Source organism: Sphingomonas flavalba (assembly GCF_047553045.1).
Lineage (GTDB): Bacteria > Pseudomonadota > Alphaproteobacteria > Sphingomonadales > Sphingomonadaceae > Sphingomonas_L > Sphingomonas_L flavalba_A.
On the sequence record NZ_CP180208.1, the window covers coordinates 2,732,257 to 2,787,294 of the forward strand.

Annotated in this window: 56 protein-coding genes, 2 tRNA genes and 2 pseudogenes (2 of these 60 cut by a window edge); 28 read left to right on the forward strand and 32 right to left on the reverse strand. The window is 66.7% G+C overall.

Annotated elements, in window-relative coordinates; translation table 11 throughout:
* Positions 1–31, reverse strand: a pseudogene (locus tag ACMT1E_RS13065) (IS3-like element ISSpma1 family transposase); its annotated part reaches 442 nt to the left of the window's first position; the annotation flags it as partial.
* 86 nt (positions 32–117) lie between these two features.
* Between ACMT1E_RS13065 and ACMT1E_RS13070 the strand changes: the two are divergent.
* The gene (locus ACMT1E_RS13070; RefSeq protein ID WP_414900771.1) at positions 118–726 is read left to right on the forward strand and encodes a hypothetical protein; all 609 of its coding nucleotides are present in this window, start codon (positions 118–120) and stop codon (positions 724–726) included.
* 304 nt (positions 727–1,030) lie between these two features.
* Here ACMT1E_RS13070 and ACMT1E_RS13075 read toward each other — a convergent pair whose 3' ends face one another.
* A complete protein-coding gene (locus ACMT1E_RS13075; protein WP_414900772.1) occupies positions 1,031–1,333 on the reverse strand; it encodes a hypothetical protein in 303 nt (100 codons plus the stop codon).
* A 48-nt stretch (positions 1,334–1,381) separates the two neighbouring features.
* Positions 1,382–2,098, reverse strand: a complete 717-nt coding sequence (locus tag ACMT1E_RS13080) for an IS6 family transposase (protein ID WP_414900773.1) — start codon at positions 2,096–2,098, stop codon at positions 1,382–1,384.
* 141 nt (positions 2,099–2,239) lie between these two features.
* Between ACMT1E_RS13080 and ACMT1E_RS13085 the strand changes: the two genes are divergently transcribed.
* Positions 2,240–2,710: a helix-turn-helix domain-containing protein gene (locus ACMT1E_RS13085; protein ID WP_414900774.1), complete on the forward strand. Its 471-nt coding sequence runs from the start codon at positions 2,240–2,242 to the stop codon at positions 2,708–2,710.
* Between the two features lie 48 nt (positions 2,711–2,758).
* The gene (locus tag ACMT1E_RS13090) at positions 2,759–3,154 is read left to right on the forward strand and encodes a helix-turn-helix domain-containing protein (RefSeq protein ID WP_414900776.1); all 396 of its coding nucleotides are present in this window, start codon (positions 2,759–2,761) and stop codon (positions 3,152–3,154) included.
* A 33-nt stretch (positions 3,155–3,187) separates the two neighbouring features.
* On the opposite strand, the gene ACMT1E_RS13095 is transcribed toward ACMT1E_RS13090, so the two are convergent.
* The gene (locus ACMT1E_RS13095) at positions 3,188–4,771 is read right to left on the reverse strand and encodes an ABC-F family ATP-binding cassette domain-containing protein (protein WP_414900778.1); all 1,584 of its coding nucleotides are present in this window, start codon (positions 4,769–4,771) and stop codon (positions 3,188–3,190) included.
* A 179-nt stretch (positions 4,772–4,950) separates the two neighbouring features.
* Between ACMT1E_RS13095 and ACMT1E_RS13100 the strand changes: the two genes are divergently transcribed.
* On the forward strand, positions 4,951–5,199 hold the full coding sequence (locus ACMT1E_RS13100) for a DUF4160 domain-containing protein (RefSeq protein ID WP_414900780.1): 249 nt from the start codon (positions 4,951–4,953) through the stop codon (positions 5,197–5,199).
* Positions 5,183–5,596: a DUF2442 domain-containing protein gene (locus tag ACMT1E_RS13105; RefSeq protein WP_414900782.1), complete on the forward strand. Its 414-nt coding sequence runs from the start codon at positions 5,183–5,185 to the stop codon at positions 5,594–5,596. Before ACMT1E_RS13100 ends, ACMT1E_RS13105 begins: the two co-directional genes overlap by 17 nt.
* Before the next feature lie 488 nt (positions 5,597–6,084).
* Here the strand turns inward: ACMT1E_RS13105 and ACMT1E_RS13110 are convergent, their stop codons facing one another.
* The 4 genes from ACMT1E_RS13110 to ACMT1E_RS13125 form a co-directional block, all read right to left on the reverse strand.
* Complete coding sequence (locus ACMT1E_RS13110) at positions 6,085–7,044, reverse strand: IS481 family transposase (RefSeq protein WP_414900783.1); 960 nt, start codon at positions 7,042–7,044, stop codon at positions 6,085–6,087.
* Positions 7,045–7,271: 227 nt separating this feature from the next.
* Positions 7,272–7,961 carry a pentapeptide repeat-containing protein gene (locus tag ACMT1E_RS13115; protein WP_414900784.1) on the reverse strand — a complete coding sequence of 230 codons (690 nt, stop codon included), beginning with the start codon at positions 7,959–7,961 and terminating at the stop codon, positions 7,272–7,274.
* A gap of 1,119 nt (positions 7,962–9,080) precedes the next feature.
* Positions 9,081–10,340, reverse strand: coding sequence for a NupC/NupG family nucleoside CNT transporter (locus ACMT1E_RS13120; RefSeq protein ID WP_414900786.1), 1,260 nt, complete (start codon positions 10,338–10,340; stop codon positions 9,081–9,083).
* Positions 10,341–10,355: 15 nt separating this feature from the next.
* Positions 10,356–11,657: a thymidine phosphorylase gene (locus ACMT1E_RS13125; RefSeq protein ID WP_414900788.1), complete on the reverse strand. Its 1,302-nt coding sequence runs from the start codon at positions 11,655–11,657 to the stop codon at positions 10,356–10,358.
* Positions 11,658–11,759: 102 nt separating this feature from the next.
* Here ACMT1E_RS13125 and ACMT1E_RS13130 point away from each other — a divergent pair, with 102 nt between their 5' ends.
* The 9 genes from ACMT1E_RS13130 to ACMT1E_RS13170 all read left to right on the forward strand — a co-directional run bounded on the left by ACMT1E_RS13130 (position 11,760) and on the right by ACMT1E_RS13170 (position 21,503).
* The gene (locus tag ACMT1E_RS13130) at positions 11,760–12,608 is read left to right on the forward strand and encodes a peptidylprolyl isomerase (RefSeq protein WP_414900790.1); all 849 of its coding nucleotides are present in this window, start codon (positions 11,760–11,762) and stop codon (positions 12,606–12,608) included.
* A gap of 52 nt (positions 12,609–12,660) precedes the next feature.
* A complete protein-coding gene (locus tag ACMT1E_RS13135; protein ID WP_414900792.1) occupies positions 12,661–14,601 on the forward strand; it encodes a S9 family peptidase in 1,941 nt (646 codons plus the stop codon).
* Between the two features lie 117 nt (positions 14,602–14,718).
* A complete protein-coding gene (locus ACMT1E_RS13140) occupies positions 14,719–16,059 on the forward strand; it encodes a UDP-glucose dehydrogenase family protein (protein WP_414900793.1) in 1,341 nt (446 codons plus the stop codon).
* 3 nt (positions 16,060–16,062) lie between these two features.
* Positions 16,063–16,629 carry a dTDP-4-dehydrorhamnose 3,5-epimerase gene (rfbC, locus tag ACMT1E_RS13145; RefSeq protein ID WP_414900794.1) on the forward strand — a complete coding sequence of 189 codons (567 nt, stop codon included), beginning with the start codon at positions 16,063–16,065 and terminating at the stop codon, positions 16,627–16,629.
* Between the two features lie 5 nt (positions 16,630–16,634).
* A complete protein-coding gene (rfbB, locus tag ACMT1E_RS13150) occupies positions 16,635–17,693 on the forward strand; it encodes a dTDP-glucose 4,6-dehydratase (RefSeq protein ID WP_414903430.1) in 1,059 nt (352 codons plus the stop codon).
* A 3-nt stretch (positions 17,694–17,696) separates the two neighbouring features.
* Entirely contained in the window at positions 17,697–18,566 is an 870-nt protein-coding gene (gene rfbD, locus ACMT1E_RS13155) for a dTDP-4-dehydrorhamnose reductase (protein WP_414900795.1), read from the forward strand.
* Positions 18,563–19,438: a glucose-1-phosphate thymidylyltransferase RfbA gene (gene rfbA, locus ACMT1E_RS13160; protein WP_414900796.1), complete on the forward strand. Its 876-nt coding sequence runs from the start codon at positions 18,563–18,565 to the stop codon at positions 19,436–19,438. The genes rfbD and rfbA overlap by 4 nt, the downstream gene beginning before the upstream one ends.
* Complete coding sequence (locus ACMT1E_RS13165; RefSeq protein WP_414900798.1) at positions 19,435–20,892, forward strand: flippase; 1,458 nt, start codon at positions 19,435–19,437, stop codon at positions 20,890–20,892. Before rfbA ends, ACMT1E_RS13165 begins: the two co-directional genes overlap by 4 nt.
* Complete coding sequence (locus tag ACMT1E_RS13170; protein WP_414900800.1) at positions 20,889–21,503, forward strand: CatB-related O-acetyltransferase; 615 nt, start codon at positions 20,889–20,891, stop codon at positions 21,501–21,503. The genes ACMT1E_RS13165 and ACMT1E_RS13170 overlap by 4 nt, the downstream gene beginning before the upstream one ends.
* 18 nt (positions 21,504–21,521) lie before the next feature.
* Here the strand turns inward: ACMT1E_RS13170 and rnk are convergent, their stop codons facing one another.
* The 4 genes from rnk to ACMT1E_RS13190 all read right to left on the reverse strand — a co-directional run bounded on the left by rnk (position 21,522) and on the right by ACMT1E_RS13190 (position 25,415).
* Positions 21,522–21,935, reverse strand: a complete 414-nt coding sequence (gene rnk / locus ACMT1E_RS13175; RefSeq protein WP_414900802.1) for a nucleoside diphosphate kinase regulator — start codon at positions 21,933–21,935, stop codon at positions 21,522–21,524.
* A gap of 248 nt (positions 21,936–22,183) precedes the next feature.
* Positions 22,184–24,064, reverse strand: a complete 1,881-nt coding sequence (locus ACMT1E_RS13180; RefSeq protein WP_414900803.1) for an ABC-F family ATP-binding cassette domain-containing protein — start codon at positions 24,062–24,064, stop codon at positions 22,184–22,186.
* Between the two features lie 9 nt (positions 24,065–24,073).
* On the reverse strand, positions 24,074–24,841 hold the full coding sequence (locus ACMT1E_RS13185; protein ID WP_414900805.1) for a TlyA family RNA methyltransferase: 768 nt from the start codon (positions 24,839–24,841) through the stop codon (positions 24,074–24,076).
* Between the two features lie 43 nt (positions 24,842–24,884).
* Positions 24,885–25,415 carry a PEPxxWA-CTERM sorting domain-containing protein gene (locus ACMT1E_RS13190; RefSeq protein ID WP_414900806.1) on the reverse strand — a complete coding sequence of 177 codons (531 nt, stop codon included), beginning with the start codon at positions 25,413–25,415 and terminating at the stop codon, positions 24,885–24,887.
* Positions 25,416–25,710: 295 nt separating this feature from the next.
* Here ACMT1E_RS13190 and purC point away from each other — a divergent pair, with 295 nt between their 5' ends.
* The 5 genes from purC to purQ all read left to right on the forward strand — a co-directional run bounded on the left by purC (position 25,711) and on the right by purQ (position 30,289).
* Positions 25,711–26,490, forward strand: a complete 780-nt coding sequence (purC, locus tag ACMT1E_RS13195) for a phosphoribosylaminoimidazolesuccinocarboxamide synthase (RefSeq protein WP_414900807.1) — start codon at positions 25,711–25,713, stop codon at positions 26,488–26,490.
* Positions 26,491–26,736: 246 nt separating this feature from the next.
* Entirely contained in the window at positions 26,737–27,960 is a 1,224-nt protein-coding gene (locus ACMT1E_RS13200) for a transferrin-binding protein-like solute binding protein (RefSeq protein ID WP_414900808.1), read from the forward strand.
* A 2-nt stretch (positions 27,961–27,962) separates the two neighbouring features.
* On the forward strand, positions 27,963–29,318 hold the full coding sequence (locus ACMT1E_RS13205; protein ID WP_414900809.1) for a surface lipoprotein assembly modifier: 1,356 nt from the start codon (positions 27,963–27,965) through the stop codon (positions 29,316–29,318).
* Between the two features lie 72 nt (positions 29,319–29,390).
* Positions 29,391–29,621, forward strand: coding sequence for a phosphoribosylformylglycinamidine synthase subunit PurS (gene purS, locus ACMT1E_RS13210; protein ID WP_414900810.1), 231 nt, complete (start codon positions 29,391–29,393; stop codon positions 29,619–29,621).
* Positions 29,621–30,289 (forward strand): phosphoribosylformylglycinamidine synthase subunit PurQ, encoded by a 669-nt coding sequence (purQ, locus tag ACMT1E_RS13215; RefSeq protein WP_414900811.1) that lies wholly within the window; start codon positions 29,621–29,623, stop codon positions 30,287–30,289. The genes purS and purQ overlap by 1 nt, the downstream gene beginning before the upstream one ends.
* 9 nt (positions 30,290–30,298) lie before the next feature.
* Here purQ and ACMT1E_RS13220 read toward each other — a convergent pair whose 3' ends face one another.
* Positions 30,299–31,021 (reverse strand): queuosine precursor transporter, encoded by a 723-nt coding sequence (locus tag ACMT1E_RS13220; protein ID WP_414900812.1) that lies wholly within the window; start codon positions 31,019–31,021, stop codon positions 30,299–30,301.
* Between the two features lie 66 nt (positions 31,022–31,087).
* Between ACMT1E_RS13220 and ACMT1E_RS13225 the strand changes: the two genes are divergently transcribed.
* Positions 31,088–31,164, forward strand: a tRNA-Arg gene (locus tag ACMT1E_RS13225).
* 13 nt (positions 31,165–31,177) lie between these two features.
* On the opposite strand, the pseudogene ACMT1E_RS13230 reads toward ACMT1E_RS13225, so the two are convergent.
* The 15 genes and pseudogenes from ACMT1E_RS13230 to ACMT1E_RS13300 all read right to left on the reverse strand — a co-directional run.
* Positions 31,178–31,291 (reverse strand): annotated as a pseudogene (locus ACMT1E_RS13230) (PEPxxWA-CTERM sorting domain-containing protein); the annotation flags it as partial.
* Between the two features lie 1,170 nt (positions 31,292–32,461).
* Positions 32,462–34,786, reverse strand: coding sequence for a polyribonucleotide nucleotidyltransferase (pnp, locus tag ACMT1E_RS13235; protein WP_414900813.1), 2,325 nt, complete (start codon positions 34,784–34,786; stop codon positions 32,462–32,464).
* Positions 34,787–35,012: 226 nt separating this feature from the next.
* Entirely contained in the window at positions 35,013–35,282 is a 270-nt protein-coding gene (rpsO, locus tag ACMT1E_RS13240; RefSeq protein ID WP_414900814.1) for a 30S ribosomal protein S15, read from the reverse strand.
* Between the two features lie 14 nt (positions 35,283–35,296).
* On the reverse strand, positions 35,297–36,175 hold the full coding sequence (gene truB / locus ACMT1E_RS13245; protein ID WP_414900815.1) for a tRNA pseudouridine(55) synthase TruB: 879 nt from the start codon (positions 36,173–36,175) through the stop codon (positions 35,297–35,299).
* A gap of 31 nt (positions 36,176–36,206) precedes the next feature.
* The gene (locus ACMT1E_RS13250) at positions 36,207–36,590 is read right to left on the reverse strand and encodes a DUF6491 family protein (RefSeq protein WP_414900816.1); all 384 of its coding nucleotides are present in this window, start codon (positions 36,588–36,590) and stop codon (positions 36,207–36,209) included.
* A gap of 80 nt (positions 36,591–36,670) precedes the next feature.
* Positions 36,671–37,210 (reverse strand): GNAT family N-acetyltransferase, encoded by a 540-nt coding sequence (locus ACMT1E_RS13255; protein WP_414900818.1) that lies wholly within the window; start codon positions 37,208–37,210, stop codon positions 36,671–36,673.
* Positions 37,207–37,785, reverse strand: a complete 579-nt coding sequence (locus ACMT1E_RS13260) for a thymidine kinase (protein ID WP_414900819.1) — start codon at positions 37,783–37,785, stop codon at positions 37,207–37,209. The genes ACMT1E_RS13255 and ACMT1E_RS13260 overlap by 4 nt, the downstream gene beginning before the upstream one ends.
* 2 nt (positions 37,786–37,787) lie before the next feature.
* Positions 37,788–38,186, reverse strand: coding sequence for a 30S ribosome-binding factor RbfA (gene rbfA, locus ACMT1E_RS13265; protein WP_414900820.1), 399 nt, complete (start codon positions 38,184–38,186; stop codon positions 37,788–37,790).
* A gap of 51 nt (positions 38,187–38,237) precedes the next feature.
* Positions 38,238–40,811, reverse strand: coding sequence for a translation initiation factor IF-2 (gene infB, locus ACMT1E_RS13270; protein WP_414900822.1), 2,574 nt, complete (start codon positions 40,809–40,811; stop codon positions 38,238–38,240).
* A complete protein-coding gene (locus ACMT1E_RS13275) occupies positions 40,808–41,575 on the reverse strand; it encodes a DUF448 domain-containing protein (protein WP_414900823.1) in 768 nt (255 codons plus the stop codon). Before ACMT1E_RS13275 ends, infB begins: the two co-directional genes overlap by 4 nt.
* A complete protein-coding gene (gene nusA, locus ACMT1E_RS13280; protein ID WP_414900824.1) occupies positions 41,541–43,172 on the reverse strand; it encodes a transcription termination factor NusA in 1,632 nt (543 codons plus the stop codon). The genes ACMT1E_RS13275 and nusA overlap by 35 nt, the downstream gene beginning before the upstream one ends.
* 6 nt (positions 43,173–43,178) lie before the next feature.
* Positions 43,179–43,703: a ribosome maturation protein RimP gene (gene rimP / locus ACMT1E_RS13285; RefSeq protein WP_414900825.1), complete on the reverse strand. Its 525-nt coding sequence runs from the start codon at positions 43,701–43,703 to the stop codon at positions 43,179–43,181.
* Between the two features lie 138 nt (positions 43,704–43,841).
* The gene (locus tag ACMT1E_RS13290; RefSeq protein ID WP_414903432.1) at positions 43,842–44,978 is read right to left on the reverse strand and encodes an aminotransferase class I/II-fold pyridoxal phosphate-dependent enzyme; all 1,137 of its coding nucleotides are present in this window, start codon (positions 44,976–44,978) and stop codon (positions 43,842–43,844) included.
* Positions 44,979–45,043: 65 nt separating this feature from the next.
* A complete protein-coding gene (locus ACMT1E_RS13295; protein WP_414900826.1) occupies positions 45,044–46,417 on the reverse strand; it encodes a glutamate--cysteine ligase in 1,374 nt (457 codons plus the stop codon).
* 35 nt (positions 46,418–46,452) lie between these two features.
* Entirely contained in the window at positions 46,453–47,196 is a 744-nt protein-coding gene (locus ACMT1E_RS13300) for a 16S rRNA (uracil(1498)-N(3))-methyltransferase (RefSeq protein WP_414900827.1), read from the reverse strand.
* 225 nt (positions 47,197–47,421) lie between these two features.
* On the opposite strand from ACMT1E_RS13300, the gene ACMT1E_RS13305 reads away from it, so the two are divergent.
* From ACMT1E_RS13305 to ACMT1E_RS13335, 7 genes are all read left to right on the forward strand, one after another.
* On the forward strand, positions 47,422–47,991 hold the full coding sequence (locus tag ACMT1E_RS13305; RefSeq protein WP_414900828.1) for an outer membrane protein: 570 nt from the start codon (positions 47,422–47,424) through the stop codon (positions 47,989–47,991).
* A gap of 80 nt (positions 47,992–48,071) precedes the next feature.
* Positions 48,072–48,968 (forward strand): 4-hydroxybenzoate octaprenyltransferase, encoded by an 897-nt coding sequence (ubiA, locus tag ACMT1E_RS13310; RefSeq protein ID WP_414900829.1) that lies wholly within the window; start codon positions 48,072–48,074, stop codon positions 48,966–48,968.
* Between the two features lie 40 nt (positions 48,969–49,008).
* Positions 49,009–50,355, forward strand: a complete 1,347-nt coding sequence (locus ACMT1E_RS13315; RefSeq protein WP_414900830.1) for a TldD/PmbA family protein — start codon at positions 49,009–49,011, stop codon at positions 50,353–50,355.
* Between the two features lie 46 nt (positions 50,356–50,401).
* A complete protein-coding gene (locus ACMT1E_RS13320) occupies positions 50,402–51,127 on the forward strand; it encodes an inositol monophosphatase family protein (RefSeq protein ID WP_414903434.1) in 726 nt (241 codons plus the stop codon).
* 69 nt (positions 51,128–51,196) lie between these two features.
* A complete protein-coding gene (locus ACMT1E_RS13325; protein ID WP_414900831.1) occupies positions 51,197–51,604 on the forward strand; it encodes a hypothetical protein in 408 nt (135 codons plus the stop codon).
* A gap of 73 nt (positions 51,605–51,677) precedes the next feature.
* Positions 51,678–52,151: a copper chaperone PCu(A)C gene (locus ACMT1E_RS13330; protein ID WP_414900833.1), complete on the forward strand. Its 474-nt coding sequence runs from the start codon at positions 51,678–51,680 to the stop codon at positions 52,149–52,151.
* Positions 52,138–52,794 carry an SCO family protein gene (locus ACMT1E_RS13335; RefSeq protein WP_414900835.1) on the forward strand — a complete coding sequence of 219 codons (657 nt, stop codon included), beginning with the start codon at positions 52,138–52,140 and terminating at the stop codon, positions 52,792–52,794. Before ACMT1E_RS13330 ends, ACMT1E_RS13335 begins: the two co-directional genes overlap by 14 nt.
* A gap of 32 nt (positions 52,795–52,826) precedes the next feature.
* On the opposite strand, the gene ACMT1E_RS13340 is transcribed toward ACMT1E_RS13335, so the two are convergent.
* Positions 52,827–52,903 (reverse strand) — tRNA-Arg (locus tag ACMT1E_RS13340).
* 82 nt (positions 52,904–52,985) lie between these two features.
* Between ACMT1E_RS13340 and ACMT1E_RS13345 the strand changes: the two genes are divergently transcribed.
* Positions 52,986–53,501, forward strand: coding sequence for a hypothetical protein (locus ACMT1E_RS13345; protein WP_414900837.1), 516 nt, complete (start codon positions 52,986–52,988; stop codon positions 53,499–53,501).
* Positions 53,502–53,559: 58 nt separating this feature from the next.
* Here the strand turns inward: ACMT1E_RS13345 and ACMT1E_RS13350 are convergent, their stop codons facing one another.
* From ACMT1E_RS13350 to ACMT1E_RS13360, 3 genes are all read right to left on the reverse strand, one after another.
* Positions 53,560–54,105: a phosphatase PAP2 family protein gene (locus ACMT1E_RS13350; protein ID WP_414900839.1), complete on the reverse strand. Its 546-nt coding sequence runs from the start codon at positions 54,103–54,105 to the stop codon at positions 53,560–53,562.
* Positions 54,106–54,108: 3 nt separating this feature from the next.
* Positions 54,109–54,921 carry a class I SAM-dependent methyltransferase gene (locus ACMT1E_RS13355; RefSeq protein WP_414900841.1) on the reverse strand — a complete coding sequence of 271 codons (813 nt, stop codon included), beginning with the start codon at positions 54,919–54,921 and terminating at the stop codon, positions 54,109–54,111.
* A gap of 65 nt (positions 54,922–54,986) precedes the next feature.
* Positions 54,987–55,038: the 3' end of an outer membrane protein assembly factor BamE gene (locus ACMT1E_RS13360; RefSeq protein ID WP_414900843.1), read on the reverse strand. Its footprint extends 437 nt past the window's final position; 52 of the gene's 489 nt are visible here — the last part of the coding sequence; the start codon falls outside the window, past its right edge — the gene reads right to left on this strand; its stop codon occupies positions 54,987–54,989.

Here is a 55,038-nt window from a genome sequence, read left to right on the forward strand (position 1 = left end):
TCTCTTCCGGCTTGTGCTTCTTGCTCGGCATTCAATGTCCCTTTCATGGTCCAGACTATCATAGTCTCTGGGCCACTCAGCGGGGGGCAGATCACGGGATCGATCAAGGTCGAAAACATGTCCGGCCTCTGGATTACCTGCATCGCCCTCGGCGCGTCAGCATTTCTGAGCGCCAAAGTGTCGAGCGTATCGGACAATCTGACCCCGCCTTCGCGGCTGCGAAGAGCGTTGGGCATCGTCGCTATCATCTGCATCATCGCGGTGCCTATAGTTCGGGGCCACAGCAGCGCGTCCGCAAACCCGGGCGTCTCGCAGTCCTCCGATCCCTCGGCGACCGAGAATGTCCAAACTGCCGCGTCTGAGCGATACCAATGGGGAGTAGTCAAGCCAGCGGGTTTGGTGGTGGAAGAGCTACAGGAAGCCGACACCGAAAGCATGGCTGGAGCCACTTGCTGGGCAACCGATAGCAAAAATAAGACCGTGTTTGCCTCGGATGGGACGGCGGTCGTTCGTATCGGCGGGGTCAGGGTTCAACTTTTCGAAATGAGTGGGCGCACTGGCGGCAATGCGCTTTATTCGCTGGATCATACGATTTCGGTGATTTTCGAGGATCGGCCCGGCCAAACCATTTATTTTGAAGAAGGCGTGAGCAAGCCCATGGCGATGACCGTTCTGAATGGCGACGACAAACGCTCGATCCCGGTTATGCGATCCTGTGGCGCATAGAGCAGACAACCTCGCGCTGATCACCCGAGGCTGAACGAGAATCGCTAGACTCGGCCTCCCCACATGCGGCTGCCGCCCACTTGCCGGTCATTAATCCGACCCTGCTCAATGCTTGAAAGCGTTCACTAACCGGAAATACCTGTTTGTCGCGCATTGGCCGATTGCAGAGTGCCCACACGTCGGATAGTAGAGGCAGATAGCTACCCATCAGCTATCATGCGCAACGTCGAACGGCAGGCACGATAGCAGCGGGTCGGTTTCGACCATTTCAGGCAGCTCTCTTCTGCCATCGTCCCTACCTTTGTCAGTCCGACTTGCGTGTTGTCCCCGCCCAGAACGCCACCGCCGCGAGCGCGATCCACATAAAAGCCATAACGTAGTCTGGTCCCATGACCGTCACGATATCGCCCACGCATTCATATCCCCCCTGACCGTCTCTTACTGCCTGGGTACACTCGCCGTGATACTTGGCTGTAGCTGCTTGATAAGCCACGACCGTGAGCATTCCTGCGATTGCCGCCGTTATGCCGCGATTAAGGCGTTCATTGTCGTCTGAGCTTAAATCTAGCTTCTCGCCCCCATAGCGCAGGGCCAGCCACAGCGGCACTGTTGCAAACTTTGGAATGTAGAGCAGGGCTAGCCGTACTGCCCGGTTTCAGGAGGAGTAGATACCAAATTGCCTTTCGATCAGGCGCACTTCTCCCATGATCCCGCCATCATATTGCCAGAGCTGGGCTTGACCTTTCTTCAGAGCCCGCATGACTTCGAAACCTTTGATGGTGGCATAGGCCGTTTTCAACGATTTGAACCCACGGACGGGTCTGATCAATTGCTTGAGCTTGCCATGATCGGCTTCGATCACATTGTTAAGGTATTTCACTTGCCGATGCAGCGTTTCGTCTGGCAGCTTACCTTCTTTCTTCAGCGCCGAAATGGCGATGCTGTAAGTCGGCGCCTTGTCCGTATTGATCGTCAAGGGCTTCTGCCAATTCTTAAGCCCGTTCAGAGCTTTGCCTAGGAAACGCTTTGCTGCCTTGGCATTGCGCGTGGAAGAAAGGTAGAAATCGATCGTGTCGCCGTCCTTGTCGACGGCGCGGTACAAATAGGCCCAGCACCCTTTGACCTTGATATAGGTTTCATCAACCCGCCAACTGCGCCAGATCGTTGGCCGCTTCCAATACCAGCGCAGCCGCTTCTCCATCTCAGGTGCATAGCGCTGGACCCAGCGATAAATCGTCGAATGATCAACATCAACGCCGCGTTCTGCGAGCATCGTTTCAAGGTCTCGATAGCTGATCCCATAACGACAGTACCACCGTACTGCCCATAAAATCACTGCGCCGCTAAAGTGCCGACCTTTGAAATCGTTCATCACAACCGCGCTCCAGCCAATCAAAACCCGCAGTCTTGGACACACCGCTCTAGTTTGCAACAGAGCCATTTGCCGGACAAGAAACGCCCAGGGACTTGGGTTCAGACCGAACGAGCGGCGCATGAAGCTTGGGCTGCTCTCATGCGCGACAGCCCGAACGCGGCGATGCTGATGCACTTGCTGGTCGCGCGGGTGGGCGAACACAATGCCGTCGTTGTTTCCCAGAAAACGATGGCGAAAATCATGGGCCGCCACGTCAACACGGTGAAAACCGCCTTCAAGACGCTTCGGGATCGAAACTGGATCGAGATACGGCAGGTCGGCGAGCGTGGAACCGTGAATGCCTACATCATCAATGATCGGGTGGCTTGGACCGGAAAGCGTGATGGTATCCGCTACAGCCTGTTCAGCGCAGCGGTCGTTCTGTCGGACGCGGAACAGCCGGATCGCGATCAGCTCGGCCACCAGGAGCCGCTGCGCCGTGTCCCCAGCCTGCTGCAAGACGAACAACAGCTTCCGTCAGGGGATGGCCTGCCACCACCTTCCGAACCGACCTTTCCCGGCATGGAACCTGACTTGCCCGCCACAAAGATTGGCAAGGACGATGCGTAACACATCGGAACATTCCTTATCGTCCCACATGGAACGTGGCGGAACGCTATGAGCTACACTCTCAATGAAGCCGCAAAGGCTACAGGAAAGAGCAAAACAACCATTCACCGTGCGCTGAAATCTGGAAAGATTTCAGCAGTTAAACGAGATAATGGAGCCTATTCCATTGAACCGGCAGAACTGCACCGAGTGTTCCCGGCTGTTCCAGCGGAACGGAACGAGGAACGTTCCAACCATAACGATGTGGAACACCTGCGTAACGATCAAGGAACGCTCCGCATACAACTGGAAACCATTGAAAAGGAACGTGAGCGCGAACGCCAGCAGTTGCAGGAAACCATAACTGACCTTCGCGAAGATCGGGACCGGTGGCGGCAGCAGGCTACAGCGCTCCTAGAAGACAAGCGCCCACGTAGATTCTGGAAAAATCTGTTCGGCAACTAGTGCCGAAGGGCAGCTAGGCGGACGAAGCGGACGTCATTTCTTTAGCTGAATAACCCTGTCCGGTCTGAGCGATTTAAGGAATGCTTGATCGTGACTCACTACTAGGACCGCTCCATCATAAGCCGTTAGCGCCGCTTCCAAGGCTTCAATGCCATCAAGATCAAGGTGATTGGTCGGCTCGTCCAGGATCAGCAGCGCGGGCGGCGGAGTGCCGCCAAGGGCGCAGGCCAAGCCACCCCGCAGCCGCTCGCCTCCGCTCAGATCACCTGCGCGGCGCAGGGCGTCATCCGCGCGGAACCCGAACCGCGCCAAAGCCGCATGGGCCGTATGCGTCGTCGTAGCAGGGTTCACCCTCAGGAAATTCTCGCGCAAGGTCAGTTCGATATCGAGCAAGCCAACATGCTGATCCAACATTGCGAATGCGACGGAGAGGTCCACCTGCCCGCACTGCGGGGTGAGCTGGCCGGTGATCAGCTTGAGAAGCGTGGTCTTTCCACTGCCGTTCGGCCCGGCGATGACGATCCGCTCGGGGCCGGTGACGGCCAGCGACAGATCGCGGATCACCGGGCGGTTTGAATCGTGCCCGCCAGTCACATGATCCAACCGCAGCACGGTCTTGCCAGAAGGTAGACCAGTCGGTGCGATCTCCATGCGAAAAGGTTCCAACACCTCGATTTTTTCGCGAGCGGCGGCAAGTGTCTCTTCGGCCGAATTGCGCCGGGCTTCGCGCAGTTGGGCACCCGCACCGCCCGAAGCTTCGGCCCGATCCTTGGCAGCATCCATGAGAATTTTCGGTTGATCGCCCTTCGCCCGTGCCTTGCGTCCGGCACTGTCCTTACGGGCCTTGCGCTCGGCCGCTTGTTGCGCACGACGCGCGGCCTCGGTGCGGGTCTTTTCGGCATGGGCCAGGGCGCGTGTCGCTGCCTCCAACTCGGTATCCTTTTGCTGCCGAAAAACGGCGTAGTTGCCGCCATATCTGGTCGCGCCGAACGACGTGAGTTCAATGATGGCATCCATTTCTTCCAGAAGCTCTCGATCATGACTCGCGATGATCGCGCCACCTTTCCAGGTACGGATAAGATCAATCACGGCCTTGCGTCCGTCCCGGTCGAGGTTGTTCGTCGGCTCATCCAGCAACAGGAAATCAGGCTCTGCCAAGATCAGCGAAGCGAGCGCCGCCCTGCTGCGCTGCCCGCCGGAAAGCGTGGCAAGCGGGGTCTGCGGCTCCGCCGACAAATCGCAACTGGCAAGCGCGGCGTCGATCCGGGCAGGCAGCGTCCAGTCGGCTTCGGCCAAGTCATCGGCTGTGGCCTCGCCTGCCTCGGCACGGTCGAGCAGGTCGAGCGCCGCCCGCACACCAAAAAGATCGGCGATGGTCTCGTCAGGATACTCCATGGCCTCCTGACGCATCATGGCAAGGGACCCGGTCACTCTGACTTGCCCTGATGCCGGGTTAAGATGGCCCGCTATCAGACGCAGAAGTGTGCTTTTGCCGGTGCCGTTGCGTCCCACGACGCCGGTGCGCTCGGAGCCGAAGGTCAGGTTAAGGTCGGAGAAAAGCGGTGTGCCGTCAGGCGTGGACCAAGACAGCTCGGAAAGGGAAACAGTTACAGGCATGGGACAAAACTTCTCGCAGCGAAACCAGAGGGGTGAAGGCGGCGATAGTCATGTCCATGTCGATTTTATCTCCTATTCTGTAATGGCTTTTACCTAGGTGCATTCCCGCGCTTTCGCAAGAATGGGCATTCACTGAACTGCCCACTTGAAAAACCCAACAGTTAGGTTATATTTGCGGTATGGTTGTCATTCACCGCGCCCACGGCTTCCGGTTCGTTATCTACACGGCAGATCATGAACCGGCGCATATTCACATCACCGGGGCGGGGCAGGCGAAGGTCAACCTGTCTGGTCCCGATGGCAAACCCGAAGCGGTCTATTTCATCGGCATCAAACGGTCGGACCAACGGCGACTGATGGCAGACGTGATCGAGCGCCGTGACGAGTTCTTGCAGGAATGGGAGCGTATTCATGGACAACCTGACTGATGCACAATTTGAAGCGGCGGAAGCCCGTGGACGGGTCGCGATGGAAACCGAACCCCGCGCCACCGCCGCCCGCTACAACCGCAAGACAGGGCGCGTCACCGTCGATCTGGTGAACGGCTGCACCTACGTGTTCCCGTCATATCTCGTGCAGGAATTGAGCGATGCCAGCCCTGACGATCTGGCGGACGTCGAGGTCGATGGCGTGGGCTTCAATCTGCACTGGCCGAAGCTAGACGCTGACGTTTACGTGCCAGCACTGGTGGCCGGTGTGTTCGGAACCAAGGACTGGATGAGCAAGGCGCTGGCACGGCAGGCAGGGCGGTCAAAATCACCTGCCAAAACCGCCGCGTCCCGCGCGAACGGCGCGAAGGGCGGGCGTCCGAAGAAGCAGGCGTGAGACGATAGCGCCCGACCGCCCCCATAAGGGGGCATCGCAGAATCTAGTCGTAAACGTACGCTAAGCCCAAAAGGATAAGCGAACGGCAATTTGCGACGCGTCATCCGTTCCCTTTGAACGGTGGATTCTGGTGGAAGCTGCCGTTCCCATTCTGGTCCAAGGCGCGGCTATAGCTTGTAGCGCGGCAAATTACGGTGGCCTGGCCATCGTAAATGTCGCCGCGCAATAGCTGCGGTCCGTGGAGCACGCCGCCGAGGCAGCAACGCGCCCATTCAAGTCGCTCAACCGAGATCATGGCAAACCAATGAGCAGACATTCTGCTTATGACCTGAGGTGGGACAAACCCGCCGTTCAAGAGGACGATTTCGAATGGCCGGTTTCGGATGAGGTGGCCGCCGGAATTGGCGCCCGGCCTTTGTGGAAGCGGGCGATGGGCAGAGGGCGGGATACCCGTGATCCACGGCAATACGGGCAAATAGCGGTTCGCTTTAGGTGTTTGGTCCCATCATTTGATGGATGGGATTTACGATGAACCTGTCAGGGTCTGAAGTCCAGATTTTGACGATATATTCATAGGGGGTGAGGCCGCTGAGGGTCTTCAACCTGCGAGCGAAGTTATAGGCGTCAATGAAGTCCGCCAGATGCGTCCTGAGTTGCTGATGGCTCTCGTAGTGGAAGCGCTTAACTGTAGCTTCTTTGATGGTACGGTTCATGCGCTCCACCTGACCATTGGTCCACGGATGGTTCGGCTTTGTAAGGCGATGCTCGATATCGTTCGCCTCACAGATCATATCGAACCGCATCTGACGGGAGTATGCGGTGTTTCGGTTACGCGACTGCTCGGCGAATTGGATGCCATTGTCCGTCAGAATCGTGTGGATCCGGTAAGGCACTGTCTTCAGTAGATGCTCGAGAAACTCCCAAGCCGTCTTTCGGTCGGCTTTGTCTACCAACTGGGTGACCGCAAACTTGCTTGTGCGGTCGATGCCGACGAACAGGTAAAGCTTGCCTTCAGCCGTCTGAACCTCAGCAATATCCATGTGGAAGAAGCCGATAGGATATCGCTTGAAGCGTTGTCGTTTAGGCTTGTCTCCCGCAATGTCGGGCAAGCGAGAAATGCCGTGACGTTGCAGGCAGCGATGCAAAGCAGACCGCGTGAGATGCGGAATGGATGGCTGTAACGCATATAGACAGTCATCCAAGGGTAGCAGTGTGTGCCGCCTGAATGCCACGATCATCGCCTCCTCAGCCTCGGTCATCACCGTGGAGTGAGGGGCTTTCGGCCCAGTCTTTAGATCCTCGACCGTTGCACGCTGCCGCCATTTCGCAACCGTTTTGGGATTGATGCGGAACTCCCGGCTCAACGCCGCGAGCGAAGCTTGCGATCGCTGTATCGCTGCTCGGACAGCGTGCGTGGTCGTGGCGCTCCCATGACGAACTTGTCCCATATGGCTTCCTTCCATTCCTTCATGGATAATAAGCCATCAAATGATGGGACCAAACACCTAGCGTACGTTTACGACCAGATTCTGCGATGCCCCCGAACCGCCTCGTCCCGCTCGACCGATGTACAATCCAAACCAGTGTTTTCGGACGGACTGACCTGTTTTTCGATCAGGCTGCAGCACTGTCTCGATTGGGATCGAAGATAGGTAGGCCCGTGTACAGCGACAGTTCAAACGACATTGAGTCCCAGCTCTCCGAGAAGCTGTCCGGCCTGCCCGCGAGAGATAGTGGCGCCCCGGAACCGATTGGCATCTTGAAGGCGAAGGCCACCCAAATCCGCTCCGCGCAGATCTGCCCCGTCGAAGCGTGATCCGTCCAGCGCCGCTTCGCGCAGGCTGCACTCCTCGAATACGGACTGCCGAAAGTCGCACTTGCGCAGGTCTGCCTGTGAGAAATCCAGACGGCGCAACGTCCGCTTGCGGAACGAGATGCCCGGCAGCTTGGCATTGATCAACAGCGTCTCTTCGAAATGGACACTGAGCGCCTTTATCTCCGAGAGATCGGCACCGGTGAGCTTGCAGCGCTCGAACCTTGCGCCTTCAAGCGCACATCGCCTCAGCGAGGCATTGTTCAGATCGCTTGCAACGAACACTGCCTCATTCAGCTTGGCACCGGTGAAGTTGGCGAAAGCGGCCCTGCAATTCAGCCAGCGTGTGCTTTCAAGCACCGCTGTACTCAAATTGGTGCGGCGCAAATTACAACGCTCGAACGTCCAGCCCGACATGTCGAAACCAGACAGATCGGATTCCTCAATATCGCAGTCGGCAAGATGCCGGGAAGAGCCCTGCAGGCTACCAACGCTGTCCCGCGTGATGGTCTGATGCCGGATCATAGTATCAGCAAAAAGGTCGTCCGTCATGACGGGGCACATATCCTAGCCGCTATCTCGCCACTACCCATTTCTCGAAAGGGAAAGCGTAGAGGGCAAGCGCCCTTCGCAATCCGGGCTGACGGGCGCAGGTAGGCACGGGGCGGCACATTCATGTAAATGTTGAAGCGGTCACGCCGGGCCTGTCGACAATCACATGATTGTCGCACATGTTTTCAAGGCCGAATTGCCGGCCCGTTTTATCCCGATTTCGATGCCCGAAAAACGCTGTCGGGTTGGACGAATAAGCGACAACCCCAAATGCAGGGTTTTCCGTCGCTTTGTTACGACCGCTATTAACCCGCCGTTCCTTCGAAATCGCTGGGCGGCTTCCCACCAATTTTTTTGCCCCCTTCGCCGCCGCCGTGTGGTCACAAATACAATTTCCATCCGCTATCACTATACCCCCCGGCGTGCGCTGGGGTGATATCGGCTAGAAATTGCATTTCTGACCACACCGGCACGGTGGCGAAGATAGATGTCCGTGAATGGTGGATTGCAGACATACGCGATCTCGGCTCTAAGCCGATGTATTGAACGACATGGCGCTTAGGGATCGGCTGTGATCAACGCTGAAATCTTGGAACGAGCAAGACTGCTGAACGACGCCACCGTAACGCTATATGATTGGATGGCGGATGATGTTCGAGATGGTCGTAATCTAGTTGCCACAGATCGAAATGGCGTAGAACTCTGGCGAGCTAAGCCGGTCTTTCACGGTGATGCCACCCGACAAGATTGCTTCACGGCAATACGCTGGGACGGAATCAACCTCACGGCCCATACATGGTCCTGCTACAAAGTGGCCGTTGACGCTGACAGCGGCGAGATCTCAGTTCTAGAGTTTACGAAATAGCGCGCCGACTGGCCACGTCCGTTATGGGGGCGAATACCGCCATATGCTTTGGCGCGGCGGGACAAGCCTCGCTCTCCCCGTGTCGGGCCGAGCGACTGGCGAGCGAACCCGAGCGGGATCGCCAACTGTGGTCAACGATACAATGTCCGCCGGCTATCGCTGCGTCGCCCAGCGTATGCTGAGATCTCCCTTCCCAGTCTCCCTTCGCAAGACGGGCGGATTCCGGCTTTCGCCGGAATGACGGATTGGTTCCGCTACGGCGCCAGCAACAGCCCGGCGAAGGCCGCGCTCATCAGGTTGGCGAGCGACCCCGCCGCCAGCGCCTTCAGCCCCAGCCGGGCGATCACCGGGCGCTGGTTGGGCGCCAGGCTGCCGGTCACCGCCATCTGGATCGCGATCGAGCTGAAATTGGCGAAGCCGCATAGTGCGAAGGTGACGACCGCCACCGTGTGCGGCGCGAGGCCGGACTGGATCGCGCCCAGGTCGATATAGGCGACGAATTCGTTGAGCACGATCTTCTCGCCGAACAGGCCGCCGGCCTTCAGCGCCTCGTCCCACGGCACGTTGAGCAGGTACATGACCGGCGCGAACACATAGCCGAGCAGGCCCTGGAAGGTGATGTCGTGCGGCGTGAACCAGTGGCCGACGCCGGTCAGTATGCCGTTGGCCAGCGCGACGAGGGCGACGAAGGCGAGGACCATCGCGCCGACCGCCACCGCCAGCCGGACGCCGGTCTGCGCGCCCTGCGCCGCTGCCATGATGATGTTGGCCGGCTTCTCTTCCTCATAATGCGCCTCGGACATGACCAGCGCTTCCGCCTCGGCATCCGCCTTGGGGTCGCTCAGCGGTGACGGCGGCACGTCAGGCATGATGATCTTCGCCATCAATATCCCGCCCGGCGCCGACATGAACGACGCGGCGAGCAGATAGTCGATGCGGATGCCCATCGACGCATAGGCGGCAAGAATGGTGCCGGCGACCCCGGCCATGCCCGACGTCATCACCGTGAACAGCTGCGCCTGGGTCAGCCCGGCCAGATAGGGACGGATGACCAGCGGCGATTCGCTCTGGCCGACGAAGATGTTGGCGGCCGCGCACAGCGATTCGACCTTGGACACGCCGATCACCTTCTCGATCGCCCCGCCCAGCCAGCGGATGACGAACTGCATCACCCCCAAATGGTAGAGGATGGCGACCAGCGAGGCGAAGAAGACGATGACCGGCAGCGCCGCGATGGCGAAGCTGGCGCCACCGACTCCGGGCGCCGCCAGCGGCCCGAAGATGAAATCGGTCCCCGCCTTGGCATAGCCGAGCAGGTTGGCGACGCCGCCCGACAGGAATTCCAGCACCGCCCGTCCCCACGGCACATACAGCACGAGGACGGCGACACCGGCCTGCAGCGCGAAGGCGGCGCAGACGACACGCGGGCGGATCGCCCGGCGGTTGGACGACAACAGGCAGGCGATGCCGAGGATCACCAGGATGCCGGCAATGCCGATCAGCCATTTGGTCATGCGCGCCGGCTTCCCCTATCGGCTGCGGATCAGCGCCGCCGGACGGGGCGCTTCGCCACCGACGATAACGGCGTTTTGGAATTCGGCAATCGCGCGCTCGGCCGCAGCTGTGTCGGCGGCATGAACCAGCGCCAGCGGTCGCCCGGCGCCCACGGCTGCGCCCACCGGCGCGACCGCGCTGAACCCGACCGACAGGTCGATCGCATCGGCGATCCGCCGCCGGCCACCGCCAAGGCCGATGATCGCCTCGCCGATCGCCCGCGCATCGACACGCTGGACGACACCGTCAGGCGCCGGCACCGGGCGGACCACCGGCGCCTGCGCCAGGTGCCGCCGCGGCCGCTCGACCAGGTCGGCCGGCCCGCCGTGCAACGCCACCATGCGCTGGAACGCCTCTGCCGCCCGTCCGCTCGCCAGCGCCGCTTCGCAGCGCGCCGCGGCATCGGCCGGGTCGGCAGCGAGGCCGCCCATCACCAGAAGTTCAGAACACAGCGCGATCGTCACCGCATGCAGCCGCGGATCACGCGCGGCGCCGGTCAGATGAGCGATCGCCTCCGCCACCTCCAGCGCATTGCCGGCGCTCGCTCCCAGCACCGATCCCATGTCGGTGACCAGCGCGACTGCCGGCATGCCCATCGCCGCCGCCGCCGCGACGATCGCGTCGCCCAGCGCCCAGGCCTCCGCCCCGTCGCGCATGAACGCGCCCGACCCGGTCTTGATGTCCATGACCAGATGCTGGACCCCCGCCGTTGCCTTCTTCGACAGGATCGAGGCGACGATCAGCGGCGTCGACTCGATCGTCGCGGTCGCGTCGCGGACGGCGTAGAGCAGCCCGTCGGCCGGCGCGATGTCCGGCGTCTGACCGACAATCGCACAGCCCGCCCCGCACACCACCGCGCGAAAACGGTCCGGCCCGCAGAAGGCGTCATAGCCGGGGATCGCCGCCAGCTTGTCGATCGTCCCGCCGGTGTGGCCAAGCCCGCGCCCGGCGACCATCGGCACATAGCCGCCGCACGCGGCGACGATCGGCGCAAGCAGGAAGCTGACCTTGTCGCCGACGCCGCCGGTCGAATGCTTGTCGAGCGCCGGGCCGGGCAGCCCTTCCGCCCGCCAGTCGATGACGGTGCCGGATCGCGCCATCGCACCGGTCAGCGCCGCCGTCTCCCCGGCATCCATGCCGTTCAGGTAGATCGCCATCGCCAGCGCCGCGGCATGCTCGAGCGCGATCGACCGGTCGGCGAGAGCGGCGACAACCGCGTCGATCTGCGGGCGTTCCAGCGCCCGCCCGTCACGCTTAGCGCGAATAATGTCCTGCATGCCCACCGCGTTGCCCTAAACCATTTTTGTTACAGGCGGAATCGCCTGATCGACGCCGTGAGACCCCTTTTCGGGAACCGCTGCCCGTGCCATCCTCCGCCGATGCTGCTCTCCCTCCTCGCCGCCACGGCTGCTGCCGGACTGTCCCCCACAGACATCGTCGCTCAGGCGCCGGCGGAGGCGTGGCGGGACATCGCGCCCGCCGACCTGCTGGTCATGACCCTGGCCGACGGCGGCACGGTGACGATCCAGCTCGCCCCCGGCTGGGCGCCGGTGCACGTCGCCAACATCGCTACCTTCGCCACCGCGCGCTTCTGGGACGGCGCCGGCATCAACCGGGTGCAGGACAATTATGTCGTCCAGTGGGGGGACGCGACGCGAGCCGCGCCCGCCGCCGTCCAGCCGACACCGCCCGCCGAATATCAGCGGCCACTGGCCGGCACCGGTTTCCGTCCCCTCGGCTTTCCCGACGCCTATGCCCGCCAGACCGGCCATGCCGGCGGCTGGCCGGTCGCGACCGATGGCAAGGGCAATGGCTGGCTGGTCCATTGCTACGGCATGGTCGGCGTCGGGCGGGACATGAGCCCGGATACCGGCACCGGGGCGGAGTTGTATGCGGTAATCGGCCACGCGCCGCGCCACCTCGACCGCAACATCGCGCTGGTCGGCCGTGTCATCGATGGCATCGAGCGGCTGAGCGCGCTGCCGCGCGGCACCGACGCGCTCGGCATCTATGCCGATGCCGCACAGCATGTACCGATCGCCAGCATCCGGCGCGGCGATTCGGGCACGACCGCCCCGGCCTGGCAATATCTTGCGACCGACAGCCCTACCTTCGCCGCCTATGCGACCGCCCGCGCCAACCGCCAAGATGCCTTCTTCAACCTGCCCGCCGGCGGCGCCGACATCTGCAACGTCCCGGTGCCGCTGCGCCGCAAGCCGGGCGGCTGATTCGGCACAGCCGGGGTTGCCCGCGCCCGCGATGCCATTATCTGCTCTGGCTATGAGCAGCCCCACCACGCCCCCCACCCCCGCCGCCCCGTTGATCGCCCGCGCCAAGCTGTTCGGCAATCCGAGCCGGGCAATGGGCAGGATCAGCCCGGACGGCGCCTGGCTGAGTTGGTTGGCGCCGCGCGACGGGGTGATGAACGTGTGGATCGCGCCCGTCGGCGACAGCACCGCCGCCCGGCCGATGACCGCCGAGACGGAACGGCCGATCGGCGAATATTTCTGGTCGCCCGACAGCAGCCGCATCCTGTTCGTGCAGGACAAGGGCGGTGACGAGAATTTCCTGCTCTACGGCGTCGATGTCGCCACCGGCGCCGAAACCTGCCTGACCCCGTTCGACAATACCCGCGCGATGGTGGTCGGCACGTCGCACCGCATTCGCGACCGCATTCTCGTCGGCCTCAACAACCGCGACGCGCGCTGGCACGACGTCCACAGCCTCGACCTGACCACCGGTACGCTGACCGAGGTGATCCGTGGCGACGGCTATGCCGGCTTCCTCGCCGACGACAATCTGGATTTGCGGATGGCGCTGCGCCCGAACGCAGACGGCGGTTTCGATTTCTTTCACATCGCGGACGGCGCCGTTGCCGAGGCCCCGTTTGGCACGACGACGCTGGAAGACGCGCTGACCACCCAGCCGGCCGGGTTCACCGCCGACGGCACGACGCTCTACTGGCTCGACAGCCGGGGCCGCAATACCGCCGCACTGATCGCGCAGGACGTGGCGAGCGGCGCGACGCGGATCGTCGCGGAAGACCCGCGCGCCGACATCGGCGCGGTAATGGCGGACCCGGTGACCGGCGTTGTCGATGCCTGGGCCGCCACCTATCTGCGCACCGAATGGACGGCGACGGCACCGGCGGTCGGTGACTCGCTTGCCTTCCTGCGCGACCGGCTGGACGGCGACATCACCGTCACCGCCCGCACCGACGCCGACGACAAATGGACCGTCGCCGTCGATCCGGTGACCGGGCCGCCCGCTGTCTATCTCTATGATCGCGCCCGGAACACGCTCAGCCTGTTCTACGTCAGCCGGCCGGAACTGGCCGACGCGCCGCTGGTCGCGATGCACGCGCTGGAAATCGCCGCCCGCGACGGGCTGACCCTGACCGCCTATCTCAGCCTGCCGCCGGGAAGCGATGCGGATGGCGACGGCGTGCCCGACGCGCCGGTGCCGATGGTGCTGCTGGTCCATGGCGGGCCGTGGGCGCGCGACGGCTATGGCTACAACCCTTACCATCAATGGCTGGCCAATCGTGGCTATGCGGTGCTGTCGGTCAATTTCCGCGGCTCGACCGGCTTCGGCAAGGCGTTCATCAGCGCCGGCGACCGGCAATGGGGCCTGAAGATGCACGACGACCTGATCGACGCGGTCGACTGGGCAGTCGCTGAGGGCATCGCGGCGCGCGACAAGGTGGCGATCATGGGCGGCTCCTATGGCGGCTATGCGACGCTCGCCGGGCTGGCCTTCACCCCGACGGCATTTGCCTGCGGCGTCGACATTGTCGGCCCATCCAACCTGGGAACCCTGCTGAAGACGATTCCGCCCTACTGGACGGCGGGGATCGAGCAGTTCCACCAGCGGATGGGCAACCCGAACACGGCAGAAGGGCTGGAAGCGCTGAAACGTGCATCCCCCCTCTACAGCGCCGAGCGAATCGCCCGTCCGCTGCTGATCGGCCAGGGCGCCAACGACCCACGCGTCAACAAGGCGGAATCGGACCAGATTGTCGCTGCGATGCAGGCGAAGGCGATCCCCGTCACCTATGTCCTGTTCCCCGACGAGGGGCATGGGTTCCACCGGCCGGAAAACAACATCGCCTTCAACGCGATCGCCGAGACGTTTCTCGCCCGCTGCCTGGGCGGCCGCGCCGAATCGGAAGGCGGCGCTATCGCTGCATCGACCGCACAGTTCCTGTCCGGCGGCGAATGACCGCCGCCGCGCGGATTCGCGGTCAGACCGTTCCACAACGGCGGCAATAACCTTGTTTGCGGGTGGCGCCTGTCCACGCGCATCGCTAACGAAGCCGCGCACAGCGATGAGGTTTCCATGAAAATCACCATGATCGGTTCGGGCTATGTCGGGCTGGTTTCCGGCACCTGCTTTTCCGACTTCGGCCACGAAGTGGTGTGCGTCGACAAGGACGAAGCGAAGATCGCCGCGCTGAAGGACGGCCGCATTCCGATTTACGAGCCGGGGCTGGACGCGCTGGTTGCCAGCAACGTCCGCGCCGGGCGGCTGAGCTTCACCACCGACATCAAGGCCGGGGTGGCGGGCGCCGACGCCGTGTTCATCGCGGTCGGCACCCCGTCGCGGCGCGGCGACGGCCATGCCGACCTCAGCTACGTCTTCGCCGCCGCGCGCGAGGTCGCCGAGGCGGTGACCGGACCGACCGTGCTGGTCAACAAGTCGACCGTGCCGGTCGGCACCGGCGACAAGGTCGAAGCGATCGTCGGCGAGGCACGGCCCGATATCGCGATCGCCGTCGTCTCCAACCCGGAATTCCTGCGCGAAGGCGCCGCGATCGAGGATTTCAAGCGCCCCGACCGGATCGTCGTCGGCACCGACGACATCGGCGCGCAGAATGTGATGCGCGAACTGTATCGGCCGCTCTACCTCAACCGCTCGCCGATCCTGTTCACCGGCCGGCGCACGGCGGAACTGATCAAATACGCCGCCAACGCCTTCCTCGCGACCAAGATCACCTTCATCAACGAACTAGCCGACCTGGCCGAAAAGGCCGGCGCCGACATCAAGGACGTGTCGCGCGGCATCGGCCTCGACAACCGCATCGGCGCCAAATTCCTGCACGCCGGGCCGGGCTATGGCGGCTCCTGCTTTCCGAAGGACACGCTGGCACTGCTGCGCACGGCCGAGGAATATGACGTGCCGCTGCGCATCGTCGACGCGACGGTTGCCGCCAACGACCTGCGCAAGGTGGCGATGGGGCACAAGATCATCACGGCGCTGGGCGGCGACGTGAAGGGCAAGCGGATCGGCCTGCTCGGCCTGACCTTCAAGCCCAACACCGACGACATGCGCGACGCGCCGTCGTTGTCGATCGTGCCGGTGCTGCGCGACGCCGGGGCGGAAATCGTCGCCTACGACCCCGAAGGGCATGAAACCGCGAAGGCGGTGCTCGACGGCATCGGCTTCAAGGACAATGCGCTCGCCGCCGCCGAGGGCGCCGATGCATTGGTGATCATCACCGAATGGGATGCGTTCCGCGCCCTCGACCTGCGTCGGATCGCCGCGACAATGCGCAACCCGCTGCTTGTCGACCTGCGCAACATCTATGCACCCGACGATGCCGAGCGTGCCGGCCTTTCCTATGTCGGCATCGGCCGCGGCGCGTCCGGCGACAGCTCGCTCGAACAGGCGAAAGGCTGAGACGTGGCCGTCCTCAAGATCGTCCCACGGCGCTTCGAGGACCCGCGCGGCTGGTTCAGCGAGACCTACAACCAGGCGCGCTACGAGAGTTTCGGCATCGCCGACGCCTTCGTGCAGGATAACCAGTCGCTGTCGCGGCCGGCAGCGACGCTGCGCGGCCTGCATTTCCAGCGGCCGCCGCACGCGCAGGCCAAGCTCGTCCGCTGCCTGCGCGGCCGGATCTGGGACGTCGCCGTCGACATCCGCGCCGGTTCGCCGACGCTAGGCCAGTGGGTGGCGGCGACGCTGACCGCCGACGGCGGAGAACAGCTCTACATCCCGACCGGCTTCGCCCATGGCTTCCTGACGCTGGAGCCAGATTGCGAGGTCGCCTACAAGACGTCGGCGCTCTACGCGCCGGAAAGCGATGCCGGCATCGCCTGGGACGACCCGGCCGTAGCCATCGCCTGGCCGCTGGACGGCGCGGCGCCGCAGCTTTCGGACAAGGACCGGGCGCTGCCCCGGCTAAACGGGATCGAAACCGGTTTCGCCTATGACGGCGTTCCGCTGACCCTGACGGAGTTGTCATGAGTGCGTTGCGTATCCTGGTTACCGGCGGCGCCGGCTTCATCGGCTCGGCGCTGGTCCGCCACCTGATTGCCGAGACGGAGCACAGCGTGCTGAACGTCGACGCGCTGACCTATGCGGGCAATCTTGCCTCGCTGGCACCGGTCGCCGACAGCAACCGCTATCGCTTCGTTCGCGCCGACGTGTGCGATCGCGACAGGATCGCGGCGCTGATCGCCGAATTCCAGCCGCAGATTATCACCCACCTCGCCGCCGAGAGCCATGTCGACCGGTCGATCGACGGCCCGGCGCAGTTCATCCAGACCAATCTCGTCGGCACCTTCACCATGCTGGCGGCGGCGCTCGACCACTGGCGCGGGCTGGACGAAGCCGGCAAGGCGGCATTCCGTTTCCACCACATCTCCACCGACGAGGTGTTCGGCGCGCTCGGTGACGACGGCTATTTCACCGAGGATACCGCCTACGACCCGCGCTCGCCCTATTCGGCATCCAAGGCGGGGTCGGACCATCTGGTCAGCGCCTGGCACCACACCTACGGTCTGCCGACACTGATCACCAACTGCTCGAACAATTACGGTCCGTATCATTTCCCGGAAAAGCTGATCCCACTGGTCATCCTGAAATGCCTGGCCGGGGAATCGCTGCCGGTTTACGGCACCGGCCAGAACGTCCGCGACTGGCTGTATGTCGACGACCATGTCCGCGCGCTGGCGACGGTGTTCGAACGCGGCACGCCGGGCGAAAGCTACATGGTCGGCGGCCATTCGGAACGCACCAACCTGGCGGTGGTCGAGACGATCTGCGACACGCTGGACCGCATCCGCCCGCGCGGCGACGGCGAAAGCTATCGGCGGCAGATCAGCTTCGTCGCCGACCGGCCGGGCCATGACTTCCGCTACGCGATCGACGCGTCGAAGCTGGAACGCGAGCTGGGCTGGCGCCCGCGCGAAAATTTCGAGAGCGGCATCGACCGGACGATCCGCTGGTATCTCGACAACGAGGCATGGTGGCGCCCGATCCAGTCCGGTGCCTATGCCGGTGAGCGGCTCGGCCTGAAGAGCGCCTGAGCCGTGGCGCGCCCGGCGATTTTGGTCACCGGCGGCAGCGGGCAGGTCGGCACCGGCCTGCGCCGGCTGGCCGACCGGTTCGGCGTGACTGTCGTCACGCCCGGCCGCGACACGCTCGACCTGACCGCGCCGGCATCGATCGCGGCGGCGGTCGCCAGCGGCGACTGGGCGGCGATCGTCAACTGCGCCGCCTATACCGCCGTCGACCGTGCCGAAAGCGAGCCGGAGACAGCCCATGCGGTGAACGCCACCGCACCCGCATTGCTGGCAAAAGCGGCGGCGGCGCGTGGCATCCGCCTGATCCACGTTTCCACCGACTATGTTTTCGACGGCAGCAAGCCGACGCCTTACGAAGAGGACGATCCGGTCGCACCGCTCGGCGTCTACGGCGCGTCGAAGGCCGCGGGCGAACAAGCGGTGCGCGCCGCCACGGCCGATCATGTCATCCTCCGCACGGCATGGGTGGTCAGCCCATGGGGCCAGAACTTCGTCAAGACGATGCTGCGCCTCGGCGCCGAGCGGCCGGAGCTGGGCGTCGTATCCGACCAGATCGGCTGCCCGACCTCGGCCGAGGACATCGCCGCCGCGCTGCTACGGATCGCCACGAAGGGCGGGCCGGCCGGCACCTATCATTTCGTCAACGCCGGCGCGGCAAGCTGGTACGACCTGGCGACGGCGGTGTTCGAACGCACCGCCTTCACCCCGGTCGTCCGCCCGATCACCACCGCCGATTACCCAACGCCGGCACGACGGCCGGCCAATTCCCGCCTCGCCACCGCGAAGATCACCCGCGACTATGCTATAGCGCCACGGCCCTGGCGCGAGGCGATCGACACCATCCTCGACGAACTGCTGGAATCGGAAAGCGCATGAAAGGCATCATCCTTGCCGGGGGCAGCGGCACCCGGCTCCACCCGGCGACGCTGGCGATCAACAAGCAGCTCCTGCCGATCTACGACAAGCCGATGATCTATTACCCGATGTCGGTGCTGATGATGGCCGGTATCCGCGAGATACTGATCATCTCGTCGCCCGAATATCTCAACAACTATCAGCGGTTGTTCGGCGATGGCGACCAGTTCGGCCTCAGCATAACCTACGCCGTGCAGCCGCGGCCGGAGGGGCTGGCTCAGGCGTTCCTGATCGGCCGCGATTTTCTCGCCGGCGGCCCAGGCGCGCTGGTGCTGGGCGATAACATCTTCTTCGGCGCGGGTTTGAGTGCGATCCTGAAGCGGGCGCGCGATCGCACAAGCGGCGCCACCATCTTCGCCTATCGGGTCGAGGACCCGCACGCCTATGGCGTGGTCGAACTGGACGCAGGCGGCCGGGCGCTGTCGATCGAGGAAAAGCCGGCTGAACCCAAATCCAACTATGCGGTGACCGGCCTTTATTTCTACGACGAACGGGTCTGCGACCTGGCGGCGCAGGTTCGCCCCTCGGCGCGCGGCGAGCTGGAGATCACCGACCTCAACCGCCTCTATATGGACGCGGGCGAGCTGTACGTCGAGCAGATGAACCGCGGCTATGCCTGGCTGGATACCGGCACCCACGACAGCCTGATCGAGGCGAGTGAATTCGTCCGCACCCTGCAGAAACGGCAGGGGGTCCAGATCGCCAGCCTTGAGGAAATCGCGTTCAAGAACGGCTTCATCGGCCACGACCAGCTCGTCGCGCGCGGCAAGCTGTTCGAAAAGACCGCCTATGGCCGCGCGCTGCTTGATCTGGCGGAGGATGCGCGCGGGTGAGTATCGGCCGCAACACCAACTACAATCTGGTTGGCGCCGCCATCCCGATCGTGTTGGCGTTGGTCACGGTGCCGCTCTACCTGCGGCTGATCGGCGACGACCGCTACGGCGTGCTGTCGATCGCCTGGCTGTTTCTCGGCTATTTCGGCCTGTTCGACCTGGGGCTTGGCCGGGCGACCACCTACCACATCTCCGCCCTGCGAGACGGATCGTCGGCGGAGCGCGCCGACGTGTTCTGGTCGGCGATCATGGTCAACATCGTCATGGGCCTGGTCGGCGCGGCGATCCTGTGGCCGTCCGCCGGCTATTTCTTCGCCCATGTCTTCAAGGTCGACGAGGCGCTGCGACCGGAGATCATGGCCAGCGTGCCGCTGCTCGCCGCCTCGGTGCCGATCGCGACGATGACCGGGGTTTTGACCGGCACGCTGATGGGCCGCGACCGCTTTCTTGAGGTCAATATCCTCTCAGTCACCTCGACCGCGCTATTCCAGATCTTTCCGCTCACCGTCGCCTGGCTGATCGGACCGGACATATGGGGGCTGCTGGCAGCGGCGCTGGCGGCGCGCGCGGTGGCGATCCTGTTCATGTGGGTCCGCTGCCACCAACTGGTGCTGCGCGGCGAGCGCATGCGATTCGACACACGCCGCGCGCGCGAACTTCTCGCCTATGGCGGGTGGGTGACGCTGACCGCCATCTTCGGCCCGGCGCTGGTCATCGTCGACCGCTTCGCGATCGGCGCGATTCTCGGCGCGACGGCGGTCACCGTCTACACCGTGCCGTTCCAGCTCGCCCAGCGCATCGCGATCCTGCCCAACGCGCTGGTCAGCGCGATCTTCCCGCGCCTGCCGACCGCCGCGCCGGAGGAACAGGCCCGCATCTCGTCGACCGCGTTGCTCTCATTGCTCAGCGTGCTCGGCCCGCCGATCATGGTCGCGCTGTTCCTGCTCCATCCGTTCCTCGACCTGTGGATCGGGCCGAAACTCGGCGCCCCGGCGGCGGCGGTCGGCGGTATCATCATCCTGGGGTTCTGGATCAACGCCTTTGCCGTCATCCCCTATAGCCGCCTGCAGGGCACCGGCCGGCCCGACCTGGTGACCAAGCTGCTGCTTGCCCAGATTCCGGTCTATCTGGTCGCGCTCTATTTCGGCATGAAACAGTTCGGGCTGATCGGCTGCGCGGTCGTCTTCACGATCCGCTGCGCCGCCGATTTCATCCTGATGTCGATCGCCGCCGCCGGGCGGCTGGAAAATCAGCGACTGATCGTCGCCAATGCCGCGCTGCTGACCGTTGGCGTCTTCGCCACAGCGTTGCTGTCCTATCACCAGCCGGCCTGGTGGGTGGCAGCGGTGGTGCTGACCGCGGCGATCAGCCTGCTCGGATGGAGGACGATGCCGGCGGAGCTGCACGCCCGGATCGCCGCGCTGCGCCGTTTCGTGCCGGGGAGTGCCGTATGAGATCGTCTTCAGTCGGGCGGCGGCTGACCGCGCTGCTCAACCGCCTGCTCGGCCGGGCGCCGCGCCCCCGCATGCTGGCTGAAGCCTATCCGCAATATCGAATCGGGCGCGGCAGCTATGGCGGCCTGTCGATCGCCGCCTATCCCGGCGACGCCGATCTGGTGATGGGCGCCTATTGCTCGATCGCTGCCAATGTCACCGTGCTGCTCGGCGGCGAGCACCGGACCGACTGGGTCTCCACCTACCCATTTCCCGCCATCCTGCCGGACTATCGGCACATCACGGGCCATCCGCGCACCCGCGGCGATGTCGTCATCGGCAATGACGTGTGGATCGGGCGCGACGCATTGCTCCTGTCGGGAGTGACGATCGGCGACGGCGCGGTTATCGGCGCCCGCGCCGTCGTCACCCGCGACGTGCCCGCTTACGGCATCGTGTCCGGCAATCCCGCGCAGCTTGTCCGGCTACGCTTTTCCGAAGCGGTGATCGCCCGGCTGCTCGACATCGCCTGGTGGCACTGGCCGGAAGACCGGGTGCGTCGCGCCGTGCCCTATCTGCTCGACGACCGGATCGAAGCGTTCATCGCCGCGGTCGATTCGGGTGCCATTTGAGCCGCAGCGCGAGTCCGGTCAGGCGACGTCCACATCCTGCGCGACGCTGAGCACCGTCAGTTCATGGTCGGTGCTGTCACGGCCGGTCCAGCGCATGTTCTGCCCTTCGCTAAGGCCGATCAACGCGACACCGACCGGCGTCAGGATCGACAGGCGGCCGAGCGCGATGTCCGCTTCCTTCGGGAACACCAGCGTCACGGTGCGCTCACGCCCATTCTCGGTGCGGAAAGTGACGCGTGACCCCATCCGCGCGACGGTTTCGGGCAATGCCGAACGCTTGACCACGCGGGCGCGCTGCATTTCCGCCATCAGCACGTCGGCAAGGTCCGGCGCGTTGTCGGCGACGGCATCGGCCAGGGCGCTCAGCCGGTCGTGATCCTCCTCGCACAGGACGATCCGGGGCTTTGTTGGGCTGCGTGACGGAGTCTTCATTGCAATCTGCCTTCTGGCCCGACGGGCGGGAAATAACGGAATAAAGGGTGAAAACCGGAAAAATAGCCCGTTGGGGCGGTGCGCCGGAAAGGCGTGGCTCGGAACCGCGGAACCCGAGCCGGGACTAGAATCCGGCGATCAGATTCTTTCTGGCGAACATTCGCTGGATGTGCCGCGGACCGGTCATGACGGTAAGCATGGCACAAGCCGGCGGCTTGTCAAGAAAACAGCGAGACGGCGAAACCGGCTCAGGCGTCGGCCGGCGCCTCGATCGCTTCCATCGCCTCGACCCAGCGCCGCTCCTCGGCCCCCAGCCGTTTCTCGACATCGGCGCGGCGCTTCATCAGCTCGGTTACCGTGCAGTCGCGCTCGCCCGGCCCGGCGGCGGTCGGGTCGAATAGCGCGCGGTCGATGCGGCTGCGCTCCTCGCTCAATTCGGCGACGGCGCGCTCCGCCCGGCCAGCGGCGGCGCGCAAAGTCCGGTTCCGCTCGCGCGCTTCCGCCGCCGCGCGGCGATCGGCCTTGCGGCCGCCCTTCGCTTTCCCGTCCTCATCAGTGGCGCCGCCGCCGCCCCGGCCCAGCACGAGATCGGTATAGTCTTCGAGCGTACCGGAAAATTCATTGGCCTCACCGCTGTCGACCAGCACCAGCCGGTCGGCGACCAGTTCGATCATGTGCCGGTCATGGCTGACGATGACGACGGCGCCGGCATAGCTGTTCAGCGCCTGGACCAGTGCCTCACGCGAATCGACATCCAGGTGGTTGGTCGGCTCATCGAGGATCAGCAGATTCGGCGCGTCGCGCGTGATCAGCGCCAATGCCAGCCGCGCCCGCTCGCCGCCGGACAGGCTGGCGACGCGCTGAGTCGCCCGGTCGCCCGAAAAACCGAATCGGCCAAGCTGCGCCCGCACCGCCGCTGGCGTCGCCCCCGGCATCTGGCGGGTCATATGTTCCAGCGGGGTGGCGTCGGCGTCCAGTTCCTCGACCTGATACTGGGTGAAATAGCCGACCTTCATCTTGGCCGACGCATTCATCGCGCCTCCCATCGCCGGCAGTTGCGCCGCGAGCAGCCGGGCAAGCGTCGTCTTGCCGTTGCCGTTGCGGCCGAGCAGCGCGACCCGGTCATCCGGGTCGATGCGCAAGTTCAACCTCCGCAACACCGGGGTGGCGCCATAGCCGACCGCCGCCATGTCGAGAGTGATCAGCGGCGGGCGCATTTCCGGCGGGCTGGGAAAGGCGAAGGACAGCGTCGGGTCCTCCAGCGCGGCGGCGATCGGGCGCATCTTCTCCAGCGCCTTCATCCGGCTCTGCGCCTGCTTGGCCTTGCTCGCCTTGGCGCGCCAGCGGTCGACGAAAGCCTGCAGCTTCTCGCGCTCCGCCTGCTGGCGGGCGCGGGCGGCGGACAGTTGAGCCAGCCGCTCGGCACGCTGCCGCTCGAACGCGTCATAGCCGCCGGGATAGAGCGTCACCTTGCCCTGTTCCAGATGCAGGATGTGGTCGACGACCTTGTTCAACAGATCGCGTTCGTGGCTGATGACGATAACGGTCGTCGGATAGTCTTTCAGGAAATTTTCCAGCCACAGCGTCGCCTCAAGGTCGAGGTGGTTCGACGGTTCGTCGAGCAGCAGCAGGTCCGGCCCGGAAAACAGCAACGCGGCAAGCGCGACGCGCATCCGCCAGCCGCCGGAAAAGCTGTCGAGCGGCTGCGCCTGCATCCCTTCGTCGAAACCAAGGCCGACCAGGATGCGCGCCGCCCGCGCCGGCGCACCATAGGCGTCGATCGCGTTCAGCCGCTCGTGAATGTCGCCAAGCCGGTCCGGGTCGACGCAGGTCTCGCTTTCGGCGAGCAGCGCCGCGCGCTCGGTATCGGCGGCCAACACCGTCTCGAACGGCGTGGCGGTGCCGGCGGGCGCATCCTGCGCGATATAGCCGATGCGGGTGTCGCGCGGCATGTCGACCGTGCCGTCGTCCGGGTCGATCTGGCCGATCATCACCTTCATCAGCGTCGATTTGCCGGCGCCATTGCGGCCGATCAGGCCGATCCGGCTGCGCGGCGGCAACGCCGCGGTCGCGCGGTCGATGATGGTGCGGCCGCCAAGCCGCACAGTGATGCCGGTAAGGGTAAGCATCGCGCGCCGCTAGCACAGCGCCGGGCGTTGCTCCACAGGCGGCAGACCGCGATGCGCGGCGATCAGGAATTCGACATTACCCTGCGGGCCGGTGATCGGGCTTTCGACGATGCCGTCGACCTGCCAGCCCTGTGCCGCCACCCAGTCGGCAACCGCGCTGCAGGCGGCGGCGCGCACCGCCGGGTCGCGGACGACGCCGCCCTTGCCGACATCGGCGCGGCCGGCCTCGAACTGCGGCTTGATCAGCGCCATCAGCCGCGCGGGCTGGGCCGCGAAGGTCAGCGGCCGTTCCAGCACCTTGGCGAGGCCGATGAAGCTGGCGTCGCAGACGATCAGGTCGACCGGCTCCGGGATATGGTCGGCGGTCAGCAGCCGGGCGCTGGTGCGTTCGTGGACGATGACGCGCGGGTCCTGACGCAGCTTCCAGGCGAGCTGGTTGGTGCCCGAGTCGACGGCATAGACCCGCGCCGCGCCACGGCTGAGCAACACGTCGGTGAAGCCGCCGGTCGACGAGCCGACGTCGATCGCCACCGCGCCGGCGACGTCCCAGCCGAAATGGCTGAGGCCATGGTCGAGCTTGATGCCGCCGCGCGACACCCAGGGATGATCGCGGCCGCGCACCGACAGGGGGGCGTCGGGCGCGAGCGGCTGGCCGGCCTTTCCGACCAGCTTATCACCTGAATATACCAGCCCGGCGAGGATCAGCGCCTGCGCGCGGGCCCGGCTTTCGGCGAGCGCGCGATCGACAAGCAACTGATCCGCGCGGATTTTTTTCATGACCCCCTGACAAGCTGGCCGGCAAGCCCGGCCCGATCCCCGATCAGGCCGATTCGCCGCGCCGCTTGTAGGTCACCCGCGCGCTGGCGCCGATAATGCCGAAGCCGAGGATAAGCTGCGCCCAGGTCGCCGGTTCCGGCACGCCCGGCGTGACCGGCGGATTGACCGGAGGAACGACGGGCGGTTTAACCGGCGGCGGCACGAACGGGATGCCCGGTGGGACCCACGGCCCCGGCGGCCCCCACGGCCCTGGCCCCGGACCAGGGCCACGCCCCGGATCGCCACCCCCCGGACCGCCGGCAAAGCGTTCCGGCGGCAAATCGGTCAGCGGCGCGATCGAATAGCCGGAGAGCAGGATCGGCGTATCGGCGGGGCATTCCACCTGCGGCGCCGCCGGCTGCGCGGCGGGGCGCACTTTTGGCTTGGCGCGCGCCTTCGGCGCCGGCGCTGTCGCCTTGTGAACAGCCTGGCGCACCTGCGGCACGGAAACGGTCAGCGCCGTGGTGCCCGCGACCGGACACACACAGGCGGCGATCAGCTTCGCCGTGCTGGACGTCAAAGCTTCCTTCAACATGGACTGCGACCCTCCTTACGCATCGATACGACCGGCACCGACAAATGGCCATTTAACAGACCGAAGCCGTTCTTGCCATGTCGTTTACGATGATTCTCCCATGCCACCGATTCGCCTAACCGGCGATGAATGGAGCCCGGCGCGCGGCGACCCGTCGTCAATTGCCTGTCCCCCCTGCTTCCGCTATAGGCCGCTGCGTCCGCCTCGGTACGCGCGCACGGTTCGCCGCGCGTCCGGGGCGTCGTTCGTTTCAAGCGCCGACGCATGCGCGCCGCGCCCGCAGGAGGTCCGCCACATGGCTCGTCGTCGCCAGGTCTACGAAGGCAAGGCCAAGATTCTCTATGAAGGCCCGGAACCCGGCACGCTGATCCAGTATTTCAAGGACGACGCGACGGCGTTCAACGCCCAGAAGAAGGGCACGATCAGCGGCAAGGGCGTGCTGAACAACCGGATTTCCGAGCACATCTTCACCCTGCTCGGCCATATCGGCGTACCGACTCACTTCATCCGCCGGCTGAACATGCGCGAGCAGCTGATCCGCCAGGTCGAAATCGTGCCGATCGAGGTGGTGGTGCGCAACGTCGCCGCCGGCAGCCTGTCGAAGCGGCTGGGGATCGAGGAAGGCACGCCGCTGCCCCGCACGATCATCGAATATTACTATAAGGACGACGCGCTCGGCGATCCGCTGATTTCCGAGGAGCATATCGCCTGTTTCGGCTGGGCCAATCAGGACGAGATGCACGACATCGCCGACATGGCGATCCGCATCAACGACTTCATGTCCGGCCTGTTCGCCGGCATCGGTATCCGTCTGGTCGACTTCAAGCTCGAATTCGGGCGAATCTGGGACAATGACTACAGCCGGCTGATCCTGGCCGACGAAATCAGCCCCGATGGCGCCCGGCTGTGGGACGCGACGACCAACGAAAAGCTCGACAAGGACCGTTTCCGCCGCGACATGGGCGGCGAGGTCGAGGCCTATCAGGAAGTCGCCCGCCGGCTGGGCCTGCTGCCCGAAGGGGTGGACAGCGCCGTCCTCGACATGGAAACCCACCGCAAGCGCCGCGGCAAATAGCCCCGGACCAAGGCCACCCTGCCCCGGCATTCCCCGGCACGGCGTTTCGTGCCGCCGGCGGATTGCGGCCTTTGCGCGGATGACCAGCCCGGTGCTGGCGGCGCGGCGGCGTACCGAAAAACGATGGACCGCGCTTCGTCGCATTCGCGCGCGGCGGCGCGCGTCATTTAGCTCCTTTTAACCATCGTTCGTTACGACCCGGCGGGAGAGCGCGGGCGTTCGCCGTGCGGGCAATGGGGATCTAGCATGCGTATTTGGGCAATTTTGGTCGCGACCACCGCGCTGGCCGCCTGTTCGGGCGGCGGCCCGCAGACCGCGAGCAGTACGCCACCGCCCGCTACCCCCAATCAGGTCCACAGTTTCGTCACCCCGCTGGCCGCCAAGACCTATGTCGGCGTCGGCGGCAGCCAGGTGTTCCAGTATTCCACCGACGACCGCAATTGCTGCGGCCAGCAGGCGCAGACCTTCGCCGGCAACGCGACGAGCGTGCGCAATTCGAGCATCTCGATCGCCTATGACCCGCGCGACGCGATCTTCACCCTGACCGTCACCGACCCGAAATCGGGCGCGGACACCCAGACCCGTTTTCAGGACCCGGCGTCGCGGACCGATTTTTCGGGCACGCTTGAGCCGCAATGGGGCACGCCCAACCTGAACAACCCGAATATCCGCTATCTGCAGGCCGGCGACGGCGACCCGTTGTCGCCCTACCGCGCCAGCGGGACCGGCGCGATCAATCCCGGCGACAACCACAACGCCGCGATCGGCACCGACGGTTCGACCTATCAGGCGACCAGTTTCTTCTACGAAGTGCCGGGGTCGACGACCAAATACGTCACCTATGCCGGTTATGTCCGCAATTCGATGAGCTGGCACAACATCCAGATCGGCACGCAAGACGCGTTCCAGGCGACATGGAAGCTGGAGCGCGGCGCCTTCGCCTATGGTGAAATGACCAACGCCAGCGCGGTGCCGAAAACTGGCAGCGGCAGCTATACCGGCTCGATGCTGGCGACGATGGTCTACAACCCGACCTTCGACGGCGTCTATCAGGGCAGTGCCGTCGCCGAACTGCCGACCTTCTTCCAGTGGATCAGCGGCACGTCGAAGCTGGACGTCGATTTCGGCGCATCAACGCTGACCGCGACGCTGAACGGCACGGTTTTCGCGCCGCAGGTCGACTATTTCACCGATTCCTCCGCCAGCATCCTGCCGGCCGGGACCACCTTTACCGCCAGCGGCACCGGGCGCATCGACCTGGTCAATGCCGGCGGTTTCATCGGCGTGTTCAACAGCGCCGGCTTCACCGCTCCGGGCGGCGGCGACCACCCGGTCGATATCGCCGGATCGAGTCTGGACGGTGCCTTCTATGGCCCGGCGGCCGAGGAAGTCGGTGGCGGCTTCCGTATCGTCGGCGGCACGCCGGACCAGCGGATCGACATACTGGGCGCCTTCACCGGCAAGAAATAACCATGCGCATTTTGCTGGCGACGGTTGCGGTGGGCCTGCTCCCCGCAACCCCGGCGCTCGCCGCCGAAACGCCGACCTGCACCGCAGAGGGATGCAGCGCCCGGATGACCGCGGCCGAGGTGCTGCGCGTCGCCGAGCGAATGGTCCTCGACCGCAAGTTCGACGAGGCGAAGCCGCTGCTCGCCGCGCTGGAGCACGCGCCGCAATACAAGATGGAGCGGCAGTTCCTGATCGGCTATGTCGCAGTCGAAACCGGCGACCTGGACGGCGCCGTCGCCGCATTCCGCGCGGTGCTGCGCGACCGGCCGGACATGACCCGCGCCCGGCTGGAACTGGCCCGCGCGCTGATGCTGCAGGGCAAGGACGCCGCCGCCGACCACCATTTCCGGCTGGCCGAGGAGGCATCGAGCCTGCCGCCGGAAATCGAACGGACGATCCGCAGTTCCCGCGCGATCATCCGCAACCGGCGCAACTGGTATTTCAACTTCGATTTCGGCCTGGTGCCGGACAGCAACGTCAACAGCGCGACCAACGCCGAAACCCAGAACAGCACCCTGCAGATCGACGGCCAGCCGATCGCCTTCGAACTGGGCCGCGACGCGCGGCGGCGGTCCGGCGTCGGCCAGACATTCGGCGTACAGGGCGGCATGCGGCTGGGGCTGAGCGAGAAGGTCGCGCTGGCGATCGACGCCAGCGGCCAGGCGACCAACCAGCGCGGGACCAGCAACGACGACATATCGCTGCTGCTCGCCGCCGGGCCGGAGGCGACGCTGAGCCCGCGCACCCGCGCCAGCATCCAGGCGCTTGGCCTTGTCCGCTGGTACGGCGGCACCGCGGTGCAGAAGGGCGGCGGCGCGCGGATCAGCTACCAGCGCGACCTGTCCGCTGGCCAGCGGGTCAGCGGCCGGATCGAGATCCGCCGTTACGATTCGGACTATGGCAGCCAGTATGGCGGCTGGAGCTATGGCGGATCGGCCAGCTACGAGCGGGTCGTGCGCCGCACGATGATCGCGTCGCTGACCGGCTTTGTCCGCCGCGAGGATTTGCGCGGCGATGCCTATGCCAACACCGAGCTGGGCGTCAGCGCCGGCATTGGCGGCGAGCTGCGCCACGGCATCAACGCCGGTCTTTCCGGCAGCGTTTCGCGCGCCTGGTACGACGCGCCGATCCCGCTGCTCAGCTTCGACGCGCGCAAGGACTGGCGGCTTTACGGCCGCGCCTATGTCGGCCTGCGGTCGATCCGGGTGCTCGGCTTCTCACCGTCCGTCACCTATACCTACAGCCGCAACGCGTCGCACATCGCGCTGTACGACACCGCCCGCCACCGGATGCAGTTCGAACTGGCCCGCTATTTCTGAGCGCTGATCCTTGCCCCCACGCCCGACTGGCGGCATAGGGACGGCGACCAGCCCCCGGGACCAGCAGAATCCATGAAAACCCGCATTTTCGTTACCCTGAAGAACGGCGTTCTCGACCCGCAGGGCAAGGCCATCCACCACGCGCTCCACGCCCTCGGCTTTGCCGGTGTCAACGACGTGCGCGCCGGCAAGCTGATCGAGCTGGACCTGGCCGACGGCACCAGCCGCGAAGAGATAGAGGCGATGTGCAACCGCCTGCTCGCCAACACGGTGATCGAGAATTTCCGCATCGAGGACATGTGATGAAAAGCGCGGTCATCGTCTTTCCCGGATCGAACTGCGACCGCGACCTGGCGACCGCGCTGCACGACGTGACCGGCACCGCGCCGGCCATGGTGTGGCACGGCGAAACCAGCCTGCCCGACGGCGTCGGCCTGATCGGCCTGCCCGGTGGCTTCTCCTACGGCGACTATCTGCGCTGCGGCGCGATTTCGGCGCGCAGCCCGATCATGGCGGCGGTGGTCGCGGCGGCGGAGCGCGGGGTGCCGGTGCTCGGCATCTGCAACGGCTTTCAGGTGCTGACCGAGGTCGGGTTGCTGCCCGGCGCGCTGATGCGCAATGCCGGGCTGGACTTCGTCTGCCGCGACGTCGCGCTGACCGTCGGCACCAGCCAGTCGGTCTTCACCCAGCGCTATGACGCCGGCGAGACCATCCGCATTCCTGTCGCCCACCAGGACGGCAATTACGCCGCCGACGCCGAGACGCTCGACCGGCTGGAAGGCGAGGGCCGTGTCGCCTTCCGCTATGCCGAACCGGTCAACGGCGCCGCCCGCGCGATTGCCGGCATCCTGAACCCGGCGGGCAACGTGCTCGGCATGATGCCGCACCCGGAACGGATGATGGGGCCGGCGCACGGCGGCAGCGACGGCCGCCGGCTGTTCGAGGGACTGCTCGCCGCGGTGTCGGCGTAGAGCGGCCGGCTACACCCGCGTCCTGAACGGGGTGAATTCGGTGCCTTCGTCGAACACGTCGACGCCCTCGCGGCGCTTCAGCCAGCCGACGGCAACGTAGGTGACCGGGGTCAGCGCCGCTTCCCAGCCGACCTTCAGCGCCCAGTTGGTGGCGAGGACGACGAACACCTGATGGGTTTCCCACACGCCGAGGAAGGCGAGCGGATAGAAGATCAGGCTGTCGACCCCCTGACCGAAGATCGTCGAACCGATGGTGCGCGCCCACAACATCCTGCCGGCGGTCATCACCTTCATCCGCGCCAGCACGAAGCTGTTGACGAACTCGCCGGCCCAGAAAGCGACGATCGAGGCGAAAACGATGCGCGGCACCTGTCCGAACACCGCTTCATAGGCGCTCTGCCCGTCCCAGCCCTTGGCCGGGGGCAGGCTGACCACCACCCAGCTCATCAGCGCCATGAACGACAACGCGCCAAAGCCGGCCCAGATGCAGCGGCGGGCGCGGGCATAGCCGTAAACCTCCGTCAGCACGTCGCCGATCACGTAGGATAGCGGGAAAAACAGGATGCCGGCGCCGAACATGAAACCGCCGACACTGGCGACCTTGCCGGCGCCGATCACGTTCGACAGCAGCAGGATGGCGACGAACGCCGCCATCACGAAATCGAAATAGCGGAAATGCGTGCCCGCCAGCGCGTTGGCGGTTGTCGCCGCCGGCCCGGAATTGCTGTCCATCGCGCCAGTCTTAGACCGGTTTCGCCTCTGTGCAATCGCGTCGCGGCTTGCTAGCGCACGACGCACGGCCCCGTAGCTCAACTGGATAGAGCACCTGCCTTCTAAGCAGGATGTTGCGTGTTCGAGTCACGCCGGGGTCGCCACCCTGCCCCGCGCCTATGCGTCGGCGGCACACCCTTCCCTGCGGCCGCGTATCGCGGCACCGGCGAGGCCGAATCCGGCGATCAGCAACGCCCATGCCGCCGGTTCCGGCACGCCGGCATAGGCGTCGATCGTCATCCGGTAACGGCTGTCGTCCCACGCCGACAGCGTGATCGCGTGATTGGTATCGCTGAAACGGGTCACCTCGCCCGTGCCCGGACCGGTGCGGGTGTAGCTGTCCGGGCCGAAGTGGAAGGTCTCGTAATACCGGGCTTCGCCGCTGTGCGAACGGTAATCGTCGAAGAACAGGTTGTTCCCGCCGATCCACGCCCCGTCGCCATCATACATGTTGTAGGTGATGTCGTAATAGCCGGACACATAGGAAACGAGCGGGCGCTCGAATTCGACCAGCACGACATAGGTTGTCATCGGCTGGGCAACAAAGCGGATCTGGTCCGGCCCCGACAGGGAAAAATCGCCTTCGACGACGTGCCGGGTCACCGTTGCCGCGTTGACGCTGGTCGCGCATGCCAGCGCAGTTGCCAGTCCGAGCCAAGAGAATCGCATGGCAGTCTCCCCTTTTGCGGGAAGCTGCCGTGGGCCGCCGGTTTCTGTCCACAGGAAACCCGTCCCGATCGTGCCATATTGAGACGACCGGATGGATCATAGGGGCAGGCCGTGGGCAGCGACGCCACCGGGGAACCGGCGGCGCCAGGTTGCCCGCAGCCAGACTATCGATCGGGGGTGCTGTCCTCAGCGACGCGAGAGGGCTGGCTGCGAGCGGCTGGACCATGGCCGGGAATTGTGGGGAAAGTGTGAACGCCCCGCCCGATTTCCGCCCGAAGCGCGCAGGCCGGCCTGCACGGGTTACGCCGGACATATTCGCCGGGCATACCCGGAATGCGCCAGAAAACCCGCCGAATGACAAGAAAATGTCCGGTTAAATACCCGCGCCCGACGGAGGCCCGCGTCACACCGCGCGGCTAACGCAACGTCCCGTCGCATTTTGCTGCGCGGTTGCTGCGCGGAAGCGTTTGGTGGCTTGCGCTACCGGTGACATTCGGGGCAATATATATGCGTCCGGAAGAAACCGCTCCACCCGGTCGGTTGAGCTTTCGGGTTGCAACGAGCCGGCGTTTCCCCCACCCCTGGAAACGTCGGCTTTTTCCGTTTTGGGCCAACGCCTTGCCGGCGGCGGTGCGCCCCGCGCCCCGGATGCCCGCAACGCCGGAAAAACGCCCGCGAAACGAAAAAGGGAGGCCGAAGCCTCCCTTTCCCGCATCCGGCGAATGCCGATGCTCAGTCGTCGTCGCGCGACAGGAAGGCCGGCGCGAATTCGGGCGCCGGGCCGTCGTCCCGGTCGTTCGATTCGCGACGCGGGCCGCGATCACGCCCACCGCCGCCACCGCGACGCGGGCCACGATCGCCACCGTCGCGGCGCGGGCCGCGATCACGGTCGCCGCCGTCACGCCGGGGGCCGCGATCGCCACGCGGACCACGGTCCTCACGCGGCGGGCGGGTGTCTTCCAGCTCAGCGCCGGTTTCCTGGTCGACGACGCGCATCGACAGGCGAACCTTGCCGCGCTGGTCGACCTCGAGCACCTTGACCTTGACCTCCTGCCCTTCGGACAGGGCGTCGGAGACCTTCTCGACCCGCTCGTTGCGGATCTCGGAGACGTGGACGAGGCCGTCCTTGCCGCCCATGAAGTTCACGAACGCGCCGAAATCGACGAGGTTGACCACCTTGCCGGTGTAGATCTTGCCGACTTCCGGTTCCTCGACGATGCCGAGGATCCAGTTCTTCGCGGCTTCGATCTGCGCCGGGTCGGACGAGCTGATCTTGATCAGCCCTTCGTCATCGATGTCGACCTTGGCGCCGGTTTCCGCGACGATCTCGCGGATCACCTTGCCGCCGGTGCCGATCACTTCGCGGATCTTGCTCTTGTCGATCTGCAGCGATTCGATGCGCGGCGCGTGGGCCGACAGCTCGGTCCGGCTGTGGTCGAGCGCCTTGGCCATCTCACCCAGGATATGAGCACGGCCGTCATGCGCCTGGGCCAGCGCCTGCTTCATGATCTCTTCGGTGATACCGGCGATCTTGATGTCCATCTGCAGGCTGGTGACGCCTTCGCTGGTGCCGGCGACCTTGAAGTCCATGTCGCCCAGATGATCCTCGTCGCCGAGAATATCGGACAATACCGCGAACTTCTTGCCTTCCAGGATCAGGCCCATCGCGATGCCCGACACCGGCCGCTTCAGCGGCACGCCGGCATCCATCAGCGACAGCGAGCCGCCGCACACCGTCGCCATCGACGACGAGCCGTTGGACTCGGTGATGTCGGAGGTGACGCGGATCGTGTAGGGGAACTCGTCCTTGGTCGGCAGCACCGGGTGCAGCGCCCGCCAGGCCAGCTTGCCGTGGCCGATCTCACGCCGGCCCGGCGCGCCGAAGCGGCCCACTTCGCCGACCGAATAGGGCGGGAAGTTATAGTGCAGCATGAAATGCTGGTAATGCAGGCCGGTCAGCCCGTCGATCATCTGCTCCGAATCCTTGGTGCCAAGGGTGGTGGTGCAGATGCTCTGCGTTTCGCCGCGGGTGAACAGCGCCGAACCGTGGGTGCGCGGCAGGAAACCGGCGACCGCCTCGATCGGGCGGATCTGGGTGGTCGAGCGGCCGTCGATGCGGCGCCCGTCCTTCAGGATCGCGCCGCGGACGATTTCCGCTTCCAGCTTCTTGACCAGCTTGCCGGCGACCATCTGGTCCTGCGGGCTGGCGTCGGCGAAGGCGTCCTTCGCCTTGGCGCGCGCTTCGTTCAGCGCGTTCGACCGCTCCGACTTGTCGGTCAGCTTGTAGGCAGCGGTGATATCCTTGCCGACCAGCTTCTTCAGCTTGTCCTTCATCGCGGCGGTATCGGACTGCGCGGGCAGATCCCACGGCTCCTTCGCCGCCTGCTCGGCCAGCTTGATGATCGCGTCGATCACCTTGCGGCTTTCGCGATGGGCGAACATCACGGCGCCGAGCATGACCTCTTCCGACAGCTCCTTCGCTTCGGATTCGACCATCATCACCGCGTCGTGGGTGGCGGCGGCGACCAGATCCAGATCGCCGGCGGCAACCTGTTCGTCGGTCGGGTTCAGCACATATTCGCCGTCGACATAACCGACACGCGCGGCGCCGATCGGCCCCATGAACGGCACGCCCGACAGGGTCAGCGCCGCCGATGCGGCGACCATCGCCAGAATATCCGGCTCATTCTCGCCGTCATAGCTCATAACCTGAGCGATAACGTTGATTTCGTTGTAGAAACCATCCGGGAACAGCGGGCGGATCGGCCGGTCGATCAGGCGCGACGTCAGCGTTTCCTTCTCGGTCGCGCCGCGTTCCCGCTTGAAGAAGCCGCCGGGAATGCGGCCGGCCGATGCGTATTTTTCCTGATAGTGAACGGTGAGCGGGAAGAAGTCCTGCCCTTCCTTCACCTTGCGCGCCGCGGTGACGGCGCAGAGAACCACGGTTTCGCCGAGCGTCGCGAGCACCGCGCCGTCGGCCTGGCGGGCAACGCGGCCCGTTTCGAGAGTCAGCGTCTGACCGCCCCACTCGATTTCCACTTTCTTGGTATCGAACATCTGATTTCCTTCATCCGGCGACCCTATGCCGCCGGGGCCTGTCCGGCCTCTTGGAGCGAGGCCGATGCGGGCTAGCCGGCCCGCGCGGTTCGGAACTCGTCTGGTCCCGGCGGACGTACGGCCGGATTGCCGCTTGCCCTTGATCCGCCACGCGGCGCGCGGCGGCTGCACCCCCGCACCGTGCGGGGGCATTTACGAGAACGGCCCCGTAGCGGGGCCGTTCGGATTATTTGCGAAGACCCAGCTTCGCGATCAGTGCGGTGTAGCGTTCGCCGTCCTTCTTGCGGAGATAATCCAGAAGGCTGCGCCGCTTGTTGACCAGCATCAGCAGACCGCGGCGCGAGTGATTGTCCTTGGCGTGCGTCTTGAAATGCGCGGTCAGGTTGACGATCCGTTCGGTGAGGATCGCGACCTGCACTTCGGGCGAACCGGTGTCGCCATCGACGCGGGCATTGTCCTTGATCAGCGCTTCCTTGCGCTCAGCGGTAATCGACATCGTCATCCTTTCCGTCAGAGGTTGAACCCGCGCACCACCCGGACTTCCCGGTCGGAAACCTCAACGAGAGCGACGGGGGTTTCGCCCAGCATCGCGAAGTTGAGGCCCTGGTTTGCGGCGATCCCGACCAAGACCCGCCCCTGACGGAGCAGCCCTGCCTGATCGGGGGTGAGGGATAGAGCCGGGATGTCGTCCAGCCCCGCCCTCAGCGGCAGGCATATGTCTTCAAGGCGGCGCGCTTGCCCCAGTTCCGCCAGTTTGTCCAGCGAAATCGCGGAGTCGAGGGTGAACGGCCCGGCCTTCAAACGGCGCAGCATGACGACATGGCCGACGCTGCCGAGGGCATGGGCGATGTCGCGCGCCAGGCTGCGGATGTAGGTGCCCTTCGAGACATGGGCGACGAGGGTCAGGAACGGCTGGCCCTCGTCGATGCTGAGCGCGTGGATGGTGACGGCGCGCGGCGCCAGCGTCACATCCCCGCCGGCGCGGGCCAGCGCATAGGCGCGCGCGCCATCGACCTTCAGCGCCGAGAAAGCCGGCGGTACCTGCGCGATCGCGCCGGTGAAGCGGGGGAGCACCGCCTGAACATCCGCCAGGGTCGGCATGACGGCGGAGGTGGCGACCACCTGCCCTTCCGCGTCGAGCGTGTCGGTCTGCGTGCCGAAGGCGATGGTGAAGGCGTAGACCTTGTCGCTGTCGAGCATCCGCCCGGCAAGCTTGGTCGCCTCGCCCAGCGCCACCGGCAGTACGCCCGACGCCAGCGGGTCAAGCGTGCCGCCGTGGCCGACCTTCACCTTCGGATAGCCGCCGGCGCGCAGCGCGCGCTTGACCGCGGAGACGACCTGGGTGGAGCCGGGGCCCACCGGCTTGTCGATGATCAGCCAGCCATGCATCGCCGGCCCATGCCCGGATCGCGCGGCGCTGTCAGCCTTTCTTCTTCGCCTTGGCCGGCGGCGGCGCCGATGTGACCAGGCTGGTCAGCGGGCAACGCTGCCCGCGCACGACGATCGTCGAGAAGCGGTCGAGGGTGTTGAGCGCCCGCCCGGCGTCGAAGCCGACGGCATTGGCAAAGGGCAGCTCCGTACACGGCCCGATCAGCGTCGCGCGATACCATTGGCGGCGCAGGTCCTGGATATAGACGGCATCGTTGCCGTCCGCCTGCCAGCTGTTGATGCTCGACGAGGCGAAAGGGATGCTCGCCTCGACGCCAAGCACGCGCGGCTTCTGGTCTTTGGCGGCGCCCGGCGCGGCGAACAGCGCGGCACCGGCCAGCGCGGCCAGCGCCAGACCAAGGCGGTTGCTTTTCATGATACGCACTCCATCACGATGACGGCGCATCATCGCACGACATGGCTGGCGCGTTCCTGAATGACGCCGAATTCATTTGTTCAGGCGGGGCGCCATTCGTCCTTCAGGATCGCGAACAGCGCGGTGTCGCGGACATGGCCGGTCCAGGTCACCCGATCCTGCCGCATCACCCCTTCGCGGACGCCGCCGACCCTGGCGACGGCGGCCTGGCTGCGGGCGTTGCGGACGTCGACGCGGAATTCGACCCGGCGATAGCCGCAGGCGAAGGCATGGCCGATCATCAGCCGTTTCAGCCGGCGGTTGAGGCCGGTGCCGCGCACCGCCGGGACGATGTAGCTCATCCCGATCTCGATAACGCCGCGCGCCGGATCGGGCGCGATATAGGCGGTCATGCCGACCAGCCGGGCGTCCGACAGGATGGCGAAGGCGGCGTAGCGCGGGTTGGCGATCAGCGCGGTGAAGCTCGCGTCGAAATGCGCCGGGCCATAGGACAGGCTGTAGATCGCCCAGATATCCGGGTCTTCCGCACAGGCGGCGCCAAGCGCGGCGCGATGCGCCTCGACCAGCGGCTCCAGCCGCAACGTGCCGTCGGTCGGCGGGCGCCGCAGCGCGTCCGTCACTGGCGGCGGGCCTCCATGAAATGACGACGGCACAGCGCGACATAGCGGTCGTTGCCGCCGATCTCCGTCTGCGCACCCTCGTTGACCGGGCGGCCCGCGGCATCGACCCGCAGGTTCATCGTCGCCTTGCGCCCGCAGGCGCACACCGCCTTCAGTTCGATCAGCGCGTCGGCAAGCGCCAGCAGATGGGCGCTGCCCTCGAACAGAGTGCCCTGGAAATCGGTACGCAGCCCATAGGCGAGCACCGGTATGCCGAGCGTGTCGCAGATATCCGCCAGTTGCAGCACCTGCGCGCGCGACAGGAACTGCGCTTCGTCGACCAGCACGCAGGACAGCGGGCGGCGCGCATGCTCCGCGGCGACGGCCGCGCCGATGTCGAGCACCGCGTCGAACGGCACCGCCGACGCCGTCAGCCCGATCCGCGAGGCGATGGTCCCCGGCGCGGCGCGATCGTCGACAGCGGCGGTGAACAGCATCGTTTCCATGCCGCGTTCGCGATAATTAAAGTCGGCCTGCAACAGCGTCGTCGATTTCCCCGCGTTCATCGACGCATAGTAGAAATAGAGCTTGGCCAAACTCAGCCGTCCGCTTCGTTCAAATCCTGCGCGATGTGCGGGCGGCGCAGAACCGCATCGATATGGCTGCCTTCGTCGAAACTGCCGTCGGCGAGGAATTTCAGCTTCGCGGCATATTTGGTGTTCACCCGCCGCGCCACTTCTCCCTGCAGATAGGCGGTGTTGGTGCGCAGCGCCTTCAGAACCTTCGCCTCATCCGTGCCGAGCAGCGGTTTCACGAAGGCGGTGGCGTGGCGCAGGTCGGGCGACATGCGGACTTCGGTGACCGTCACCATCGCGGCGGCCAGCGTTTCGTCATGGACGTCGCCGCGCATCAATATGTCGCTCAGCGCATGGCGCACCTGTTCCCCGACGCGCAGCAGGCGGACGGAGCGGGTTTCAGGCGTGCTGTTGGCTGGCATTGGCGGTTCCGTGCCCCGCCCCCGCCGCGGTGGCGGGGGCGGGAATGGCGGTTAGAGGGTACGCTCGCGCATTTCGACCTCGAAGGTTTCGAGGAAGTCGCCGGGCTTGATATCGGTCGTGTTCTCGAAGGTCACACCGCATTCCAGGCCGGCGCGCACTTCCGGCACGTCGTCCTTGAACCGGCGCAGCGAGGCGATCGCACCGTTGTAGATGATGACGTCGTCGCGGGTGATCCGCGCCTTCAGCGCCTTGCGGATCAGCCCTTCGGTGACGAGCAGGCCCGCCGCCTTGCCATGCTTGCCGGCGGAGAACACCTCGCGCACCTCGGCGCGGCCGACGACATGCTCGATCGCCTCCGGCCCAAGCTCGCCGGCCATGCCGGCCCGGATCTCGTCGGTCAGCTGGTAGATCACGTCGTAATATTTGAGCGCGACCTGATCCCGCGTGGCGATTTCCCGCGCCTTGGCATTGGCGCGGACGTTGAAGCCGATGATCGGCGCCCGGCTGGCGGATGCCAGCGTCACGTCGCTCTCGGTGATCCCGCCGACGCCGGCGTGGAGGATGCGCACGCGGATGTCGTCGGTCGAGATCTTGTTGAGCGCGTTGACGATCGCCTCGACCGAACCCTGGGTGTCGGCCTTGACGACCAGCGGGTATTCGATCGCCTGCTTCTGGCGCAGGGCGGAGAACATGCTCTCCAGATCGGCCGGCGCCTGCGTCGTCCGCTTGCGGGTGATGACGCTCTGGCGATAGGCGGCAACCTCGCGGGCGCGAGCCTCGTTTTCGACCACCGACAGCGGGTCCGCCGCCTGCGGAACGCCGGACAGGCCGAGCACCGCAACCGGCGTCGACGGCCCAGCTTCCTTCAGGTTGCGGCCCTTGTCGTCGATCAGCGCGCGCACCTTGCCGCTTTCGGCGCCGACGACGAACACGTCGCCGACCTTCAGCGTGCCGCGCCGGACGAGGACCGTCGCGACCGGGCCACGGCCCTTGTCGAGCTGCGCCTCGATCACCGTGCCTTCGGCGTGACGGTCGGGATTGGCCTTCAGCTCCAGCAGTTCCGCCTGCAGCAGAATCTTCTCGACCAGAACGTCCAGCCCGGTCTTCTTCAGCGCCGAAACCTCGACGTCCTGCGTGTCGCCGCCCATGGCCTCGACCTGCACGTCGTACTGCAGCAGCGCCTCGCGCACCCGCTGCGGGTTCGCTTCGTGCTTGTCGATCTTGTTGATCGCGACGATCATCGGCACGCCGGCCGCCTTGGTATGGCTGATCGCTTCGATCGTCTGCGGCTTCAACCCGTCATCGGCGGCAACGACCAGCACGACGATGTCGGTGACGTTGGCGCCGCGCTGGCGCATCTCGGTGAACGCCTCGTGGCCCGGCGTGTCGAGGAAGGTGACCTTGTCGCCCGACTTCACCGTCACCTGATAGGCGCCGATATGCTGGGTGATGCCACCGGCCTCGCCGGTTGCGACATCGGTGCCGCGCAGCGCGTCGAGCAGCGACGTCTTGCCGTGGTCGACATGGCCCATGATCGTCACGACCGGCGGACGCGGGCGCAGCGTTTCGGGCGAATCGACATCGTCGTCAATCACCAGATCGACGTCCGAATCCGACACGCGGTTGATGTTATGGCCGAATTCGGTGACCAGCAGTTCGGCCGTGTCCTGATCGATCGTCTGGTTCACGGTGACGGGCATGCCCATCTTGAACAGCGCCTTGACCAGATCGGCGCCCTTTTCCGCCATGCGGTTGGCGAGTTCCTGGACGGTGATCGCTTCCGGCACGTTGACGTCGCGGACCTGACGGACCTGCACCTGCGAACCGCCGCCGCCCTGGGCGCGACGTTCCTTTTCGCGGGCGCGCTTCAGCGCGGCGAGCGAACGGGCGCGGGCGCCGCCGTCACCGTCATTCAGCGCGCGGGTCACGGTCAGCTTGCCCTGACGGCGGTCGTCGCCACGCGGCGCGCCACGCGACGGGCGCGGCGCATCGGGCCGCTTTGGCGGCGGGCTGACCGGGGTGAAGCGGCGCGGCGCCGGGCGCGCATCGGCGGCCGGAGCAGCGGGGGCGGCCGGGGCCGGCGCCGGGTCGGCGGGCGCAGCCGGGGCCGGCGCGGCAGCAGCGGCCGGGGCCTCCACCGCCGGCGGCGGGTTCTTGGCGGCCTGTTCGGCGGCGACGCGGGCCTCCTCCTCAGCCCGGCGATTGTCCTCGGCGCGCTGGCGCTCTTCCTCGGACGCGCGCTGGCGTTCGCGCTCCTCGCGGTGGCGCGCTTCCTCCAGCGCGCTCATCCGCGCTTCTTCCGCCTCGCGCAGCAGTTTCGCCTGCAATTCCTGGCGCGACATCAGCGAATCGGCGGTGGGCCGCGACGGAGTGGGCGGCGGCGGCGGGGGCGGCGCAGTCGGGGCGGGCGCACGCGCGGGCTCCGGCGCGCTGTCTTCCACCACCGGGGTTTCCGCTTCGCCCGGCTTGCCGAGAATCCGGCGCCGCTTGACTTCGACGACGACGGTGTTCGAGCGGCCATGGCTGAAGCTCTGCTTCACCTTGCCGGTCTCCACCGTGCGTTTCAGGCCCAGGGGGACCCGCGCGCCGAGCTTCGGCTTTTCCTTGTTGTCGCTATCACTCATGAACTTGCCCGAGACCCTTCGTTCGTCGTCCGTACCGCCGTATTACCGCCCGCCACAGGGGCGGATGGACCTTGCGAGGCGGTTTCGCAAGGCCGGTCGCCCGCTTCAAATCCAATGAATGCGTGCCAGCGGGCGATAGCATCGCCCACCCTTGCCGCTGCGTCACGGCCTGTTACCGCGACATGTACCACATTTTCACGTCCAAGCGCCAAGGACAATGTGGGGCGCCCGGCGGCGATTACCAACCCGCGCGCGCCCGATCCTTCCGTGCCGTTGCCGACGCGCAGCGCCTGGTCGAGCCGGCGGCAACCGTCGGCGCCCGCATCGGCGGCGTGGAGCAGCAACCCAACCTTGCCCGACCGCGCCGCGGTCTCGATCCGTTCGGCGCCGGTCACCAGCGTACCGCCGCGCGCTTCCAGCCCGAGCCGGTCGAGCGCGGCGCGTTCGAGCGCATCGGCGATGCGCTGGCCAAGGTCGGCCGGCGCGGTGACGGCCCCGCTCTTGAACGCGCGGGCCAGCGCGGCCTTCAGCCGCCCTTTCGCCTGCGCCGCGTCCAGCGTCGCGCGGTCGACGGCGATCCACGCGCCACGCCCCGGCGCCTTGCCGCGGATGTCGGGCAGCACCTGACCGTCCGGGGCGAGCGCAAGCCGCACCAGACGGACCGGATCGGCGCGCGCACCCGACAGGATGCAGCGCCGGCTATTGCCCTGAATGTCGGCGTCTAGCGGATCATTGGGGAGTTCCCGCAACTGCGTCCTCCCCATTGTCGTCCTGCCCGTCGGCCGCCGAATCCTCGTCGGTGAACCAATGGGCGCGGGCCGCCATGATGATCTCGTTACCCTGCTCTTCGCTCAGGCCGTATTCGGCAAGGACACCGCCTTTGTCTTCCGGCCGGCTGGCGTTTTCGGCGCGGCGGCGCGGCTCGACCCGGCGCTTCTGCACCAGTTCGTCGGTGGCGAGGTCCGCCAGATCGTCGAGGGTCAGGATGCCCGCCTTGCCCAGCGTGACCAGCATCGCCTCGGTCAGATAGGGCATGCCGGCCAGTTCATCCACGACGCCAAGCCCGCGGCGCTCCTCGCGGTTGGCTTCCTCGCGCCGCTCCAGCGCCTCTTGCGCGCGGCTCTGCAGCTCGCCGGCCAGTTCCTCGTCAAAGCCCTCGATCGTCGCGATCTCGTCGGCCTCGACATAGGCGACTTCCTCTAGACTGCCGAACCCTTCCGCGACGAGCAGCTGGGCCAGCGTCTCGTCGACGTCCAGCTCGTTCTGGAACATTTCCGACCGCTCGGTGAACTCGCGCTGGCGCTTCTCGCTGGCGTCGGCCTCGGTCAGGATGTCAATCGCCTTGCCAGTCAGCTGGCTGGCGAGGCGGACGTTCTGGCCGCGGCGGCCGATGGCAAGCGACAACTGGTCGTCGGGGACGACGACCTCGATCCGATCCTCTTCCTCGTCGATGACGACGCGACTGACGCTGGCCGGCTGCAGCGCGTTGACGACGAAGGTCGCCGTGTCTTCCGACCAGGGGATGATGTCGATCTTCTCGCCCTGCATTTCCTGGACGACGGCCTGCACCCGGCTGCCCTTCATGCCGACGCAGGCGCCGACCGGGTCGATGCTCGAATCGCGGCTGATGACGCCGATCTTGGCGCGGCTGCCCGGATCGCGCGCGGCGGCCTTGATCTCGATGATGCCGTCGTAGATTTCCGGCACTTCCTGCGCGAACAGCTTCTTCATGAAATCGGGGTGGGCGCGCGACAGGAAGATCTGCGGCCCACGATTCTCGCGCACCACGCGCAGGATCAGCGAACGGATGCGATCGCCGACGCGGACCACCTCGCGCGGGATCTGCGCGTCGCGGCGAATGACGCCTTCCGCCCGGCCGAGGTCGACGACGACATGGCCGAACTCAACCCGCTTGACGACGCCGGTGATGATCTCTCCGGCGCGATCCTTGAATTCCTCATACTGGCGCTCGCGCTCGGCATCGCGGACCTTCTGGAAGATCACCTGCTTGGCGGCCTGGGCGGCGATGCGGCCGAACTCGATCGCCGGCAGCGGATCGACGATGAAGTCGCCGATCTTGGCGCCGGGCTGAAGCTTCTCGGCGTCCTTGGGACCGACCTGCTTGAAATAGTCGTCGACCGCCTCGACCACCTCGACGACGCGCCACAGGCGCAGGTCGCCGGACTGCGGATCAAGCTTCGCGCGGATGTCGTTCTCCGCGCCGTAACGGGCACGGGCGGCGCGCTGGATCGCGTCCTCCATCGCCTCGATCACGATGGCGCGATCGATCAGCTTCTCCTTGGCGACCGCATCGGCGATGGCGATCAGTTCTGCCTTGTTGGCGGAAATCGCGGTGACCATCCTGTCTTACCCTTCCAGCTGAATCTTGTCGGCGCCGTCCGCCGAAAGCGGCGCGGTGGCCGCGACCAATGCCTCGGTGAACAGCAGCTTCGCGCTCTTCACATTGGCGAAATCCACTTCCGCCCGGCCGTGCCGGCCCATGTCGACGGCGATCGTCGTGCCGTCGATCCCCTGCAATATGCCGGTCACCTGCTTGCGACCGTCGACCGGTTCGACCAGCCCGATCCGCGCCTCGTGCCCCGCCCAGTCGGCGAAGTCGGCGAGCCGGGTCAGCGGCCGGTCGATCCCCGGCGAACTCACTTCCAGCCGGTAGGCCTCCTCGATCGGGTCGGCCGCGTCGAGCACGTCGGACAGGCGGCGCGACAGCGCCGCGCAGTCGTCGATGGTGAGCTGCCGGGTTTCCGGCCGCTCCGCCATCACCTGCAACGTCGGGTCCGACGTACCGCCGATCATCTTGACGCGCACGAGAGCGAAGCCGAGGGCCTTGGCCTCCGGTTCGATCAGGCGGGTCAGCGCGGCGATATCAGCCATCGGGTCTCCATAAGCGGCTTCGGCGCCGGACCCGGCGGGCCCGACCTCAACATAGATACCGATGTCGAGAAGCAGGCTGCATATAGGCCCGCCGACGCGCGACGGCAAGCGCGATCTGTGGCCGCCGCGCCCGCCGGGTCAGCGGCGGTTCTGCTGCGCGAACCACGGCGCCATCCGCGCCAGCGCGTCCTCCACCTGTGCCGTCGACACCGCGAAGCTGAACCGCATGAAGCGGTGGCCGTCGACCGGATCGAAATCGATGCCCGGCGCCGTCGCCACGCCGGTCGCCTCCAGCAGCCGGGTGCAGAAGGCAAGGCTGTCGTCGGTCAGATGGCCGATGTCGGCATAGATGTAGAACGCGCCGTCGGGCGGCGCGATGCGGGTCAGGCTGAGCGCCGGCAGCCGTTCGAGCAGCAGGTCGCGGTTGCGGCGATAGGTGGCGACATGCCCTTCCAGCTCGTCGCGGCAATCGAACGCCGCCAGCCCGGCATGCTGGCTGAGCGACGGCGGGGTCAGGAACAGATTGCCCATCCGCGCCCGCGCCGCCGCGACCAGCGCCGGCGGCACGACCAGCCAGCCGAGCCGCCAGCCGGCCATGCTGAAATATTTGGAGAAGCTGTTGATGACCAGCGCGTCCGGCATGTCTTCCAGCATCGACCGCGCCGGGCCGACATAGCTGAGGCCGTGGTAGATCTCGTCCGACAGCACGCGGATGCCGCGCGCCCGGCAGACGGCGACGATCGCGCGCACCTCATCGTCTGGGATGATCGTGCCGGTCGGGTTGGCCGGGCTGGCGACGATCACACCGTCCGGCGCCGGGTCGAGCGCGGCGAGCGCCGCCGCCGACAGCTGAAACCGTTCCGTCGCGCCGCAGGCGATCTCCACCGGCGTGATGTGCAGCGCCTTCAGCGTGTTGCGATAGGCGACATAGCCCGGCCGGGCGAGCGCCACCCGCGCGCCCGGCGCGAACATGCAGCTGAGCGCCAGCACCAGCGCCGGCGACGCGCCGCAGGTCAGGATGATCTGTTCCGGGTCGACGGCGACGCCGTGGCGTTCACGGTACAGACCAGCGATCCGCGCTTTCAGATCCGGGCTTTCCCAATAGCCCATGCCGTCGCTGTCGAGGATGCGGTGCGCGACCGCGAGCGCCCCGGCCGGCGCCCCGGTCGACGGCTGGCCGAACTCCATATGGATCACCGACGCACCCTCTGCCGCCATGCGATGCGCCAGACGGCTGATCGCAATGGCATGGAACGGGTCGATCTCGACCGGCATCACGCTCACCACCGCACTCCCACGCCCCGCCATCCGGCCCGATGCCGGGACAGCGGCGGCAACAATCAGAAACTGTAGCTGTCGTAGACCTTGCCGAGGGCACCGGCCCATTCGCCATTATAGAGGTCGAGCAGGCGCTGGGCCGGAACCTTGCCACTGGCGACGTTGCGGCGCAGCGGCTCCAGGAAACCGGCCTCGCTGTCGCCGCCGCCGTCGAGCCGGGCGCGGGCGTTGAGGCCGGCGCCGGCAATGTCGAGCACCGATCCGGCAAGCGCGCGCAGCGTACCGCCACCGGGCACCGGTGCGTCGAGCGCCAGCTTCGGCACCGCGTCGCGCAGCGCCTGCCGTTCGGCCAGCGTCCAGTGCCGGACGAGGTCCCAGGCGGCGTCGAGCGCGGTCTGGTCGTAGAGCAGGCCGACCCAGAGCGCCGGCAGCGCGCAGATCTTGTTCCACGGCCCGCCGTCGGCGCCACGCATTTCGAGGAAGGTCTTCAGCCGCACTTCCGGGAAAGCGGTCGACAGATGGTCGGCCCAGTCGGACAGGCGCGGCAGCTCACCGGGCAATGCCGACAGGCGTCCGTCGAGGAAATCGCGGAAACTCTGGCCGGCGGCGTCGATATATTTGCCGTCGCGGAACACGAAATACATCGGCACGTCGAGCGCATAGTCGGCGTAGCGTTCGTAGCCGAACCCGTCCTCGAACACGAAAGGCAGCATGCCGGTGCGCGCCGGGTCGGTATCCGACCAGATATGGCTGCGGTAGCTGAGCAGGCCGTTCGGCTTGCCTTCGGTGAACGGCGAATTGGCGAACAGCGCCGTCGCCAGCGGCTGCAGCGCCAGGCCGACGCGGAACTTCTTCACCATGTCCGCTTCGGACTGATAGTCGAGATTGACCTGGATCGTGCAGGTGCGCAGCATCATGTCGAGGCCCATCGTGCCGACCCGCGGCATGTGGTTCAGCATGATCGCGTAGCGGCCCTTGGGCATGACCGGCAGTTCGTCGCGCCGCTTGTCCGGCCACATGCCAAGGCCGAGGAAGCCAAGGCCAAGCTCGTCGCCGACCGCCTTGACCTGTTGCAGGTGGCGGCCGGTCTCGGCGCAGGTCTGGTGCAGGTTGTCGAGCGGCGCGCCGGACAGTTCGAGCTGCCCCGCCGGTTCAAGGCTGACGGTTCCGTCCGGCCCGGCAAGGGCGATGACGACGCCATTTTCCTCGATCGGCCGCCAGCCGAAACGGGTCAGGCCCATCAGCAGGTCGTGGATTCCGCCCGGCTCTGCATAGGACGGGGCGCGGTGGTCCGCCTTGCGGTAGACGAATTTCTCGTGCTCGGTGCCGATCCGCCAGCGGTCCGGCGCCTTTTCGCCGCCGGCGAAATAGGCGACCAGCTGGTCCCTGCCGGTGATCAGCGGATCGTCGCCACTCGATTCTTCACGCGTGCTCATGGCGCGGCTCTAGGCGGTCGCGAGCGGCGTGAAAATCATTTTATCCAGTCCCCCGCCGCCGCCATCCACAGCGCGACCGCTGCAACGGCGGCAGTGTCTGCGCGCAGGATGCGTGGGCCAAGCGACACCGCGACGGCATCGGGGACGGCACGGATCGCCGTCCGTTCCTCCGCGGTGAAGCCGCCTTCCGGGCCGATCAGGATCGCCGCCGCGCCGGGGCGCGCCACCCCGGCCAGCGGGGCGCCACCTTCCTCGTCGGCGAAATAGAGCGCCCGGCCGCCCGGCCAGGCGGCGAGCAGCGCGGCAAGCGGGGTCAGCGGCGCCAGTTCCGGCAGGGCGGTACGTTCGCACTGTTCCGCCGCCTCGACCATATGCGCGCGCAGCCGGTCGGCGTTCAGCCGGTCGACGACGGTGCGGCGGGTCGCGACCGGGACCAGCCGGGCGACACCCAGCTCGGTCGCCTTTTCCGCCACCCAGTCGATCCGCCCGCGCTTGATCGGCGCGGCGCACAGCCACAGGTCCGGCACCGCTTCGCGCGGGGCGAGATGCGCGTCGACGGTCAGGGTCAGCGAGCGCCGACCCGCCTCGGTGACTGTCGCCAGCCATTCGCCGCTCCGGTCGTCGAACAGCCGAACCGGCGCGCCCGGTTTCGCCCGCATCACTGCCAACAGGTAATGTGCCTGCGCCCCGTCGACCGAGAGCGCCGCACCGGCGGCGAGCGCGGCGTCGACGAACAGGCGCGGCGTGCTGTCGGGCGGCCAGGCGGGGGTGGCGGGCATCGCGGCGGTCAGGTCCTCTTCCGGTGGAGCGCGGCACCGGCCCCACCCGCCCTTTAGGCACGGATCACCGGCGGTGGAAGCGCCGGCGGCGGGCGGCGCACGGATGCACAGGCTGCAATCATTCGGTTGTTGTTTGCAATCGAATTGCCATTGTAACCGATCGGTACGCCTCCTAGATCGCTGCCACCCGGTTCGGGGAAACAGACGTAAAAATAAGGATTTGATATGTTTCGTAACGCAATTCTTGCGGCGTCCGCGCTCGCCCTCGCCACAGCGGCCGCCACGTCGGCCCAGGCCGCGACCGAGACCGGCCCCTATGTCGGCGTTGCCGCCACCGTCGATGCGGCCAACGCCGATCTGGGCGTGGTCGACAGCCTTGGCGCGACCGGCATCGGCGCATCGGCTTTCGCCGGCTACACCATCGCCCTCGGCAACGGCCTGTTCATCGCACCGGAAGCGAACATCGACCTGAACAGCGCCGAAGCGAAGGTGATTGACGGCACCGATGTGCTGCGCGCCAAGGCCCGCTGGGGCTGGGGCGTCGGCGCCCGTGTCGGCTATGACCTGTCGGACAGCACCGCCGCCTATCTGCGTGCCGGCTATGCCCGCAACCAGATCAAGGTCGTGACCAACGGCGGGGTCGACAAGACATGGGGCGACGGCGTTCGCGTCGGCGGCGGCGTCGAGACCCGCCTTGCCCCGCAACTGCGGCTGCGGGCCGAATACAACTACGTGAATTATGAGAAGGGCTTCAGCAACAACCAGGGTCTTGTCGGCCTGGTCTACGGCTTCTGACCCTATCGTAACCCAATGGAAGGGCCGGGCGGCAGCGCCCGGCCCTTTTCGTGCGGGCGAACGGCGGCCTAAGAGGGGACATGGCCGACTCCCTTCCCGATACCGAGCATCATGCGCTGGCGCGCGGCGGCGCGCTGCGCCCTTATATCCTGCTCGCCCGGCTCGACCGGCCGATCGGCTGGTGGCTGCTGTACTGGCCCTGCGCCTGGGGCGTGGCGCTGGCCGGCGGCGCCTTCGCGCGGTTCGACCTGATCCTGTGGCTGCTGCTCGGCGCGATCGCGATGCGCGGCGCCGGCTGCGTCTACAACGACATCGTCGACCGCGACCTCGACGCGCGAGTGGCGCGCACGCGCGGCCGGCCGCTCGCCAGCGGCGCCGTCGGTTTGAAGGCGGCATGGGCGTGGCTGGCGCTGCTCTGCCTGGTCGGGCTGGTCGTGCTGCTGCAACTGTCGCCCTTCGCCGCCGTCGTTGCGGTGGCGAGCCTGGCGCTGGTCGCCGCCTACCCATTCATGAAGCGGATCACCTGGTGGCCGCAGGCCTGGCTGGGGCTGGTGTTTTCGTGGGGGGCGCTGGTCGGCTGGGCGGCGGTGGCCGGGGCGCTGACCGCGCCAGCGCTGCTGCTCTATGCCGGGGCGATCGCCTGGGTGATCGGCTATGACACCATCTATGCGCTGCAGGACCGCGAGGACGACGCGCTGATCGGCGTGCGTTCTTCCGCGCTGCGGCTGGGGCGCCATGTCCGCGCCGGCGTCGGTGGCTTCTATGCGCTGGCGCTGCTGCTGTGGAGTTGTGCAATCTGGCTGGTCCGGCCCGATCCGCTGGCAGTGGTCGCGCTTGCCCCGGCGGCCGCGCATCTTGGCTGGCAGGTGATGGCGCTCAGCGTCGACGACGGCGCCGACGCGCTCGCCAAATTCCGGTCCAATCGCTTCGCCGGCCTGCTGGTGTTTCTCGCCTGCGTCGTCGTTGGCACCGCGTGAGGCGATTGCCCCGGCGGCGCCCTCCGCCTAAATCCCGCTGATGTTGACCCCCGAAGATGCCCGCGCCCGCGCCGCCGATCTGGTCGCCGCCGCCCGCCGTGCCGGCGCCGATGCCGCCGACGCCCTCTATGCCGGCGAAGCCTCCACCCAGGTCCAGGTCCGGCTTGGCGCGCTGGAGGACGTCCAGCGTTCCGAAAGCGAGGAGATCGGCCTGCGCCTGTTCGTCGGCCGCCGTTCGGCCAGCGTATCGTCATCCGACCTGTCCGCGTCGGCGCTGGCGGCGCTGGTCGACCGCGCGGTGGCGATGGCGCGAGAAGCGCCGGAGGATGCCTATGCCGGGCTGGCGCCGGAGGACCGGCTGCTGCGCGAGGCGCCGCCGGCGCTCGATCTTGACGACGGCATCGTGCCCGATCCGGCGGCGCTGAAGGCGCGCGCGCTTGCCGCCGAAGATGCCGCCCGCGCCGTAGCCGGGGTCAGCAACAGCGAGGGCGGCGGTGCCAGCGCCGGGCGGACGATCATGGCGCTGGCGACCAGCGGCGGCTTCGCCGGTGCCTATGCGCTGAGCGGCCACGGCGTGTCGGCCAGCGTCATCGCCGGCGAAGGGGCCGGCATGGAACGCGATGGCGCCTGGCATTCGAGCCGCCATCTCGCCGATCTGGAAGCGGCGGAGGCGATCGGCCGCCGCGCCGGTGAACGCGCGGTGGCGCGGCTCAGCCCGGTCAAATTCGCCGGCGGGGCGATGCCGGTGCTGTTCGATCCGCGTGTCGGCGGCAGCCTGGTCGGCCATCTGCTCGGCGCGATCAGCGGCAGCGCGGTGGCGCGGCGGACCAGCTTCCTGCTCGATCAACTGGGCAAGCCGGTTTGCGCCCCGACCATCACCATCGTCGAGGACCCGCACCGGCCGCGCGGTCTGCGCTCCCGCCCGTTCGACGGCGAAGGTCTGCCGACCAAGCCGGGCCGAATCGTCGACGCCGGGGTGCTGACCGGCTGGCTGATGGACAGCGCCGCCGCCCGCCAGCTTGGCCTTGCGCCGACCGGCCATGCCAGCCGTGGCATCGGCGGTCCGCCGGGGGTCAGCACCGCCAACCTGCACATCGTGCCGGGCAGCGTATCGCGCGCCGAAATGATCGCCGGGATCACGGAAGGGCTGCTCGTCACCCACCTGATCGGCCAGGGGGTCAACGGCGTGACCGGCGACTACAGCCGTGGCGCATCCGGCTTTCTTATTCGCGATGGCGCGATCGGCCCGGCGGTGACCGAAGTGACGATCGCCGGCAACCTGAAGGCGATGCTGCTGGCGATGACGCCTGCCGACGACCTGGAGCGTCGCTACGGCATCGACGTGCCGACCCTGCGCGTCGACGGGATGACCGTCGCCTGTGGCTGATACGCTGGCAGACCGGGTCGCGGCGGTCGCGGCGGAAGCGGGCGCAATGGCGCTCTCCCGCCAGCAAGAGGCGTTCGACCGGTGGGAAAAGGCGCCGGGCAACCCGGTCTGCCAGATCGACCTCGACGCCGACCAGCTGATCCGCGACCGGCTGAGCGCGATCGACCCGGAGGCGGGCTGGCTGTCGGAAGAAAGCCGTGACAGCGCCGAACGGCTGACCCGCGCCCGGTTGTGGGTGGTCGACCCGATCGACGGCACCCGCGACTATCTGCGCGGCCGCGCCGGCTGGGCGGTGTCGATCGCGCTGGTCGCCGGCGGCCGGCCGGTGATCGGCGTGCTCGACGCGCCGGGCCGGGGCGAACACTGGCGGGCGCAGGCCGGGAAAGGCGCCTGGCGCAACGGCGTGCCGCTCCGCGCGGCGGCGCGCACCGAACTCGCCGGCGCCCGTGTGCCGGCCGACAGCCTGCCCCAGGTCGACCGCGACCTGGCCCCGGTGGCCAAGCCCAATTCGATCGCGCTGCGCGTCGCGATGGTCGCGGCCGGCGAGGCCGATCTGGTCGCCTCGGTGCGCTGGGGCCATGAATGGGATGTCGCCGCCGCCGCGCTGATCGCCGCCGAAGCAGGCGCGGCGGTCAGCGACGCGCTCGGCCGCCCGCTGCGCTTCAACTCGACCAGCGGCGAAATGTTCGGCGTGCTCGCCAGCGCGCCCGGCATCCATGCTGCGGCGCTCGACCGGCTGAAGGCGCGGGCCGAGGCTGCCCTTCCGCGCTAGGCGCGACGCCCGCCACCCACCGCCGCGCCCGGATGACAAGCGCCGGGCCAGCGGCTAAGCGAGGCGCCGATGAAGACGAACGGACAATCGGCTGGCGGTTCTCGCGGGTTGCTGGCCGCGCTGTTCGTGCTGGCGCTGGCGCTGCGGATGGTGGTGCCGGCCGGCTTCATGCCGCAGGCAGCGGCCACGCCGGGCATCGTCGTCAGCATCTGCGACGGCACCGATCGCGGCCGGACGACGCTGCTCACGCTGCCGCTCGCCGATGCGGGCGACCGGCAGGACCCGTCATCGGCGCAGCCCGGCCCCTGCGCCTTCGCCGCGCTGTCGGCCCCGGCGCTGACCGGTGCGCCGCCGCCCGCACCCACCGCGCCCGCCCCGGCGCCGGTGCACCGCGCACCACCGTCGCTGACCGGGTTCGGCCTGGTCGCGGCGGATTTCCTGATCCCACCGCTGCGCGGTCCGCCGGCCCGCGCCTGACGCGCCGAAACCGGCCGCGCCAAAGGCGCCCGGTTCGCGCGCCCGCGCCAGCCCCGGATCAGGAGTTTCAACGATGACACGCTGTTTTATTGCCGCCGCCTTGCTGGCGGCGACCGCCGCCGCGCCCGGCCTTGCCGCCAGCCAGTCCGCAATCGCCGTCGACCGCGCCTGGGCGCGCCAGACCGCGCCGGGCCAGAGCGCCGGCGGCGCATTCATGACGATCACCAACCACGGCAAGGCCGCCGACCGGCTGATCGGCGGCAGCGCCGCCGTCGCCAGCCGGGTGGAGGTCCATACCATGGCGGTGGACGGCGGGGTGATGCGGATGCGGCCGGTCACCGGCGGTCTGTCGATACCCGCCGGGGCCAGCGTCGCGCTGCGGCCCGGCGGCTATCACATCATGCTGATCGGCCTGAAGGCGCCGCTTGCCCGCGGCAGCGCCGTGCCGGTCACCCTGCGTTTCGAGAAAGCAGGCGCAATCACCGTCCGCCTCCAGGTCGAGGCAATCGGCGCGACCGCGGCGGGGGGCGGCCATGACCAGCACTGATCCGGCACCGGTCGATCCCGCGCCCGCCGCGCCGCCAACCGGGCAGCTGCGGCGCGTCCGCCTGCTGCTCTGGGCGGCGGTGCTCCTCGCCGGGCTGGCCGGCGCGGTGCTCTACCTGATCGTCGAACGCCGAACGCCGTCGCCCGCGGACAGCTATGCCTCGGCATTCGGCGGCCGTTTCACGATGACCGACCAGCATGGCCGCACCGTCACGGAGCGGACACTGCGCGGCAAGCCCTATGCGATCTTCTTCGGCTTCACCCGCTGCCCGGACGTCTGCCCGACATCGCTCAGCCACATGGCCAGGCTCAGGCAACAACTCGGCGCCGCCGGTGACGGGTTCAACATCGTCTTCGTCTCGGTCGACCCCGAACATGACCGGCGCGAGGATATCGGCCGCTATCTGGAAATGTTCGATACGCCGATCATCGGCCTGACCGGAAACACGGCGGAGACCGAGCGGATCGTGAAGGCGTTTCACGTCTATTATGCCAAGGTGCCGGTGGCAGGGGGCAGCTACACCATCGACCACACCGCATCGATCTTCCTGATGGACGCGCAGGGCCGTTTCGTGACGACGATCGATTATCACGAGGCGCCGGACGTCGCGCTCGCCAAGCTGCGCCGCATCGTGCCCGGCTGACCCGGCGGAACCGAAAGATGAAGGGAGAAAATTGGCGCGCCCGGAACGATTCGAACGTCCGACCCTCAGATTCGTAGTCTGATGCTCTATCCAGCTGAGCTACGGGCGCGCATGGAGGCGGTCACATAGGCGGGTCGGCGCGAGCGCGCAAGCCCGTTGCGGCACTTTCCGCCACCGCTTACAGCACCGGCATGACGATCCGCTTCCCGGCCGCGGCATCAGCCGCTTTCGTCCTGCTCGGCGGCTGCGTCGACGGGGTGGCGCAGCCACCGTCTCTGGCGCCACGCGCGATCGAGCGGATGCAATTCGATCCGCCCGCCCAGCCGGAGGCGCCGGCACCAACGCCGCCCGACAGCGGGCTGCAGGCCCGGCTCGACGGATTTTCCGCCGCGCTCGACGCCGCCGACCGCGACTTTGCCGCCGCACTGCCGGCCGCGCGCCGCGCCGCGACGGCGGCCGGTGCCGCCGGCAGCGAAAGCTGGATCGCCGCGCAACAGCAAATCACCGCCGTCGAGGCGCTCGCCGGTCAGGCATCGGCGGCACTCGCCGACATCGATTCGCTCTACCTTGACCGTGCCAATGCCGCGGCGGGCGGCGGCAGCCCGGCGGGGCTGGACAGCCTGCGCGCCCTCCGCGCCCGCGCCGACGCCCTCGTTACCGCCCAGCGCACGGCGGCCGACGCGCTGAAGGCCCGGCTCGATCGCTGACGCGCGTTTGGTTGCATCGAAGCGGATGCGCCGCAGGCGCGCCTAACGCGGCCCGAATTCAGAAACGTACCGCCATCGCGACGCCACCGCTCTTGCTGTCGCCCCAGGGGACGATGCGGACGCGATCGTCGCGACGGCGGGTAATCAGGAAACCCGCCGCCTCCCCGATCGCCGCGCCGACGACGACATCATACCAATGGTGTTTGTCCGCCTTGACCCGGCTGACGCCGACGAACGCCGCGACGATCTGCGCCGGCAGGCCCACCTGCCAGCCATAGCGGTTGTGCAGGGTCGCGGCGGCGGAAAACGCCATCGACGTGTGGCCGGACGGAAAGCTCTTGCGATCGCTGCGGTCCGGCCGCCACGCGGGAACGCTTTCCTTCAGGCCATAGGTCACCAGCGCCGTCGCGCCGATGCTGCCGCCCGCCTGCAACGCGCCGTTCCAGTCGCCCTGCACAACAGGCACGCCAAGCGCGGCGACGACCAGCGCATCGCGGGCGATCGACCCAGCATCGTCCCAGCCCTTTGCCCCGGCGGAAGCGGGGGCGGCACCCGCCAACGCGGCGGCCAGCGCCGCGGTTACCGCCAGCCGCCGTCGGACCATCCGCTATTGCGCCGGCTTGCGGAATTTCAGGGTCATGCGGTCGCTCTCGCCGATCGCCGCATATTTCGCCCGGTCGGTATCGCCCAGCCGGAAGGTCGGCGGCAGCGTCCACACCCCATTTTCGTAATCATGGGTGTCCTTCGGGTTGGCGTTGACCTCCGACGCGCCGACATATTCGAAACCGGCCGCCTCGGCGACACGGCGCACCGTCGACACCTTCAGATAGCCGCTGCTCTTTTCGCGCGCGCTATCCATCTCCTCGGGCAGGCGGTGCTCGACGATGCCCAGCGTGCCGCCCGGCTTCAACATGCGGAACGCGCTGGCGAACACGTCCTTTTCCGCGCCCTTGCCGCCCATCACCCAGTTATGGATGTTGCGGAAGGTCAACACCGTGTCGACGCTGTTGTCCGGCACGTCGTCCGCCCCGGCGGGAAAGCCGGCGAAGCGCACCTTGGCCAGCACCGGGTCGGCGGCCAGCCGCGCCTGCAGGGCGTCGCGCCCGGCACTCGGCGGCGCCGACGCATAGAGCGTGCCGGCGTCCAGATAACGGCCGAGGATGACGGTATACCAGCCGCCGCCGGGGCTGAGTTCGACCACCGTGTCGGTCGGCTTGATGCCAAAGAAGGCCAGCGTCTCGGCCGGATGGCGATACTGGTCGCGCGCCTTGTCGGCGGCGCTGCGTCCGGGGTCAGCCACCGCCTTCGTCAGGGCCGGATCATGGGCGGCATGGCCGGCGTGATCGGCCTGGGCCAGTGCGACTGAACCGGCGGTACCCGCCAGGGCGAGCGCCATGCCCGCGGCAATGAAATTACGCATTGTCGTTATCCTCCGGCTGTCGTGGAAAACGCGGGCGCGCCCGTCGGACCAATCCCGCCCAGATATCACGGGGTAGTTCCGCCGCCGCCGCCGCCCATGCCGCCCGGCACCGCGCCA

What these genes read in the sequence shown, in the direction of transcription:
- ACMT1E_RS13290 (WP_414903432.1), bottom strand. Translation starts at nt 44,978, where the DNA reads ATGCCGGTCGAGATCGACCCGTTCCATGCCATTGCGATCAGCCGTCTG.
- ACMT1E_RS13070 (WP_414900771.1), top strand. Translation starts at nt 118, where the DNA reads ATGTCCGGCCTCTGGATTACCTGCATCGCCCTCGGCGCGTCAGCATTT.
- purS (WP_414900810.1), top strand. Translation starts at nt 29,391, where the DNA reads ATGAAAACCCGCATTTTCGTTACCCTGAAGAACGGCGTTCTCGACCCG.
- ACMT1E_RS13220 (WP_414900812.1), bottom strand. Translation starts at nt 31,021, where the DNA reads ATGGACAGCAATTCCGGGCCGGCGGCGACAACCGCCAACGCGCTGGCG.
- ACMT1E_RS13355 (WP_414900841.1), bottom strand. Translation starts at nt 54,921, where the DNA reads ATGCGTAATTTCATTGCCGCGGGCATGGCGCTCGCCCTGGCGGGTACC.
- pnp (WP_414900813.1), bottom strand. Translation starts at nt 34,786, where the DNA reads ATGTTCGATACCAAGAAAGTGGAAATCGAGTGGGGCGGTCAGACGCTG.
- purQ (WP_414900811.1), top strand. Translation starts at nt 29,621, where the DNA reads ATGAAAAGCGCGGTCATCGTCTTTCCCGGATCGAACTGCGACCGCGAC.
- ACMT1E_RS13110 (WP_414900783.1), bottom strand. Translation starts at nt 7,044, where the DNA reads ATGGGACAAGTTCGTCATGGGAGCGCCACGACCACGCACGCTGTCCGA.
- ACMT1E_RS13325 (WP_414900831.1), top strand. Translation starts at nt 51,197, where the DNA reads ATGAAGACGAACGGACAATCGGCTGGCGGTTCTCGCGGGTTGCTGGCC.
- ACMT1E_RS13185 (WP_414900805.1), bottom strand. Translation starts at nt 24,841, where the DNA reads ATGAAAAAAATCCGCGCGGATCAGTTGCTTGTCGATCGCGCGCTCGCC.
- ubiA (WP_414900829.1), top strand. Translation starts at nt 48,072, where the DNA reads ATGGCCGACTCCCTTCCCGATACCGAGCATCATGCGCTGGCGCGCGGC.
- ACMT1E_RS13250 (WP_414900816.1), bottom strand. Translation starts at nt 36,590, where the DNA reads ATGAAAAGCAACCGCCTTGGTCTGGCGCTGGCCGCGCTGGCCGGTGCC.
- rnk (WP_414900802.1), bottom strand. Translation starts at nt 21,935, where the DNA reads ATGAAGACTCCGTCACGCAGCCCAACAAAGCCCCGGATCGTCCTGTGC.
- ACMT1E_RS13140 (WP_414900793.1), top strand. Translation starts at nt 14,719, where the DNA reads ATGAAAATCACCATGATCGGTTCGGGCTATGTCGGGCTGGTTTCCGGC.
- rbfA (WP_414900820.1), bottom strand. Translation starts at nt 38,186, where the DNA reads ATGCCAGCCAACAGCACGCCTGAAACCCGCTCCGTCCGCCTGCTGCGC.
- rimP (WP_414900825.1), bottom strand. Translation starts at nt 43,703, where the DNA reads ATGGCTGATATCGCCGCGCTGACCCGCCTGATCGAACCGGAGGCCAAG.
- ACMT1E_RS13300 (WP_414900827.1), bottom strand. Translation starts at nt 47,196, where the DNA reads ATGCCCGCCACCCCCGCCTGGCCGCCCGACAGCACGCCGCGCCTGTTC.
- purC (WP_414900807.1), top strand. Translation starts at nt 25,711, where the DNA reads ATGGCTCGTCGTCGCCAGGTCTACGAAGGCAAGGCCAAGATTCTCTAT.
- ACMT1E_RS13200 (WP_414900808.1), top strand. Translation starts at nt 26,737, where the DNA reads ATGCGTATTTGGGCAATTTTGGTCGCGACCACCGCGCTGGCCGCCTGT.
- ACMT1E_RS13085 (WP_414900774.1), top strand. Translation starts at nt 2,240, where the DNA reads ATGCGCGACAGCCCGAACGCGGCGATGCTGATGCACTTGCTGGTCGCG.
- rpsO (WP_414900814.1), bottom strand. Translation starts at nt 35,282, where the DNA reads ATGTCGATTACCGCTGAGCGCAAGGAAGCGCTGATCAAGGACAATGCC.
- ACMT1E_RS13170 (WP_414900800.1), top strand. Translation starts at nt 20,889, where the DNA reads ATGAGATCGTCTTCAGTCGGGCGGCGGCTGACCGCGCTGCTCAACCGC.
- ACMT1E_RS13120 (WP_414900786.1), bottom strand. Translation starts at nt 10,340, where the DNA reads ATGACCAAATGGCTGATCGGCATTGCCGGCATCCTGGTGATCCTCGGC.
- ACMT1E_RS13080 (WP_414900773.1), bottom strand. Translation starts at nt 2,098, where the DNA reads ATGAACGATTTCAAAGGTCGGCACTTTAGCGGCGCAGTGATTTTATGG.
- ACMT1E_RS13130 (WP_414900790.1), top strand. Translation starts at nt 11,760, where the DNA reads ATGCTGCTCTCCCTCCTCGCCGCCACGGCTGCTGCCGGACTGTCCCCC.
- ACMT1E_RS13330 (WP_414900833.1), top strand. Translation starts at nt 51,678, where the DNA reads ATGACACGCTGTTTTATTGCCGCCGCCTTGCTGGCGGCGACCGCCGCC.
- ACMT1E_RS13100 (WP_414900780.1), top strand. Translation starts at nt 4,951, where the DNA reads ATGGTTGTCATTCACCGCGCCCACGGCTTCCGGTTCGTTATCTACACG.
- ACMT1E_RS13320 (WP_414903434.1), top strand. Translation starts at nt 50,402, where the DNA reads ATGGCGCTCTCCCGCCAGCAAGAGGCGTTCGACCGGTGGGAAAAGGCG.
- ACMT1E_RS13090 (WP_414900776.1), top strand. Translation starts at nt 2,759, where the DNA reads ATGAGCTACACTCTCAATGAAGCCGCAAAGGCTACAGGAAAGAGCAAA.
- ACMT1E_RS13315 (WP_414900830.1), top strand. Translation starts at nt 49,009, where the DNA reads ATGTTGACCCCCGAAGATGCCCGCGCCCGCGCCGCCGATCTGGTCGCC.
- ACMT1E_RS13135 (WP_414900792.1), top strand. Translation starts at nt 12,661, where the DNA reads ATGAGCAGCCCCACCACGCCCCCCACCCCCGCCGCCCCGTTGATCGCC.
- nusA (WP_414900824.1), bottom strand. Translation starts at nt 43,172, where the DNA reads ATGGTCACCGCGATTTCCGCCAACAAGGCAGAACTGATCGCCATCGCC.
- ACMT1E_RS13275 (WP_414900823.1), bottom strand. Translation starts at nt 41,575, where the DNA reads ATGGGGAGGACGCAGTTGCGGGAACTCCCCAATGATCCGCTAGACGCC.
- truB (WP_414900815.1), bottom strand. Translation starts at nt 36,175, where the DNA reads ATGCATGGCTGGCTGATCATCGACAAGCCGGTGGGCCCCGGCTCCACC.
- ACMT1E_RS13205 (WP_414900809.1), top strand. Translation starts at nt 27,963, where the DNA reads ATGCGCATTTTGCTGGCGACGGTTGCGGTGGGCCTGCTCCCCGCAACC.
- ACMT1E_RS13350 (WP_414900839.1), bottom strand. Translation starts at nt 54,105, where the DNA reads ATGGTCCGACGGCGGCTGGCGGTAACCGCGGCGCTGGCCGCCGCGTTG.
- ACMT1E_RS13095 (WP_414900778.1), bottom strand. Translation starts at nt 4,771, where the DNA reads ATGCCTGTAACTGTTTCCCTTTCCGAGCTGTCTTGGTCCACGCCTGAC.
- infB (WP_414900822.1), bottom strand. Translation starts at nt 40,811, where the DNA reads ATGAGTGATAGCGACAACAAGGAAAAGCCGAAGCTCGGCGCGCGGGTC.
- ACMT1E_RS13125 (WP_414900788.1), bottom strand. Translation starts at nt 11,657, where the DNA reads ATGCAGGACATTATTCGCGCTAAGCGTGACGGGCGGGCGCTGGAACGC.
- rfbA (WP_414900796.1), top strand. Translation starts at nt 18,563, where the DNA reads ATGAAAGGCATCATCCTTGCCGGGGGCAGCGGCACCCGGCTCCACCCG.
- ACMT1E_RS13105 (WP_414900782.1), top strand. Translation starts at nt 5,183, where the DNA reads ATGGACAACCTGACTGATGCACAATTTGAAGCGGCGGAAGCCCGTGGA.
- ACMT1E_RS13115 (WP_414900784.1), bottom strand. Translation starts at nt 7,961, where the DNA reads ATGACGGACGACCTTTTTGCTGATACTATGATCCGGCATCAGACCATC.
- ACMT1E_RS13345 (WP_414900837.1), top strand. Translation starts at nt 52,986, where the DNA reads ATGACGATCCGCTTCCCGGCCGCGGCATCAGCCGCTTTCGTCCTGCTC.
- ACMT1E_RS13295 (WP_414900826.1), bottom strand. Translation starts at nt 46,417, where the DNA reads ATGAGCACGCGTGAAGAATCGAGTGGCGACGATCCGCTGATCACCGGC.
- ACMT1E_RS13305 (WP_414900828.1), top strand. Translation starts at nt 47,422, where the DNA reads ATGTTTCGTAACGCAATTCTTGCGGCGTCCGCGCTCGCCCTCGCCACA.
- ACMT1E_RS13335 (WP_414900835.1), top strand. Translation starts at nt 52,138, where the DNA reads ATGACCAGCACTGATCCGGCACCGGTCGATCCCGCGCCCGCCGCGCCG.
- ACMT1E_RS13180 (WP_414900803.1), bottom strand. Translation starts at nt 24,064, where the DNA reads ATGCTTACCCTTACCGGCATCACTGTGCGGCTTGGCGGCCGCACCATC.
- ACMT1E_RS13190 (WP_414900806.1), bottom strand. Translation starts at nt 25,415, where the DNA reads ATGTTGAAGGAAGCTTTGACGTCCAGCACGGCGAAGCTGATCGCCGCC.